This is a genomic window from Psychrobacter vallis, from assembly GCF_904846715.1.
GTDB classification, from domain to species: domain Bacteria; phylum Pseudomonadota; class Gammaproteobacteria; order Pseudomonadales; family Moraxellaceae; genus Psychrobacter; species Psychrobacter vallis.
In genome coordinates, this window is record NZ_CAJHBU010000010.1 from 1 (window position 1) to 57,671 (window position 57,671).

A 57,671-nucleotide genomic window follows, 5' to 3' on the forward strand; every position below is an offset into this window, starting at 1 on the left:
AAAGGACTGAGCCCTGTGCAGTACAGAACTCAGTCCTTGGGTTAAACTAAACTGTCCAAGTTTCGGGGGTCAGTTCAAAGCAGCATTCAGCTTATGGGGTCATCTCTTACGATACTGTTGGGTCATATTTATCCGCTGCTTTTATAGCCATGCCACATCAAGATAATACAACCACTCTACCCAATTAACGCTCTAAATGTAGATACTGCAAATGGCGCTCGTACTGATTCAAGATATCGACCAGTACTTGCTCTTTGGTATAGCCCACCAAATCATACTCTTGTGATCCATCACTCAAGAACACCTCAGCGCGATAATAGTACTCGGCATGCTTGGTTGAGGTATTCAACGTAAAGTTGGGTCGCTCAGCTTTGATCAAATTGACTTCATAGATAAAATCATCTTCATCGCCATGACCGACACGCAGTTTTAGACCATCTACCTGACCGCTGTCTTGACTCATACCCGCATCGATATCTTGACCAATACTGGCAAGATTGTGGATATCCAAAGACGTTTTGAGACCACCTGCGGCGAACTCTTTTTCGACCTCAGTCATCGCTGGCATGACCACATTGTGCAAGAATTTTTCGACCTGCGCATGACTGGGGAAGCTAACAATACGTTGCAAACGCGCTTTCCAGCCTTTACCACTGTCCAGCACGTTGGCCGTACCGATGGCGCTGGCCTTGCGTTTGTTACCTTCCTCTTTTAGCGACTTCCACATCGACATCATATAGAGGACGAGGATAAGTGAGAACGGCAAACCAGCAATCACAGACACAGATTGTAATGAGGCAAAGCCACCCGCAAACAACAAACCTAACGTGATAAATCCCGTCGCTGCTGCCCAAAACAGACGCAACCAAACGGGCGCATCGGTATCATTGGTCATGCCTCTTGAGCTTAGATTGGCCAGTACCAAAGCGCCTGAATCGGCAGAAGTCACAAAAAATACCAAACCGATAACGACGCCAGCAAATGACAAGATGTCGCTGTAAGGAAAATATTCAAACAAGGCAAACATGCCCATCGCTGCATCATTGACCGCGATTTCGCCAAGCTCAGTTGCGCCATTGGCAACCAAATCTATCGCTGAGTTGCCAAAGATAGAAAACCAAGCAAAGATAAAGCCGAGTGGAATAAACATCACGCCAAACACAAACTCACGCAGCGTACGACCACGGCTGATACGGGCGATAAACAAGCCCACAAACGGTGCCCAAGCTACCCACCACGCCCAGAAAAATATCGTCCATGCCGATTTCCAATCAGCACCGGCGCTGCCATCATAAGCATAAACGTCAAAAGTTTTTGCAACGATTGTTTGGAAGTATTGACCAATACTTTGGGTGAAGGTGTTGAGCAGATAAACTGTGTTGCCCATCACTAATATCGCCAGCAACAGCAATATCGACGCCAACATGTTAAATTCAGATAAACGGCGTACGCCTTTTTCTACACCCGTCATCGCAGAGATAGCTGCCGCCGCAACGACACCCACGATAATGAGTGTCTGAACCGTTTTGCTCGATTCAATACCGAACACATGAGTCAATCCAGCGTTGGCCTGCAATACGCCAATCCCTAAACTGGTCGCGATACCCATCAAGGTACAGACGACACCAAACGTATCAATGCCATCACCAAGCCAGCCTTTAATCAAGCGCTCGCCAAATATCGGCGTCAATGGTGAACGTAAGGCCAGTGGCATGTTTTTACGGTACGCAAAATACGCCAATGCCATACCGATGAGTGCATAAATCCCCCAACCATGCAGTCCCCAATGCAAAAAGGTCTGCGATAACGCTTGGCGCATGGCTTCTTCGCTGGCAGGTTCGAGTCCTGTATGCGGTGTCAAATAATGCATCAATGGTTCAGACGCACCAAAGAACAGCAAGTCAATACCGATGCCTGCCGAAAACAACATGGCGGCCCATGCTAAAAAGGGAAACTGGGCTTTTTCATGGTCTTGACCAAGCTTGATGTCACCATATTTAGAAAAACCAACAAATAGCGCAAATATACTATAAGCGGCAACCACCAACATGTAGTACCAACCAAAACTCGATGATACCCAAGCCATACTTGAGCTGAGTAAAGCCTCACTATAATCTGGAAAAGCAATCGTCCAGACTATTAATAAAATAGAAATAATAGCGGAGCCTAAAAAAACCGTTTTATTTAGGCTTAAGGGTTTCGTTCCATCTTCTGATGGCGAACTGTACATAAAAAACCTCAATAGATAAATTAAACACTATCTGACATTGCTTTGTCCGTCATAAAAAGGTGAGAGACAAAGCAATATCAACAAGTAAAAAGTGAATAGGATGACAAACAGATTTCACCATAACGGTGTTCATCACCTATTATGTCAACGTTGATGAAAAAGGCCTTTACTGAGAAAGCGCTTTTTTATGAAATTGTCTTATATAGTTATTTATCCAGCCACTTACACAATCGCTTACGCCATAGCATCATAACGACGCATAGGTTGTGCTCTTAGTGGCGCACCATTGGCGACATAATAATCTGCCGTTGAACGTGGCAGCTGTACGCCGCGCATCTTGTCGACGATTTTTTCTGCCAGCATGATGGTCGTCGCATTGAGATTACCACTGATGATATTTGGCATAATAGATGCATCGACGACGCGCAAGCCTTCGATACCATGTACCAGCCCTTCGCCATTCACCACGGCATCATTACCTTCGCCCATCGCACACGTACAAGAAGGATGGTAAGCAGTCTCACCATGTTCGCGCACATAGTCGTCTAGCTGCTGATCGGTCACCAAGTCTTCGCTTGGTGAAAGCGCACGACCACGGTAAGGATCAAGCGCTGGCTGATGCATAATTTCACGAGTAATACGCATAGCGGCGCGGAATTCTTGCCAGTCTTGATCGTGAGACATATAGTTAAATAAAATACTCGGGTGGGCACTTGGATCTTTTGAGGTCAGCTTGACACGGCCACGACTGGGTGAGCGCAATGAACCCACATGCGCCTGAAAACTGTGAGAGTCACTGGCACTTCGGCCATCATAGCGAACGGCAAGCGGCAAGAAATGATACTGAATATTGGGATGCGTGAATTTCTCATCGGTACGAATAAAACCGCCACCCTCAAACTGATTGGACGCACCAAGTCCTGTGCCATTGAATAACCACTCCGCACCAATGGCAGGCTTATTCCACCATTTATTGGCAGGGGCAATCGAGACTGGCAGCTTACATTCATACTGCATGTACAGCTCTAAATGGTCCTGCAAGTTGTTACCAACGCCCGGCAAGTCCAGCACTTCCGTCACGCCAGCTTCTTTAAGCCACTGACCAGGGCCAATGCCTGAGCGTTGCAGCAATTGCGGTGAGGCAATCGCGCCCGAGGAAACCACGACTTCACGAGCTGCATAAAAATTCTTGGTTTGACCTTGATGCTCGACTTTGACCCCAATAGCACGCTTACCATCAAATAAAATCACATCGGTAAGTGCCCCAGTCAAAATCGTGATATTGCTACGGGGCTTGGCACGATCAAGATAACCACGAGCGGTCGAAGCACGGCGACCATTTGGCGTGACAAAACGATCCATCGGCCCAAAGCCTTCTTGCTGATAGCCGTTTAAGTCTTCAGTGCGCGGAAAACCAGCCTGCACGCCCGCTTCAATCATGGCTTGAAACAGCGGATTGACGCCCGGCTTTGAGGTGGTCATCTCAACAGGGCCGCCTGCGCCATGATAGTCATTTTCGCCAACATCACGGTTTTCTGACTTTTTAAAATACGGCAAGCAATCCAAATACGTCCAATCTGATAAACCGTCTAGTGTCGCCCAGTCATCAAAATCTAACGCATTACCACGGATATAACACATACCGTTAATCAGCGATGAGCCGCCCAGTCCTTTGCCGCGACCGCAGTCCATGACTCGGTTATTCATATACGGCTCGGGATCGGTTTTATAACCCCAATTGTACGTGGTTCCTTGTAAAGGCATGGCGAGTGCCGCTGGCATCTGCGTACGAAAATCCAAACGATAATCAGGGCGACCTGCCTCTAACAGCAATACCTTAATGTTGGCATCTTCCGTCAGACGCGTGGCCAGCACATTGCCTGCTGAGCCTGCGCCGACAATGATATAATCGTACTCAGGAGTACTTGATGTCATAAACTGCTCCGTAATCTTAAAAAGCTCAGTATTGAAAAATCATTCATTTAATATCAGTCAGGTGGAATAACAAGGACAAATAAGTCCTAATAAAACAAGCTTCAAACACCCTGACTGATTAAAATTTTTCAATAATTATTAAAATATGGGTTGTTAACACATGGATTATTAAAATACAGATTCAAACGCGCCCAACTCTACTTGGATAGACTTGGTCTGAGTGTAGTGCTCAAGGGCTTCAATACCGTTTTCGCGGCCAATACCCGAGTGCTTATAGCCACCAACTGGCATTTGCGCTGCTGACTCGCCCCACGTATTTAGCCAGCAGATGCCCGCTTCAATTTGAGCGATAACGCGATGCGCTCGGGTTAAATCAGCGGTCACAACGCCTGCGGCCAAGCCATAATCGGTATCATTGGCACGGCGGATCACTTCTTCTTCTGTCTCATACGTCAATATCGACATGACAGGCCCAAAGATTTCTTCGCGTACAATGGTCATCTCATCGCTGCAATCGGTAAACACGGTCGGTGCGACAAACGCGCCATTTGCAAGCGATGGGGTCGTGACACGCTCGCCACCCGCTAGCAAGCGTGCGCCACTGGCTTTACCTTGTTCAATATAATCCAGCACTCTTTCCATATGTGGAAAGCTTACCAATGGCCCCATATTGATGTTCTCATCTATCGGATCGCCAAGTTTGATACGTTCGACCCGCGTCAAGATGGCTTGCTCAAATTTGGTTTGTAGCGCTTTAGGGATAAATACTCGCGTGCCATTGGTACAGACCTGACCGCTACTATAAAAGTTCGCCATCATAGCGATATCAGCCGCGGTATCAATATCGGCATCATCAAATATGATTAATGGCGATTTGCCACCCAGCTCTAATGTCACGTCTTTGAGAGACGTTGATGCTGCACTCGACATGACTTTTTTGCCCGTCGGTACGCCACCTGTGAACGATACTTTGGCGATATCGGGATGCTGAGTCAGCGCTTCGCCCACTTCATAATTACCTTGCACTACGTTAAAGACGCCGTTTGGCAATCCCGCTTCTGTAAAGATTTCTGCCAGTTTTAGTGCGGTCAAAGGCGTGACTTCTGATGGTTTAAAAATCATCGCGTTACCAGCGGCTAGTGCTGGTGCTGCTTTCCACATAGCGATCTGAATAGGATAATTCCATGCGCCAATACCTGCGACCACGCCTAACGGTTCGCGGCGGGTATAGACAAAACTGCTGTCACGCAGCGGAATCTGACGGCCTTCTATGGTTGGTGCAAGCCCTGCGTAATATTCAACAACGTCAGCACCCGTGACGATATCCACGTATTTTGTCTCAGAGTACGCTTTACCTGTGTCTTTTGTTTCGAGCAACGCCAGCACATCGTTGCGCGCGCGTAGTATGTCAACGGCATTTAACAAAATTCGACTACGCTCAACAGCCGTCATCGCCGCCCAAATTTTCTGACCTTGCTGTGCCGCTTTTACCGCTTCATTGATCTGCTCATTGGTCGTTTGCTGAATGGTTGCCAACACTTCACCAGTCGCTGGATTGATATCTTCAAAAGTCGTGAGTGACGTATCGATAGGCAAGTAACGACCATTAATATAAGCGGTTTGTACCTGTTCTAAATCGATAATGTCTGTCAAAATTTTTGAATCTGTCATAAGTTCTCCTTTCGACGATTGGCAGCTGCTTTTGTAAAAAGCGCTCAAACCAAATAGCTCGTCATTGTTTACGTATTAAAATATTAAGTATTAAAATAAAATGTCGTGATTTTTCACTTATAAACGGTTCATTTGATTATTAAAACATCGGTTGGCTTACTAACACTCTGTATATATCGATCATTTGAAAGCCATGTTTTAAACTTACTCATCTGACTCATCAAAACCGCGCTGCGTCATTCTTATCAAACGATTGCGTAAGGATTGCTTGTCCAATATGTTGATTCCCGAAAAATCAGAGAGCCAAATACCATCAGCGACCAAACGTACCATACATAGTGTTTCGGTATTGTCGGTTGCCTCATGCTTCTTCAATTGCTCATTGGCCCACTGTGCCCACAACTCACGCAGCTCGCTGTCGCCTAGCATCAATACATACAAGGTCGCTTGATTGTCAAACTCTTCTTGCCCCTTCTCACCTAAGCTGATGGTGGCATCAATATAGGCACGCGTAAAAGAACCATAAGGCACAGGATCTTTGGCCATAGCCGCATCCACTTCTGCCTCAAACCTAGCCATAGCGTCATCAAACACTTCCAAGATCAGCGCGTTTTTGGTGGCAAAGTGATGCATCACGCCGCCTTTTGTGACGCCAGTTGCGTCCGCGACCGCTTGAAACGTAACTTTAGACAAGCCCTGTTCTAACGTAATTCGTGCTGCTTGATCTAACAACGCACGACGAACCAACTCTGGCTGTTTTTTGCGTTTATACGCATTTTCCACTTCCATCTCAGTGCACCACCACATTAGAAAATAAATTCATTACCACGACACCGCCCACAATCATGGCAATGCCAACCACTGCTGCTATATCGAGACTTTGCTTAAACAGCACGACACCAACGAGCGATGTCAACACAATTCCCAAACCAGCCCATAACGCATAAGCAATACCAAGCGGTATAATTTTGAGAGACTGGGCCAACAAATAAAACGAGAGTACATAAAGCACACCCATAGTCAGTGTCGGTAACAAACGAGTGAACTGCTCTGACTTTACCAAAAAACTGGTGCCTATCACTTCACAGAGGATGGCAATAGCCAGATAACCGTAAGCAATAATGGTAGGACTCATATTCATGTCACTCATCTCAAATAGAGCAGCTATTAATAATATGTGTTAAAGAAACCACACGGTTGGTATTTTATAGAAATATTGTAGCAATGTGAAGGGTAAGTTCATGATTTTTTGTTGAAAGAGATATAAAGAGGGTTTTATTACTCAAAAAGAGAGGCAATCTTTCTTTTATATTGCCCTGACGATCGCGCTATTTATCAAAATCGCCTGTTATCTAAGAGATAAAAGTCTGTTTTTGAGAGATTACAACAATATTTCTAATTAATGATGTAATAAGGTTGACAGCCCGTAGCGACTTGGCTAAAATGTGCCCCACGTAACGCAAACAAGCCAAGTAATTGCTTGTGTACAGCGCTTAAATAACTTGCTGTTATGACAATTTATTCTCCAATAGCTCAGTTGGTAGAGCAACGGACTGTTAATCCGTGTGTCCCTGGTTCGAGCCCAGGTTGGAGAGCCATATATTAAGAACCTTCATCATTATTAGATGGAGGTTTTTTTATGTTTTTCGGTTTTATATTTAGTACCCATTATATAGTCGATAGTAAATAATATGGATACATGGCCTTCTGATGAGTGACTGGTATTCATGTTACTTTTCATCGATGCTATTAGCGTGGCCATGGTGTTCTTTTAAGCGTTTTTGTTGTATGGTAAGGTTAGTTTCGATTGGGTTAGTTTTCGTCTGAATGCTTTACTCCTACTCACTAAAAGTAATGGTTTATTATGATACCTGTCCGTGTAAAAAATAAATTTTCTGATCATCCGCAAAAAATCATGCGCCCGATCAGTATTCGTTTGTCTGAAGAGATGATTATGCTATTAGAATCGACTTCGGCAGAGTTGGGTTTTAAACGTATTCAAGGGCTTATTCGTCTATACATCCGCCAAGGTCTTGATCGTGACCATCAAGATTACACGCTGGCACACGATGAAGTTTTCATCGAAACATTGCGCAAACGCGGTGTGAGTCAGCATATTATCGATGAAGCAATTGTAGTAACACATAATAATAATACGACCCACTCATTGTCTGAGCTACAAGACAACGATTGAGAGCACGTCTAAAAGCCCCTTATTAAAAAGTTGCTATTTGCCTCTCTCAGGCTCAAAGCTTGCTTTCCATAAAAAAAGACTAAGTCTGCCCAGCGCACTTAGTCTTTTTTTATGGCTATCATTTCATTTATATAGTTAGATCAATATAAATAAGATGATAGGAGGACTGGTGACAATTTTTCTTTATAGATTTTTTATATGTTGAGACAATCAAGTTTTTTAGGGTTGGTTTAAGTTTACTACAGTATTTAGCCATAACTAAACACAACCTGCCATCAAACGAGGTATATTAAGGAAGTAGTCGTCACGATTAAGAAGTACTTACGAGGAGGTGTACGATGATGAGTTTACATCAACGTTTCAATAAAGCTTTGTTATTAACGGTCACTTTAACGATGCTCGCGCTCGCGCCTGCCTGCTCGTCGCCACAAATGGATCCAACCAAAAAAACCATACCGACCAACTCTGACCAATGGCAAAAAAAACTGGGATCCACTCTAGAGCAATTGCCCGAATCCGATCAGCAATTACTGAGTCGATATATGCTGCGTATGAAGCTTAGCGAAGCCTACGAGTCAGGAGCCATGCCCCGTACCACCATTAAACAGGCACTGATACAGCAGCGTGAATACGAGCGTCTACATCCAAACAACCCAACGGGCAAAAAAAGTCCCATCACCACCAACCAGCAAACAACAACCGTCCAATACCCCGTTGCCCTTCTTCCAGTCAAAAGCAGCGACAGTGATAGCTTGAATCAGGTAAAGCTGCAATTTATGCTGTCAAATCACGGTAAAGTTGCCATTCAAAGCTTTAAGGGCACGCTGACGATGCAAGACACCACTCTTAAGCAAGCCAAGAGCTTTAATGTTCCATTGACCCAGTTCGATCCACCTATTAGACCAGAACAATCTGGCAAAATAATCATTGAGAGTAGTATTGAGGACATCAATGTCATGCGCGCTATTAAAAATACCAAAGATATGACCATTCAAATCGAGGAAGGCACACTTGTGTTAGAAGATGGCCAAAAAATCGAGTTCGGCCAGTCGCTAGTGAAATAAAAGGCATTATTTAAAGCCTTAATAAAAGCACAATAAAAAACCCCGATCATCACTGATCGGGGTTTTTTGAATTTGGCGGAGACGGAGAGATTCGAACTCTCGAAGGGCTATGAACCCTTGTCGGTTTTCAAGACCGGTGCATTCAACCGCTCTGCCACGTCTCCATTGGTGCATCATTATATAGATATCATTTTATAATGCAAGTAGTTAATCTAAAAAAATCGAATTAATTTACTAGGGCGTGTCCTAACAGCCCTTAATCACTGATATGTTCTTTGCTTGAGGCCAAATGTAAGCACATATCTAACAATCTATTGGCATAACCCCATTCATTATCATACCAAGCAAACACCTTATACTGCTCACCCACTCGCATCAGCTGCTGACCATCGATGATCAAGGATTCGGGCTGATGGATAAAATCACTTGAAACTAACGGTTCATCGGTATAAGCCATGATATCGAGCAAATGCGCTTGGCTTGCAGATTTGAGTGCCTCGCGAACTGCCTCAACACTCACATTGGACGTATCAAATATAAAAGTCACATCAATAGCAGCGACATCGATGGTCGGCACGCGTATCGAATGACCATGTATTTTGCCGATCATCGCTGGTAGCACACGCTCCGTGGCAGCGATACTACTGGAGGTAGTCGGGATAATGTTATAGCCGGAAGCGCGCGCTCGTCTTGGGTCACGATGTGCTTGATCCAAGACCGTTTGATCCGCTGTGACGGCATGAATCTCTGTCATCATTGCCGACTTGACACCAAACGCTTTATCAAGCGTATCAATCAACGGTACCAATGCCTGCGTGGTACAAGAGACGCTGGAGATAATTGGCAGCTTGCGCGTTAACTCATCTGTGTTAACACCCATGACAATGCAGGCATCGACATCATCGAAAGGGGCTGCACCGATGATTACTTGCCGTGCGCCCGCCTCAATATGCAGATTTGCTTGTTTATAAGAGCGGAAGTGACCAGTACACTCTAGCACCACATCGACGCCCAACGCTTGCCACGGTAATTGCGAAGGGTTGGGTTCTGACAACAAATTGATGCAGTAAGTATAATTATTTTTGGTCAGACAAAGCTGCGTTCTGCTATCGTCATCGCCACTACTCGCCACAATATCAGCACTGACGCCAAGTCGACTCAATCGGCCATGTGTACTATCGAATTTTAATAAGTGCAATAAAATGTCAGCTGGCGCTAAGTCATTGATTGCCACCACATGAATGGCGCGGCCCAACACCTCAAAGCGCTCTAGCAAGGCGCGCAATACGTTGCGCCCGATACGCCCAAAACCGTTAATGGCGACTCTCAAGGGCTGTGTGTGCTCACCAGTGGTGCGGAATCCCGCCACTACTGGGTCAGAGTTTAATTGATAAGTGGTGCTAGAAAAATCAGGCATAACAAGTTATCGCTATAAATGTAGGAACAAGGGCGTGCAAATTTATGGCGTAATAAAAATCAGTGCCAAGCGAATGGTATTATAATCAATACTCTGCTTGAGATGATCAAATACTGGACGCAGCTTGATACTACCATCATCATTAAAATCGTTTGGATTATTGGCAACTTTGATCGCCACATAGGCATTGCCAACTGCCGTCATAATCTCATCTGCTGGGCGCAAATGGTCGCAAGCCAAACTTGGGTCTTGCGATTTTAGCTCGCCAATATGACGCATAATAGTGGATTGTGACAGCTGGCGCGCTTGCGATATCTCCACAATGGTCAAACTCTCTTCTAATAACAATCTGGTCGCAAGTAAAGTACTGTCTGATTTATCAGAGACCTGATTGCCCAGTTTTTGTTTTTTATCTTGCTGAGCTTGCTGTTGTTCACGGCGCTTTTTTTGTAGGTTGGCATAAGCATCAATCACCGATTTACTCAGCGTACCGCCTGATTTGAGAGTGAATTTCTCATGCGCCTGCGTCATGCTTTCTTCATCGAGCATCGCATAATTGGCATCGGCTTCCGCGGATAGTGCTAAAAAGCGCTTATCTGCCCCGCGTGCCAATGGATCGAGTTGTAAGCTCATGTCATTCATGCCTAGCAACTGTAGCCCTGCCAGCGATTTCAGCCGTGATAGCGCCACATAACCTTGTCCCAGCTCAAACGTACGAGACAAATCAATCTCGGCTGCCTCTAGCGTCATGCCTTGCGACTTATGAATGGTAATCGCCCATGCCAGACATAGCGGCACTTGCTCGTAGCTCGCCAACACCTCCCCTGTCTCGTCTTCGATGATCCACTCTTCTGGCTCCGCGATGACTTCGCGTCCTGAATTGAGCCTAACTACGGGCATTTTTTGGGTGGATGGTTTTTTGGTCTTTGGTTGATCGACGTCTTTTTTGGCGGCGCTTTTTTTACCCTTAAGCGTTTTTTTATCGTCGCCAGTGTCTTTATCATCGCCAGTGTCATCGTCTTTGCCATCATCTTCGATTAAGGCGTCGCTATTATCCTTGCCATCATCAACCTTAACGGCGGCAAAGCCGATCAACTCACCCATTGTGCCGTTAGAGACACCAAGCTCGGTATTGTTTTTGATAAACATCACTTTAGCGCCAATTTTGAGAATCAGCTCATCTTGAGTCCGTACGGTTTTTTTCAACGTCTCAACCAGCTTACTATCGCCTGTCGATGTTGCCTCAAAACGCATCATTTCACCAGACAGCGCCGTAAGTTCTTTATCATTAATTTTATTGACATTAAGATTGTGTGTATAAAGACGCGTGCGCTTGATGTCAACATTTTGATCAACGGTGGCTTCTAGTGCAGCAATCGCCTCAAACGTTACTTCCTGACGACGGATTTGGTTCAAGATATCATCTAAATCAAGACCGCCATTGGCTGCTTCACTCACCTGCCGATGTTGCTCAGATAAATAACAAATGTGAAACTTGGCATCGAGCCAAGCTTCCGACATAAAAGCAAACTTCTCACGGTTGCTCTCACCCTTACTACCTATCGGCGGCAACTGAAAAAAGTCGCCCGCCACCACTATCTGAATCCCGCCAAACGCGGTATCGTTTTTGCGCACATGCTTGAGTACTTGACTCACCAAATTGAGCTGTTTGGCGTGCAACATCGATATCTCATCGATAATCAACACTGCCGTGTCTTTTAATCGGTCTGCCAAAAACTGTTTGCGTGATAAATTACTCAAATCACGATCGGACAGCTCATCTTTGATTCCAATGCCTGACCAACTATGTATGGTCGTGCCACTCATATGAGTCGCGGCGATACCAGTGCTGGCAGTCACAGCGACAGGCACACGGCGCGCACGCAAATAATCAATATATTGATTGAGCGTATAGGTCTTACCTGAACCTGCTGAGCCAGTTAAAAAGACATTTTGACCTGTTTTCAAGATATCAAGAGCAGAAGATTGACGCATAGATTCAAACCAACTATTAGTATAAAAAAAGAGTAACAATACAATCATAACAACTGACGGAATAGTGCAACGGTTCATACCCAATCAGCGGGGGTTTTAGGTGCACAATATTTAAGAGTATAGCTAATATAATTATTAACAATTGTCCATTAATTATATTTTAAAAAATACTTCATTTCACATATTTATGAAAAATCAATATGATATCTCTTGATTTTTCCAGTAATAAAACCGTTAAAAATATTTTTATTATTGCTATACCGTTAAGGCACTACAGCGATATTATTTCTACTAAAAAACAAACCTTAAAGTTATATATTTACTCATCAGTCATTATAAAATTTTAGTATGATTATCAGCAGAAGCCGAGTAGTATAGAACGTGTACAGAGAGCAATTGATGTTAATCAATCACAATAGCAACTGATATTGTTTTGCGATAACAGATATTAGGATAGATAAAACTGCGCCTGTATTATCCGATAAAACAAACAACACAACAAGGAGTGTTTCATGCTGTATGCAAATCCCAATACGGAAGGTAGCCCAGTTCAGTTCCGCGAAAAATACGACAACTTTATTAATGGTGAGTGGGTTGCACCAATCGATGGCGAATACTTTGACAACTCAAGCCCCATTGATGGTAAAACCTTCTGTCAGATCGCACGTTCAAAAGAAGCCGATGTTGAAGCTGCACTAGATGCCGCTCATGCAGCAAAAGACGCTTGGGGCAAAACGAGTGTCACTGATCGCTCTAATATGTTGCTCAAACTTGCTGACGGTATCGAGGCCAACTTAGAAGCCATCGCTATCGCCGAAAGCTATGAAAACGGTAAACCCGTACGTGAAACCCTCGCCGCTGACATTCCAATCGCCATCGACCATTTGCGTTACTTTGCTGGCGTTATTCGCGCACAAGAAGGCGGCATCAGTCAGATTGACGAAGACACAGTTGCCTATCATTTTCATGAGCCTCTAGGCGTCGTCGGTCAAATCATTCCTTGGAACTTCCCTATCCTAATGGCAATTTGGAAAATTGCCCCAGCATTAGCCGCTGGTAACTGTATCGTCCTCAAGCCTGCTGAGCAAACCCCTGCTTCTGTTTTGTACATGCTTGACTTAATAGGGGCAGCAGATATTCTGCCTAAAGGCGTACTAAACGTCGTTAACGGCTTCGGTGTTGAAGCCGGTAAACCAATTGCTTCTAACCCGCGTATCGACAAAGTATCCTTTACTGGTGAGACCACAACTGGTCGCTTAATTATGCAATACGCCAGTGAAAATATCATTCCGGTAACGCTAGAGCTAGGCGGCAAAAGTCCGAATATCTTCTTTGCCGATATCATGGACGAAGACGATGACTTCTTAGACAAAGCTGTCGAAGGTCTGGTGATGTTTGCACTTAACCAAGGCGAAGTCTGTACTTGTCCATCACGCGCCCTCGTTCACGAAAGCATCTATGATGAATTTATGAAACGCTGTATCGCCCGCGTTAAAGCCATCAAAATGGGCAACCCGCTCGATACCGATACCATGATTGGTGCGCAGGCCAGCTCGGATCAGTTAGAAAAAATCCTATCTTATATCGATATCGGCAAAAAAGAAGGCGCAAAAGTCCTTGTAGGCGGTGAACTCGCCAAACATGATGGCGATCTCGGCGATGGCTATTATGTGCAGCCCACCATCTTTGAAGGCACGAATGATATGCGTGTGTTCCAAGAAGAAATCTTTGGTCCCGTGCTAGCTGTCACCACTTTTAAAGATGATGAAGAAGCAATGACTCTCGCCAATGACACGTTATATGGTCTTGGTGCTGGTGTATGGACGCGTAATGGTACTCGTGCTTATCGTTTCGGGCGTGGCATTAAAGCCGGTCGCGTTTGGACCAACTGCTATCACCTTTATCCTGCGCATTCAGCATTTGGTGGTTATAAGCAATCCGGTATTGGCCGCGAAAACCATTTAATGATGCTCGATCATTATCAGCAGACCAAAAACATGCTGGTCTCTTATAGTCCAAAAGCGATGGGGTTCTTTTAGACCGTTAACGTTCACAGCACTTTATGGTTTTGCCATGAAGTGCTTAGTTGATAGTTATAAAACTGCCATTTAAGAATGCTTAATAAGGAGAAGTCACGTGAGTAACAAAATGAAAGCCGCCGTGCTACATGAGTTCGGACAACCCTTACAAATTGAAGAAGTCGATATACCAACGCCAGGCGCTGGTCAAATTGTCGTTAAGATGCAGGCATCAGGTGTCTGTCACACTGACTTACATGCAGTTGAGGGCGACTGGCCTGTCAAACCCAGTCCACCTTTTATTCCGGGACATGAAGGCGTCGGTTTGATCACTGCCGTTGGTGAAAATGTCCATCACGTTAAAGAAGGTGACCGCGTTGGTGTACCTTGGCTCTACTCTGCTTGCGGACACTGCACGCACTGTTTGGGTGGCTGGGAAACCTTGTGTGAAAAGCAAGAAAACTCTGGTTACTCCGTGAATGGCAGTTTTGCAGAATATGTCCTAGCAGATGCAAACTATGTTGGCATTATCCCTGAGAGTGTCGACTCTATTGAGATTGCCCCTGTTTTATGTGCGGGCGTCACGGTATACAAAGGTCTTAAAATGACCGACACCAAACCAGGCGATTGGGTTGTCATTTCAGGTATCGGCGGCCTTGGTCACATGGCGGTACAATATGCCATTGCCATGGGACTCAATGTTGCTGCTGTTGATATTGACGACGAGAAGCTCGAATTTGCCAAAAAACTGGGCGCAAAACTCACGATCAATGCAAAAAATACTGATCCGGGTGAATTTCTACAAGAAGAGATCGGCGGTGCGCATGGTGTACTAGTGACAGCCGTATCCACCAAAGCATTTGATCAAGCATTAAGCATGTTACGACGCGGTGGTACCTTAGTCTGTAATGGTCTACCAACTGGTGATTTCCCTGTATCAATCTTTGATACTGTTTTGAACGGTATCACCATTCGTGGTTCAATCGTTGGTACCCGTCTGGATTTACAAGAGTCGCTAGAGATGGCAGCAGCAGGTAAAGTAAAAGCGACCGTTGCCGCTGAGCCATTAGAGAATATCAATGATATCTTTCAGCGTATGCGTGACGGTAAAATCGAGGGTCGCATTGTTATTGACTATAGTATGTAGACATATCTTTTGACATCTTAATACTGCTTTAGTGATTAGCACGCCCTAATCATAAACAACAGGTCGTATCATTTTTAATCACGTCATTCATAGCATGTGATTGAAAATGATGCGACTTTTTGCCTTCTTACTCAATAAGATTGTGGATTATATTAGGGCGTGTCCTCATTTCAAAAATGGTGATAAAAATGAGATAAATTGCAGTCAAACAAGGAAAATAGCGCAGATAATATCGGGATATTAACCAGCTATTTAACGATGTTTGGCAAAATTTAGCCATTTTTAGCCCGTTTAGATATGATCAATTGAATTGAGGACACGCCCTAGTATTCTCTCAAGATAAGGAAATCATTATGAAAGTGACAGCAACAGAATCCTGTAAAGCGTTAATTGAGCTACTACAATCCAAACACGGCGAGCTAATGTTTCATCAATCAGGTGGCTGCTGTGATGGTAGCTCACCCATGTGCTATCCACTTGGTGAGTTCAAAGTGGGCGGACAAGATGTATTGGTCGGTGAGCTGGTTGGCTGTCCATTTTATATGGGCAAAGCACAATACAAGCTATGGCAACATACCGATCTGACGATCGATGTCGTAAAAGGACGCGGCGCCAGTTTTTCGCTAGAGATACCTGAGGGCAAACGCTTTATCGTGCGCTCGGAAGTCTGCTCAGTATAAGTTTGTGTGCAGTAGAGCAGAAACTATCCATAAGTCTAACTTCACAGTATGTTTTTTTCACGTTGCCTCTCAACAAGCAGAGACTACTTAGTCATTTTTATTTTATTATTTCAACAAAATAGTAGATATTGCAAAGAGTACCCTACTCTTAATTAGCATGGACGCTATAAGGAATATAAAATGGAATTTGACTCCACATTTGATTATGTCATCGTGGGTGGTGGTTCTGCCCGTTGCGTGCTGGCCAGTCGTCTCACCGAAGACCCCAATATCAGCGTCTGCTTATTAGAATACAGCGGTGATGGTAAAGACCTTGCCGTACGTGTCCCTGCTGGACTGATCCTTATGGTGCCTGGCAAGCGCCTTAAATTAAATAACTGATGTTTTCACACTACTCCGCAAACTCATCTCAATAACCGTCGTGGTTTCCAGCCACGTGGGCAGTGCTTGGGCGGCTCCTCTGCGATCAATGCCATGATTCATACACGCGGTAGTAAGCTAGATTATGAGCGCTGGGTAGAGCAAGGCTGCACGGGTTGGGGCTTTGATGATGCACTGCCTTACTTTATCAAAGCCGAAAATAACGTCCACGGCGGTAATGAGTTGCATGGTGACAGTGGCCCGTTGCATGTCAGCGAGCTACTCAGTCCACGCGAGGTATCCAAAGCATTTGTAAAGGCTGCTATCGTCAATGGTTTGGACCATAACACTGACTTCAATAGTGAAAAGCAAGACGGTGCAGGGTTATATCAAGTCACTCATTTTCATGGAGAAAAAAAGGCCAGCGCTGTTCTGCCGCTGCCGCCTATCTCCATCCTGTCCTGTCTAAAGCCTTCCGAATTTGACCGTAATCACGCATGCACAGGCCAACCGCGTCGTGATTGAAAACAACCAAGCAACTGGCGTGATCTACGAAAAAGATGCCGTGGAACATACCGTCAAAGCGCATCATGAGGTTCTGCTATCAGGAGGTGCCTTTGGTTCGCCCAAAGTGCTCATGCTATCGGTTATCGGCCCTGCTGCGCACCTGCAGTCGCATGGTATTGAGGTGATAGTACACGCTCCTGACGTCGGTGGTAATCTACAAGATCATTTGGATGTGGCCTTTGATTACGAGGTCAATACCACTGATGTCATCGGCATCGGTATGGCGGCATTGCCCAAGAGCATTCGGCAATGGAGAAAAGACGGTATGCTCTGCTATATCCGCAACAAGTCAGATACCATCTACCATCCTATAGGTACTTGCCGTATGGGCTCAGATGACAAATCCGTGGTCGATTTGGAACCAAACGTGCGCGGCGTTAGCAGATTACGGGTCATCGACGCCTTCATAATGCCGACACTTATTAGCGCCAATACCAATGCGCCGACTATCATGATCGCTGAAAAACTGGCTGATCTGATTAAAGCCAACCATGGCCATGTCGAGCCAGAAATCACTTGAAAATATTCACCAGCAGTACCAAAATCCAAGTGTTTTATAACTTTATACGCTAAAACCAACTCACGCTAACATAAATAATTGTATTGTTTTCGTAATTATTAACTCACAATACATATGGTATTTATGATTCTTTCATATTAGGAATACAAACAAAAGCAATAAAATCTATTGGTTTACATCCAATTAGAGGCGAAAAATAGTAAAAAAGTAGGTTTTATATCAAAATTAGTTCAAAGATTTCTTGCATTACGACTGTTTATAAGAGTATATTCGAACGACTTATTTATAACACTATGTTTACCCAAACGTCAATTAAAGTTATAACAACTTAATTTATGTTTTATTTTGTAAAAATAATGTGTCGTATAAATAAATACTCAAAAGCAATTAAGCACTTGCTCATTGTATTCATGATTGGATAAGAATATGTAAATGCATGAGTAACTACCTATCATTACATGGGACGTAATATGCAAAAATCACTCTTCAAACTGACGATGTTGGCCACGCTTATCTTAGGTATGAGCGCTTGTAGTGGCGACAACAAAACCACTGACGACTCTGCTGCCAGCTCAGACGCTAAAGCGGCCAAAACCCTACTTTACTGTTCAGAAGGCAGCCCGGCTGGTTTCGATCCAGCACAGTACACAGCAGGTACGGATTTTGATGCAAGCGCCTATCCCATTTATAACGGTTTAGTGCAATTCAAGAGAGATGGTACTGAGATTCAACCAGCACTGGCTGACAGCTGGGATATTAGCGAAGATGGCAAGACTTATACCTTTAATCTACGTAAAGGTGTGAAATTCGGTAAAACGGATTACTTCACCCCAAGCCGCGATTTTAACGCAGACGATCTTATTTTTACGCTAGAACGTCTCACCAACCCAGAATTTGAATTTAACAAAGCCTACCCTGCTGAGTTCCCATATTCGGTTGGCATGGGACTACCAGATATTATTTCTAACATTGAAAAAGTTGACGATTACACGGTAAAAGTCACGCTTAGCGAAACCAATGCGCCATTTTTACAAAATTTAGCGATGCCTTTTGCTTATATCAATTCTGCTGAATATGCTGACAAGTTGATGGCATCTGGTAATGAGCCTGATATCAATAACAAACCAGTCGGTACTGGACCTTTTGTCTTTACGTCTTATCAAAAAGATGCCCAAATTCGTTATACCAAAAACCCAGACTATTGGGACAAAGATAATATCCACATCGACAATTTAGTCTTTGTCATTACCAAAGATTCAGCGGTTCGTGCGCAAAAAGTTCAAGCGGGCGAATGTCATGTATCTGCTTATCCAAAACCTGCCGAAATTGAATCGGTCAAAAAATCCGGTAAAGCCACCGTTCTTGATCAACCAGGTTTCAACGTCGGCTATGTCGGCTACAACGTTGAAAAACCGAAGCTGAGTGATCTTAGAGTTCGTCAAGCATTAGATATGGCGATTAATAAAGACGCGATTATCAATGCCGTCTATCAAAGCGAAGGTCTCAAGGCCACCAACCCAATGCCGCCAACGCAGTGGGGTTACGACAAGTCTCTAAAAGATGCGCCTTATGACGTCGAAAAAGCCAAAGCACTTATCAAAGAAGCTGGCGCAGACAATATGTCTATCAATCTCTGGTATATGCCAGTTCAACGACCATACAACCCTAATGCCAAGCTAATGGCTGAAATGCTGCAAGCAGATTGGGCGAAGATTGGTGTCGATGCCACGCTGGTAACCTATGAGTGGGGCGAGTACCTCAAACGCGCTGCTAAGGGTGAGCCTGATGTGATCTTGGCAGGTTGGACGGGTGATAATGGTGATCCAGACAACTGGCTTGGTTCGTTATTGTCTTGCGACGCTGTCGGTGGTAATAACTACTCACGCTGGTGTAATAAAGACTTTGATAATTTAGTGATGAAGGCGCGCCAGGTCACGAATCAAGATGAACGTGTGGATGACTATGTACAAGCTCAGCAGATATTCAAAGAGCAACTGCCTTGGACAACAATGGCTCATTCGGTCGTAACCGTATTTACTGCTCCAAACGTGGTGGATTTCAAAATTAGTCCGCTTGGTGCCGTACGCTTTGATGGCGTGAAGGTTGAATAGCGTTACCTAGTTAATTAAGTCCGGTACGACATGCACTATTGTTTGATTTGTATTCGGCTGGCTCAGAATTTCTGTTCCAGCCGTATTTATATGAGTTAAGTGCTTTGTCACGGACAACCTCCTTAGTGCTACCACTCTAATCATTGAACCACAACTATTGAGCAGCCCATGCTACTTTATATTTTGCGTCGTATTGCCATTCTCATTCCTGTCTATCTTGGCTTGACACTATCTACTTTTACGTTGATTCGTCTCGTACCGGGTGATGCCGTCGAGATTATGATGGGTGAGCGTATGGTCGATCCAGAGCTACATGCTCGTGCCTTAGAAAGACTCGGATTGGATAAACCACTCGTTGTCCAGTATTGGGACTATTTGACAGGTATATTGACCGGTGACTTTGGCGAGTCCTTTCGTACACGTTCCCCAGTTTTACAAGACTTTTTTGCCCATTTTGTACCAACCTTAGAGTTGGCGCTGTGCGCGATTGTCATTGCCAGTATTGTCGGGGTGAGCTTAGGTATTTTTGCCGCACTGCGCCGCGGTACTTGGATTGATTACACCCTGATGTCAGGTGCGCTGGCAGGTTACTCTATGCCCATCTATTTATTGGGGCCTATCCTCACGGGCATATTCGCCCATTATCTAGGGCTTTTACCCGTCGCTGGTGTGATCTCTGTCGCTCAGTTTTTAGATGTTCAGCCGTTATACGGTTCATGGCTACTAGGCTCTCTTACCTCAGGAGAACCGGGGGCGTTTTGGGACGTGGTCAAGCACTTTATCTTGCCTTCCATTGCTTTATCAACCATTCCGTTAGCGATGATCGCACGGATGACACGCTCAGCAATGCTGGAAGTGTTAGATGAAGATTATGTGCGGACGGCTCGAGCCAAAGGCTTATCCCCGCGCCGAGTGATATTGATCCACGTAATGCGTAATGCGTTGATTACCGTTGTGACCGTGGTTGGCTTACAGATGGCGACGTTGCTTGCTGGCGCTATTATCACTGAGACCATCTTTAGTTGGCCAGGTGTTGGTAATTGGCTACTGGATGGATTTTTCACGCGTGATTATCCTATCGTGCAAAACGGGATTTTATTGGTCGCCACCGCCTTGATTTTGGTCAGTTTATTTATTGATATTTTGTATGGTCTGATCAATCCGCGTATTCGCCATACCTCTTAACTTACCATTGATAAATACTCATATTATAAATAGTGATGATTGGCGCTCAAGTGATGTTTTAGCAATGCTTAGTACTTTTTTAGGAATGGAATTCTAAAAACTGTCACTGCGCTAGCCACTATAGGAACTGCTCATGAAGCCTTCTGTTCTCCCCTCTGATGTCAACCTTACGGCAGCCACACCGCCTTCCTCTTGGCAACTATTCTTGTCGACATTCTGCCGAAACAAAGGCGCTGTACTTGGGTTTATTGTACTGGCATTGATGGTTGTTATTGCCGTACTCGCGCCCGCGCTTGCTCCTCATGATCCTTATGAGTTGTTTACCGGCCAAGAACAATTGCCGCCAGCATTTTTAAGTGGTGGCGATACGATGTTTTGGCTGGGCACTGATGATGCCGGTCGCGACACATTATCTCGAGTAATGTATGGCGCGCGTTACTCACTGTTTATCGGTCTCAGCGCGACCACACTTGCTATGTTGGTCGGTGTCTCTTTAGGATTGAGTGCGGCATTTTGGCCCAAAGTTTGGGGCAAAGCCGTCATGCTCGTCAATGACATCTTGATGTCTTATCCAAGCTTGCTATTGGCCATCATTATTGCCGCTATCTTAGGGCCTTCCATGACCAATACGATCATCACGATTGCGTTGGTCTGTACGCCACCCTTCATTCGTCTTACTCGTGCTACCGCCATGGTTGAGCTACAACGTGAATACTTTATTGCTTCACAAGTGATGGGTGCGGGCGTGCTCAGACTATTGTTCGTGACGATTTTGCCCAACTGTATGGCGCCACTTATCGTACAGGCGACGATGATATTCTCTTCTGCGATTTTAGAAGCAGGCGCGATTGGTTTCTTAGGGTTTGGCGTGCAACCACCCGATGCCGAATGGGGCGCGATGCTAGGTACGGCGCGTCAATATATTCAAAGTAATGTTTGGCTCGCTATTTGGCCAGGTGTCGCTATTTTCTTAGCTGCATTGTCGATCAACTTGACGGGTGATGGCTTGCGCGATGCGCTCGATCCCAAATTGAAGCAGGTGACCTAAGATGACTGAACTATTAAATAAAACGCCTATAACCAATGTTTCCATGAATAACCCATCAATAGAAACAGCACCGTTATTATTAGATATTGAAAATCTTTCGGTCACTTTCGGTCAAGGGGCGCGCGCTTTTCGTGCCGTAGATGATGTGTCGTTGTCCATTACGCAAGGCGAAGTGATCGCCGTAGTGGGTGAATCTGGCTCAGGCAAGTCAGTGACGATGATGGCCTTAATGGGACTGTTGCCGCCCTCTGCGACGGTGCGTGCTAAGCGTGTGATGTTTGATAATAAGGACATGCTCGGTATGTCACCCAAAGAGCGCCGCGGCATTATTGGCAAAGACATCTCGATGATCTTTCAAAATGCGATGTCGTGCTTAAACCCAAGCTTTACGGTTGAGATGCAATTGGGCGAAGTACTGCGCAAACATCTTGGCTTACGGGGTTCAGCCGTGCGCACACGTAGCTTAGAGCTATTGGAATTGGTCGAGATGCCCGATGCCCAAAACCGACTCAAGGTTTATCCGCATCAGCTGTCAGGCGGTATGAGTCAGCGGGTGATGATTGCGATGGCGCTGGCTTGCGAGCCAAAACTGCTCATCGCTGATGAACCGACCACAGCGCTTGATGTGACGGTACAAGCGCAAATCATGGATTTACTTGGTCGATTACAACGCGAAAAACAAATGGCCATGGTGCTGATTACCCATGATTTGGGTTTGGTGGCGCAAAATTCACGTGATGTCGCCGTCATGTATGCCGGACAAGTGGTTGAAACCAGTACGGTGCCAGAGATTTTCCAAAACCCTGCTCATCCGTATACCGAAGCATTACTACAAGCGATCCCTGAATTGGCTATCGGTCAAGACCGTCTGAACAGCTTGCCGGGAGTCGTGCCAAGCCAATATGATCGTCCGAGTGGTTGCTTATTGTCTCCCCGTTGTCCCTATAAACAGCCTATTTGCGAAGTACCGCCACCTATCTTAGACACACCTAATGGTAAGGTGCGCTGTATTCATTCTGAACTACCAGACCTACCTTCTCGCACATCTACCTTGAACGCTGCTACTTTGGAGTCCCAAGCATGAGTAATAAAGTGGTCTTAAAAGCGGACAATCTACACAAGCATTACCCCGTATCCCAAGGGTTGGGTAAAGCTAAAGCTTACGTGAAAGCCCTAAACGGTATCTCATTCGAACTTGAAGCAGGTAAAACACTGGCAGTCGTTGGTGAGTCAGGCTGCGGTAAATCCACCCTTGCCCGCCAGCTGACGCTCATTGAATCCCCTACTGAAGGCCAGCTATTTATCAACGATGAGGGTACGACTGACTACAGCAGAAAAGCGCTAAAAGACTTGCGTACCGAGATTCAAATGGTCTTTCAAAACCCGTATGGTAGCTTAAACCCACGCCATACCATTGGCTATCAATTGACGGAACCACTAGATATCCATACCAAACTGTCAAAAGATGAAAAGCGCGATAAAATTAATGAGATGATGCGAAATGTTGGTCTGCGTCCAGAACACTCTGGCCGCTTTCCGCATATGTTTTCGGGTGGTCAACGACAGCGTATTGCCCTCGCCCGCGCCATGATGCTCAATCCAAAGATTGTCGTCGCTGACGAACCAACCTCGGCGCTCGATGTGTCGATTCAAGCGCAAGTACTGAATCTGTTTATGGACTTGCAAGACGAATACCATACCGCGTATGTCTTCATCTCGCACAACTTATCCGTCGTACGCCACGTCGCTGATGATGTCATGGTCATGTATTTAGGTCAGGCAGTCGAGCACGGTCCTAAAGAGGCGATCTATAATGCACCAAAGCATCCTTATACCATCGCTTTATTAGCCGCTGCGCCAACGGTCAATGGTCATAAAAATGATCTAACGCTCCATGGTGAGTTGCCAAGCCCGCTAAATCCACCAAGTGGTTGCGCGCTACATAAGCGCTGCCCTTATGCCAAGCCGCAGTGTAGTGAAATAGAGCCACAACTGCGCGAATGGGATGGTCGATTGGTGGCTTGTCTGCGTTTAGAAGAGATATATGGTTAAGAGATTTTGATAGCTGATAAAACCGCTGTAATGGCGGTTCTATTATTTGGCAGCTTCAAACCAATCTTCTTTCTATCGATATTTATTTTATTAAAAAACCTATCTTGCAATTTGCATCGCCGCTTCTAACGCTGCGGTGTCTTCGTGCATGCGATATAAGCAAATCTTACCTGCCTCATCGAAGCGTACAATCATTGTCCAAAGGCTGTTGAATACGTCTCCAGTACGCTTAACCGTGTGGGCAAGTTCGCCAAATCTGACAATGTAATTATCGCTCGCGATAGAATCTTCCATCGCAAACGTGCCAAACTCAAACATCTGGGCCAGATTTTTAAAGAATATAGTGCCTGCTGCTTGGCCAATATGAGTCCCATAAATCGGTATTTGGCTGTCGCTCTCCTTTCGAAAAACCACAAATTCAACGTTTTTATCACACAGTTGCATTGCTTGCTCATACTCACCTGTAAAGACATGAGCGACGAACTGGTCAAGGGTTTGGATATTGGATTTTGTTTGCATATATTTTCTCGATATTGTGGATGAAATAAATCTCGGCGCTTTTAAGGCTGCTAGCGAGTTATGCCCAGTCTAATGAAAGGCATGGTAAATAAATATACGACACCCACACATTGACTGTGCAAATAGGCACAATAGAATTTGCTAAGATAAGAGACTATTAACATAAGAGAATAGATATGTACTGGGATGATTTGGCTTACTTTGTTTGCTTGGTAGAAAAACAGACACTGACCGCGTGCGCTGAGGAAATGAATGTGCAGCACAGCACGGTTGCTCGGCGCATTGAGCATCTTGAGCAAACATTAGATATTAATCTTTTCGATCGGCTAGGCAAACGCTATGTGCTGACTATCGAGGGCGAACTGCTCTATCACCAAGCAGTCGCAGTTAAAAAAGAAATAACCATTTTTCAGAGAATGGCGATTGATCAAAACGCGCTGCAAGGTAAAGTTGTGATATCTGCTCCGCCTGTATGGGCAAATGAGGTGCTCATAACTGCTTTGACTGACTTTCGCCAACAATTTCCAAATATATTAGTGGAATTAAGCGGTGATGTGAGTATGAGCAATCTGCACCAAAGAGAAGCTGATATCGCCATACGCACACGCCGTCCCACCCAAGAAGACTTAGTTATCCGGACATTGGGATCATCGACCTATCGATTTTACGCCCATGATGAATATCTCAAAGATACGATACATGAGGAATGGCAACTTATAGAATTTCAAGCCAATGCCAGAGTACTCAGTTGGTCGCAGACGTTAATAAAGCAGCATGCTTATACGATTGCTTTTAGTACCAACGATTTATATATGGCGTGTCACGCGACTCGTCAAAAAATAGGGTTTGCCTTATTACCCAACTTTTTAGCCCGTCAGTACCCAGAGCTGATAGCGGTTAATCCTATTCGCAAAGTAATAATGACTGACTTAGAAACCAATCCCTCAGCGTTAGATTACCCTGCTGACAGTCTATCGCAATCACGACCCCAAAATTCCTTTACAAGCCTATCTATTCCATTGTCTCAGGGCTATCCGCTCTATCTTGTCATGCATCCAGATGTCAGGCGTTCAGCACGGGTCAGAGCGGTCGCAGATTGGTTGATTGCTTGTTCTAATGAATTAAGCGGATTCGAGTGATGTTTTTGTATCGCTTAGATGATAGACATCTAAATTGCAGCGTATTTATTGTTGGCTGACATTGACCACACCGCGACATTTAGGGAATTGGCTACAGCCAAAAAAGGTCTGCCCTTGATGCTGGCCTTTTTTTGCAACACGTTCAACCATTTCAGCGTTACATCTTGGGCAAGTTGGGGTTTGAGTTAAATTAGCCATGTGTTCTGCCAACTCAAATGTCAAAGGTTCATCCACTTCTGGCTCAGACTCTAGAATCTCAAATGGCGTAAGAAACAATTTATCAGCAATATCATGCGACATATTGGTAGGCGTTGTGATGGTCTGCTGAGTATTCAGACTATCAGTCGGTAATTCGCTAGATTCAATCTCAGTTTGACCAGACCATCGCAGCACTTCTCTACTTTTCAGAGTAGCTCTTTTAGCTGTTTCTTTTACTACTGGCTCAGGTGTAGGATTGTTAGCAACTGACTGACCATTAGAATGACTGATAGGCAGATTATTCGTATTCTTGCTTGGGTTGCTATGCTTATTTTTTAGATAGGCTTTGTGCTGGCGATTGGTACGCCACGACTTGCTAAATCTATTACTTTCTATCTGCTCAACGATGGATGTGACCTCATCTTCAGTCAGTAGCTTATCTTGTTTCCTCTTTACATAAGAGACCATACCACTCGTCAATACGTGCTCGGGTAGCTCATCACGGGTTTTTAACTCACACTCACCGATGAAGGCAATCATTGAGTGAAAATAGCTCAGCTCCAATCCTAATAAATCTGCAAGCGTCTTAATATGTAAGTAATTTTGGCGCAGCGGATTTTGGAATTTATATTTACTTCCATTTGGGAACGATTGCGTCCACTGGCTTTGCTTCTCGCTACCATATATCCAGCCTTTATAATTTTTGGTTTCGATGACAAATATGCCGTAAACAGAGACGATGACGTGATCGATTTGCGTACTGCCACCATTAGCTCGTGGCAAGGTGATACCGTTTAATCGATGATAAACGTCTTTTTCTAATTTTAGCCACATGGCAACGTTGATGACGGTCTCGCCGAGAAAGCCTTTAAAGGTGGATTTTAGGGACATGGTTTCTTACTCTATCGATAGACTTTACTTAATTGCATTCGCACTAAACACTCATTGAACGTTACCAGCAGACTAACTTTTGACGAGTCTTTACATTGCCTAATATAGTCCATTTTCTCATCCATTGTCGGTCAATGATTTTCATCATCAAAACAGTCAAAAATCTTAATTTTGTTTGTATTTTTGCTATGTCAAACTGTCTGTTTTTTAAGTATTATGAAAGCTATCTTACACGTAATATACTCTTAAACTTATAAATAATTCAAAAAAAGCGAGCAAACATAAAGTGAAAAACAATCACAACGACATGATCAAGAACCATTTTATGTTTAGCAGTAAATTAGCTTTTACTTTACTAATAGCCATAACCGCTGCCCAAGCGAACGACTCTGCTGAATATATCGGTACGGGCGGTGTTACGTATCTTAAAAATAAAAATATCAGCATGCATAGTGAAGATTTATACATCTCAAAAGATAAAATTCGCGTCAACTATGAGTTTAAAAATTTGAGTAATAAGGATATTACGGAGACTATTCTCTTTCCTATGCCAGCTGTACCCAGTTTTATAGACTCAGATTATGCTGATATAAACGCTACTTATGATAACTTTCAAGTTTGGGTAAATGGTAAGCCTATCAATCCTGACCTGCATGTTCGTACTTTCATGCACCCAATTGTCGTCAAAGATGGCGATAAAATTTATTCTGAGACGTCTGTCGATAACACTGAGATTTTTAAGGCATGTGGTATCAATGAAGCTGAAATGATGACACCTTGGACGTATAAGTTTGATACCAACGATATCAATCAACGGCTTTTGAATTGTAATAATAAAAAATTAGATCAATTTATTGACGATAGAGAAGATCCGTATATATCTTGGGATTCTCAAATCATTTATAGCTGGGAGCAAACTTTTAAAGCCAATACTGTTACTAAGATTAAGCACACTTATACACCGTTAGTAGGTGGCTCAGTACATTTAGACGAAGAACAATATGCCGATTTTTGTGTGGATAGATCAACTCAGCGAGGATTTAATAAGAATGGTGGTCGTCCCTATCAGGCTCTAAGCTATATCTTGACCACGGGAGCGAACTGGGCAAAACCAATCAGCAACTTTAAACTGACTGTAGAACGCGATCCCAATGAATTAGTGTCTTTTTGTTGGAAAGGTAAAGGCAAAGTTAAGAAAATTGGACCAACGACGTTTGAAATCAAAGAAAGTAATTTCGTTCCAACCCACGATTTTGATGTGGCTTTTATTATGAAATGAGGGTTATTTTGTGGAGTGACCAATGCCTCAGTAACTTCTCTAACCTGTTAGACTGAGTTTAACTTATTTAAAACCACTTTTGGTTTCGATAAAAAAGATGCCGTATATGGAGATGATGACGTGATCGATTTGCGTACTGCCGTCATTGGCTAATGGCAAGGTGACATTGTTTAGGCGATAATAAATGTCTTTGTCTAGTTTTAGCCACATGGCGACGTTGATGACAGTTTCCCCTAGGAAGCCTTTGAAGGTAGATTTTAGGGACATGGTAAAAATCTTAAAACAAATCGTTAAAGTCAATATATCATAAAAGATCTCAACTTTTAGAGTTTGCTCACTATTCTTAAATTAAGCTAATACAGCGATTCAATACTTACAATAACCTTATCTGATAACTTATTAATATTTTCTGCTGCTTCTATAAATAGGTCTTTATGATTAATCCAAGCTGCATGATAGCCATCTCGTTGTAACCTAGTATTTTCTGCTAGAAGTTCATTCGTTTGGAAAACAATCGACATCAGCTCTGTCAACTGCTCTTGTATAACTCCACCTTTTGATGTAACTCTTAAAATGTTAGTGAACTCTTTTATCAAACTAAAAAAATCGTCATCAAAATCGTCAGGACTCCTGTCCACACCAAGAAAAGACTTTTCCCCCGATTGAAAATCCAAAAAATCTTTAGTAGATGAACGCAGTCTATATAAATCTGGTAGCAGAGACACTTGTATCACTCTTGAAAGAGAGACTTTCTCAGCTTCTTGTTTATTTTGTGAATCTTTAGCCAGCCTGAAAGGAACCCATATTGCAATACCAATTGCTATTATGCTTCCAATAGCTTGTACCCAAGCAGCCGTTGTAATCCAATTAATATCATGAAATTCCAAACTGTCACTCCTTTATTAAATCTTGATTAGGCTCAAACAATGGTAGGGTAAACTCATACTATGAAAGAACAATTTTTATAGGTAAGTCAGGTAATAAAAAGCAAAAATTAAACTTCTGTAAGAACTTGGAAGCTCAGCTCAATTTACCATAAAAAAAAGCCACCAGATTTCTCTGGTAGCTCTTTTTTTTAAACATTAACTTAGTCAGGTTTATTACACCAAACTATTTACCGCTTCAACCACAGCGTCAGTCGTAATACCAAACTCTTTATATAGCTCGTCTGCTGGTGCAGATTCGCCATAAGTCGTCATACCGATGACTTTGCCATCTAGACCAACGAACTTATACCAGTAATCTACATGCGCGGCTTCTACTGCGACGCGAGCACGGATGTTGACAGGCAATACCGACGCGCGGTAGTCAGCATCTTGCTCTACGAAAATCTCTGCACATGGCATAGACACTACACGCACGCCAACACCATTTGCGCTGAGTGTTTCGTACGCCTCCATTGCTAGGCCAACTTCTGAGCCGGTTGCGATGATGATGGCTTGTAGCTCGCTTTGCTCTTTGGCAAGCACATAACCACCTTTGGTAATGTTCGCTACTTGCTCGCTATCACGTGCTTGATGTGGCAAGCTTTGACGGCTAAAGATCAGTGCTGATGGGTTGTTTTCTGATTTAATTGCTTCAACCCACGCGCTTGCAGATTCTGTTGCATCACATGGACGCCATGTACGTAGATTGGGCGTGGTACGCAAGCTGGTTAATTGCTCAACAGGCTGATGCGTTGGACCATCTTCACCCAGACCGATAGAGTCATGCGTATAGACATGGATGACGCGCTGTTTCATCAATGCACCCATGCGTACCGCGTTACGCGCGTATTCCATAAACATCAGGAAAGTCGCCACGTAAGGGATAAAGCCGCCGTGCAATGCGATACCATTGGCAATCGCGGTCATACCGAACTCACGCACGCCATAATAGATATAGTTGCCATCAGCGTCTTTCTCGATGCCTTTAGCGCCTTTGAATAGCGTAAGGTTTGAACCCGCTAGATCTGCTGAACCGCCCAGTAATTCTGGCAATAATGGCTGCAAGCTATTAATCGCATTTTGGCTGGCTTTACGGCTGGCAACATCACCGCCTGCTTCTTGAGTTTGCTGAATATAGGCTTGTGCTTGGCTATCAAAGTCAGCTGGCAATTCGCCATTTAGACGACGTAACAGTTCTTTGGCAAGCTCTGGATGGGCCTGTTTGTACGCTTCAAAGTCGGCTTCCCAATTCTTTTGCTGTACGTCGCCTTTGGCTTTGGCATCCCACGCTTCATAGATTTCATCATCTAATTCAAACGGCGCATGCGTCCAAGACAGTGCATCACGAGTCAAGATAATTTCGTCATCACCCAATGGCGCGCCATGGCTCGCTGCTAGGCCTTGCTTATTCGGGCTACCCGCACCAATTGTGGTTTTGCAAATGATCAAACTTGGCTTAGTCGTTTCTTTGATCGCTTGCTCAGTCGCTTGAGTGATGCCATCAGTATCATGACCATCGACTTTGATGACTTGCCAGCCGTACGATTCAAAGCGCGCTTGCGTATCATCCGTAAACCAACCTTCGACATTACCATCGATAGAGATGCCATTGTCATCATAGAAGAATACTAGCTTGCCAAGCGCTAACGTGCCAGCCAATGAGCACACTTCATGACTGATGCCTTCCATCAAGCAACCATCGCCTAAGAACGCATAAGTATGATGATCAACGATGTTGTGACCGTCGCGGTTAAACTGTGCTGCGAGTGTCTTCTCTGCAATCGCAAAACCGACAGCATTAGCAATACCCTGTCCTAATGGACCAGTGGTCGTTTCAATACCTGGCGTATAACCAAGCTCAGGATGGCCTGGGGTTTTTGAATGCAGTTGGCGAAAGCCTTTTAGGTCATCAACGCTGACATCATAACCTGATAAATGCAGAAGAGAATAAATAAGCATCGAGCCATGACCGTTTGACAGTACAAAGCGATCACGGTTATGCCAAGTAGGATCCGCTGGATTGTGCTTCAAAAATTTGCGCCACAACACTTCGGCAATATCAGCCATACCCATTGGCGCACCCGGATGTCCAGAGTTGGCTTTTTGAACCGCGTCAAACGACAGTACACGGATGGCATTGGCTAGTTTACGTTCGTTAATTGGGGTGGGCATAGCGTGTCCTAAGATTAAAGGAAAGTTTATTTGATTGAAAAAGGTTATTGAACTGAGTTTGCTTAGATATCGAAATAGGTGGCTCATTATAAACTAAGTAGCAACAATTTTCCCTGTTACTCCTAGTCCACAACTTGATCGGGTCACATAATAAAAAATCAATTGATCGTTAACGACTTCAATATAATGTTTCTCAAATGCTGGATAGCAAACATACTGAAGCCATTTTTCCTCTAAATAATCTGCCATTTGCTGATAGCTTATATTATTTGCAAATTTGCAACACAACGTGAGCATACAATTCGCATCATCATGACGTTCTTGATAAAGAAAGTCGCAGCCAATATTGTTTTCCATACAACAGAAAAATACATTGGCATCTATTTCAAAGCCCAACAAATTGTCGCCACTACTTTGACCGTAGATGAGATATTGCGAGTAATTCAATTCATCAACTATGTTCAAAATCTTCATGACGTTAATACCATCAAATTTCAATACGTTCAGCACCGCCCATAAATGGACGCAATACTTCTGGAATCGTGATGCTACTGTCCGCATTTTGATGGTTTTCCATGACCGCAAGCAACGTACGTCCGACTGCCAAACCAGAACCGTTCAAGGTATGTGCCAAGCTGGTTTGTTTGCCATCTTTGACGCGGGTGCCCATACGGCGCGCTTGAAAGTCACCACAGTTAGAGCAGCTAGAGATCTCGCGGTAGGTGTCTTGGCTTGGCAACCAAACTTCGATGTCATAGGTTTTTTGCGCCGCAAAACCCATATCGCCAGTACATAGCTGCACCGTGCGGTACGGCAGGTTCAATTGCTGCAAAATGTATTCGGCTTGTCCTGTCATCGCTTCTAGCAACTCATCAGACTGCTCAGCGGTACCAATATTAACCATTTCCACTTTTTCGAACTGATGCTGACGAATTAAACCACGAGTATCACGACCGTGCGAGCCAGCTTCACTGCGGAAACATGGCGTATGCGCCGTAAATTTCAATGGCAACTCTTTGATATCCAAACGTTCGCCGCGCACCAAATTGGTCATCGGCACTTCAGCGGTTGGAATCAAATAAAAGTCCATATCATCATTATTAGTATGGTTGCTCAGCTTAAACAAGTCATCTTCAAACTTAGGGAGCTGTCCTGTACCTTTTAAGCTGTCGCTATTGACGATATAAGGCACATAAGTCTCAAGGTAGCCATACTTCATGGTATGCGTATTCAGCATAAATTGTATCAATGCGCGGTGCAGCTGCGCCAATTGACCTTTTAGCACATTAAAGCGACTACCCGTTAGTTTGGTTGCTATTTCAAAGTCAAGCATACCAAGTGTCTCACCAATATGCGTATGATCTTGAATCTCAAAATCATACGTACGTGGCGTGCCCCACTTACGCACTTCTACATTGTCATCTTCTGACGTACCCACTGGCACATCTGCTGCTGGAATATTTGGGATTTGCAAGGCTGCTTGAGTAATACGCTCTTGCAGAGTGCGCAGCTCGTCTTCGGCGGCTTTAATCTCACCACTGACACTCTGCATCTCAGCCAATAGCTCACTGGCATCTTCGCCTGACTTTTTCAGTGCACCCACTTGCTTAGCCCCAGCGTTACGGCGCGACTGCAACTCTTCTGTTTTGACTTGTAGAGACTTACGCTCGTTTTCAATAGTCTGCCAAAACGACATATCAAGCGCATAACCACGAGTGGCCAGTTGCTGTTGTAAATCGCTTAAATCGCCGCGTAAGAGTTTCGGATCAATCATAGTAGTTGCCTGTGACACTAAAGGTGAGTAAAAGGGTTCAAACATATTATTAATATAATCATTGCCCAGCGCATCGTTATCACTAGATTAGTAACAATTGGCTGTGCCGCTATAATACCAAGACGCAGCAGATTTGACCATGTTTTGGCTATATTTCAGTGAACAGAGTGGCTTATATGTTTCATTTAGGAATACTTTTCGGTAAGATAAGCGCATGCCTTTTTTCCACTTTCAGCCAAATATGGCGTAGCTGCTTTCATTTGGCGATTTAAACCCAACGCTTTTAATACAAGTATTTGAGAAACCTTTATGGCCTTGTACCCGTACACTTTGCAACCTGTTGCCTTAAATCTAACCGAGGCTGAATTTCAACAAGCACAGTATGAACTGTTTGCCAGCGCCAGTCCTTCTTTTGGTCTAAAAAGTATCAAAACGAAAGAATGGATCATAATGGCAGTTGTCGTGGTATTAGCCATTGCAGGACTGGTCTTTGTTACGGGCTATTCAACCATTATTTTTTGGCTGATGCTGGTCTCAGTAGTGATTTATCTGCTGGTTCGTACCCTTGGGTTTAAATGGTATGTCAAAAGAGAGTTTGAAAAACAAGTCGCTGATCAAGAAATGCCTGATGAGATGCGTCAAATGAAATTGGGCGTACAAAAGCATGGCTTAGTTATGGCGATGCCAGTCAATCAACCCGATACGTTTAATAACAACCAAATGCGCGGTATGCAAATGCGCACTGGCTCTACTCAACAAGCAGTGATTCCTTGGCATGCTGTTAAGAGTTGGGATGAGACTGATGACTACCTCTTTATAATGTTTGAGATGAAAGGTCAGCAAGGCAGCCAGATCGTCCCTAAGCGCTTGCAAGCACAAAAATTCCCAATTGATACGGTACGTCAGCATTTGCAAGAAGTGGTTCCAACCAAAGGATTGAATCCTGAGAATTTGCAACCACCAGCTTAATTCGGTAGTGCCTTTTGGCAAGTGTAGCGGCTATAGCGATGTCATGTGTGATCACCAATTCACGTATGACATTGCTATCATCACAACATAACAGACAACCTTATGTTTATTATTGGTATGCACTCATCAGGCTACTAATCAATGACAAGCTATGATAACCATTCTCTAAACAACACACCTCACTGTTTTTAAGCACTATCTACCACCACAAGATCACGACCTCTTTATCAATCAAATAATGCCAGTCTTTTTGACTCGCTTACCTTGTAAAACTGCTTTCTACATATTTTTTAGCGTTTATACGTCTTTGATCGCTGAGGAAGCCGTCTAAAATCACTCTATATTCTCAGAAAGAAATAACCATTTGATTTTCTTCTGCCATAATAAAATGCTTTTTGTACATCAAAACACAAGAGTATATGAAATTATGAGCACTCAGATATTGTATAAACTAGCGTTGTTATCGTTACCAGTCATGACACTACAGTCTTGCGTCGTAGGTTCAGATCCTGTTGAAAAAAAGACAATTGCCCAACAACGTGCCACATTAGCCAAAAACACTAACAATATAGGCTTTGGCCCACAGTCGCCACGCGATATTGATCGTAGCGTCGGACAAAATCCACTCGTATTTAGCTTGGCACCAAACGCTAAGCAAATGAACTTGTGTAACATTCATCTGCATAAAAACGCTGAGCACAAAGGCGGAGAATTTACCACGTACGCGGGTGATGGTAATGGTCATGGATATGATACGGGGTATAAATACTCAGGGCAGCTCACAGTCGCAGAGCAAGCTCCTCTAGCTGAAGCTGTATGCGCCAGTGAATACAGCGCCATTCAGTCGGGTGACACGCTTGAAGTGCACTATGTATACTCTACCTCTTTGGTACAACCAGGAGCTACCTTAGCGGCTTGCGTTGCCAACCCTGTTTTGAACCCACAGTTGCGAGTAGAAGGGCAAGTGATTGTGGCAGTGAATGACGAGCATGCGACAGATTTTATGGAGATGACAAAATATGCCGTGAGCGACAAGCGTACCCAAGCAATCAATATCCCAACTGATACTGGCACGCCCGTTGAATATGTGGGCTCAACAACAGGACCAAGCTACAACGAACAAGGTTCACCATACAAAGTGACGTGGAGCGTACGCCCCGAAATGAAAAAGGTGAATATCAAATCTTTAGGTAAATGGTGTGAACGCAATGTATTTGATGAAGATCATGCACACGGTGTACGCAATCTAATTACAAACCCCAATTTATTGTCACCTATTCAGTAAGTCAGGGCAGTTAAAAAGCCGACAGAATAAGAAAACCGCTAGATAATCGGTTTGCTTTATCAGCTATCCAATACAAAGATAGAATGAAACGTTATAAAAAATTGCATGATAAAAAAACAAATCATAGTTTTATAAAACATAACTTTATGTTTGTTTATATAAATTTAACTTATGAAGAACACTTTGCTATAATAGCAACCATTAGAGAAAAATATTAATGTTTGCGAACTGACATAAACTGTTCACAACGGTGATAGTATAGTAATGATACAGTTTACTAATAGTAGTTCGTAGACCGTAAAAAACAATACCCATCAAAAGGATAATAAAATGAATAATGATAATGCTACCAACCAAATTGGTCTAGAAAAAGCAGACATGAGCGAAGTTATCGCACAACTAAACAATCTACTATCAACGTATCATGTGTTTTATTTAAACGTACGTGGCTATCATTGGAATGTGAAAGGCGAGCATTTCTTTACTTTGCATCCAAAGTTTGAAGAACTGTATACAGCGCTACAAATACAAATTGACGAAATTGCTGAACGTATCTTAACGCTAGGTGGCACCCCACTTCATGCCTATAGCGATTTTTCTCAAAATACTAGCATCAGCGAAGACAAAAACGTTAAAGACGGCACAACTTGCGTCAAAGGCGTAGTAACTGGCCTACAAGCGTTGATTACAGAGCAGCGCCAAGTATCATCATTAGCAGCAGAAAGTGATGACCAAGGAACAGCTGACCTTGTCGATGCCTACGTACAAGAGCAAGAAAAGCTGATTTGGATGTATAACGCTTTCTTGGGCTAATCACATTCTTTTTGTTAGCATATTTTAAAACTGAGAACCATAAAAAAGCACCTAAGTAGGTGCTTTTTTATGGTTCTCAATTATTCTAAAAACAGTCGTTTATTTTTGCATCCATTGACGCATTTTTTCACGCTCAGCAGGTGTTGCTTGTAGCCAAATTTGCATAAACTGATCCAATTTGTCAGTAGATGCATTCATGTTGGTACTTTGACTAATAGAAGCTATTGTACCAGTATTAGCATTGGTTTGAGTGCTCATAGAGGGCTGATTTATTGCTGCGATAGCACGCTGATTTTGTGTTTCAGCATCACCTGCTCCATCAAATACACCACCTAACGCTTTACCCAAACCTGAAAACAAACTTCCTTGATTATTCGCTATACCTTGTGCACTTGCGATCACAGTATTATTTTGTTGTATCGCCAATGTTGGACGTTTGGCATATTCTTTAGCCGCTCTATAGTCTTCTGGCTGATTCAGCATGGTAAGACGATACGTTTGATTGTCCGTTAAATCTGCTACCACGCTGACGTTGCCTGAGCGTAAATAGTCATGTTCATCACGGCTCAAATCATATAGTCGATCATATTTGGCGGTAATAGCATGCCGACCAGGCTCAAGCGTAAATTCTTTTGCTGATTGTTGAAAAATGCTCTGCTCCAACTCCTGCCCATTAATGGCAGTTACTTTCATATGGTCACCAACCACTAGAGTGACGGCTGCCTGTGACAGCATAGAGACGGAAGCAGCGCCAATGAGCAACGTGCTGATGGTCATTTTTTTTAGCAAAGAAACAGTGGGTTTCATAAGTGATTCCATTTATAGTAAAGGCGTTTTGGTAGAAAAATTTGTGTTCTTAGTGCTAAAAATCAAGTGGCATGGTATGTTGATCTTGATCGGCTGCGTCATTATCTACTTGGGTTTCTTGAGCAATATCGGCAAGCTCTGCTACAAGCGTTTGCTCGTCAATAGTACGCAAGGCATCACTGATGACCGCTTTGGATATATTGCTGCGACCAAGGTTAGAAAACATCGGCTGAATATAATTGAGCACTTCCATCATCGCCCCAATACGATGTGGCCCCTCGGTGAGCAAATGATTTATAATTCGATCATCAAACTGCCAACCACGCCTCCGTAAAATAGACTGCAACAACGCTTGACGATCCGCTTGGTTCTCACCATTAGGGACTTTAAACGTAGGTGCCTGTGCCAAGCGAGTCAGCAAATCTCTCAATTGAAAAGGCAGATCACCCGCAGGCTTATTTGCAGCAAACAATAACTGACGTTGCCCTTCGCGACTACGATTGATTAGATGAAATAACGCTTCTTGCCACTGGCTACTTTGCTCTAGTACTTCTAAATCATCAATGGCAATCAGATCAAAATTCTCTAAAGAAGAGAGCACGTGAACATCGGTATGAATCAGCTCATTGAGAGACAAACAGATGGCCGACTTGTCCATTTCAATAAATGATTCACAAATAGCAGATAGTAAATGGGACTTACCAGTAGCAGGGCTGCCAAACAAATATAGCTGACCAATTAAGCCAACATGTAATTGTCGTACTGCATCAATAATCGACATCCAGCCAGGACCTGCAAAGTCGCTTAAACTTGCATCATGCTTAATGTCCAGATTGAGACTTAGCTGTGCTTCTGCCATGAATCGTCAACTCGTGTTGCGTAATGCAATCTAAAAAAGGATACACCATTAATAACTTGCTTTGAACTGCTTTTATAATTTTGAATAAAGACTTGCTACGTTAATGTGTCGTCGTTTCTACCATCAATAAAACGAAAAATTGCGTAATCAAAACAGACCTGACTAAGAATTCATTTATTAATGGCTGACGCTAGCAATACTCTGCCTATATATAACATATTTACAAAATGACTGACAAGTCTTTTACTTCTTAACCGCGCTCAGTCTCTTATTCTCTCACTTTACCAATCCCAGCCCACCTTTCGCTATCTTCTTGATTTAACAATAAATCGCTTAATTTTTTTCAAATAACGCCAATTGCTTACGGCCTTTGTAAAAATCAGTCGAGCGGTAATACTGATATAAATGACGGAATAACACATTAAGAACAGCAGATACAGGCAGCGCAATCAGCATACCAACGAAACCTAATAAACTTGCACCCGCTAATACCGCAAAGATAACCCATAGCGGCGATAGACCAATCTTATCGCCTAATAACAATGGCTGTAGGACATACCCTTCTGCGGCTTGTCCGACCAAAAATGCCCCAACGATCAATGACAAATACGTCCAATTCAAGCCAAACTGAAATAAGCACGCAATGATGGCGGCGATAAAACCTATACCAAACCCTAAATAAGGAACAAAGCTGGCGATACCGGCGACCATACCAATAATAAGTCCAAGCTCAAGTCCGATAAGCTGCAACTGTACCGCATAAATTGCCCCTAGTAAAACCATGACCAATAGCTGACCTTTGATAAAAGCCATCAGTGCACGGTCACATTCTTGGGCGATATTGACGACTTGTTTACAATAAGAAGCAGGAAGCGCCATCTTCCATGTGTGCAACCGCTGATCCCAATTGAATAAAAAATAAAAGGTCAAAATCGGTACCAACACAATCAGTCCTGCACTATTGATAAAATTCATACTCGAAGCAATGATTTGGCTCATCATGGTGCTGGCATCTGCAAACTTATAATTTGTTTGCATGTAATCCATCAATGTATCAGAGAACTCTTTGGACTCTAGTTGCGGCAGACGAATACGGCTGTTATTGATGAACCACTCACGTACCACTTGATTATACCAATTTAAAACTTTAGGCAAATATTCCCATGCTGCTTGCAGCTGATACCACAATGTCGGTATCAACCACCAAAGCAGCAGCGCCATACCCAAAGTAATGGTCGAGTAAACAATGATAATCGCCACCCAACGCTTGAGGTGTCTTGACAAGAGCTTGACCAGCGGATTTAACAAATAAGCGAGTACGAAAGCAAAAACGAACGGTACAATCACTGGTAGCATCAAATACAATAGAAAAACAGCCACCACTATCCCAACGACAATAAATAAGCGCCGAAAAAAGGGATCTATTGATTGGTTTGTCATGATAAGAAATCCTCTAATTGGGCTAATTTAAGGTAGTACCGTGATTAAGGCTCACGTGTTTTACTGAATAATAAAGTCACAATAATCAATAGGGCGTGGTCGAATGTGCAACACGCTCTAGTTATTGATGATAAATTTAGCGTTCTATTATCGCAGAGTCCAACAAAAAATCAGTCATTTTTTGTTTCTTGATTTTTATACCAGTGCCGCGTTGCAATACAATGTATCTGCTTTATTTAAAATCGACTATATTTATCAATAAAGGCGTATTTGAACATTCAAACATGGCACTGACAGAGACTATTTGTGAATATCAAACACAGCCTATTTATCGATTGCAGCAAATCTTCGTCAAATATCCGTCAAATTCAGTCAAATATGGGCAAGTTGCTTTGCGAGTGTGGGTCATTTTTGGGTATAATGCGCGCACTATCTACAGAATTAACACGACCGACTCGCTTTTCTACTGACTGACCTTCATTCCCTATAAAATTTGTGAGATGACCATGAGCAACAAGCCTTCTTTAAGCTACAAAGATGCTGGCGTTGATATTGATGCTGGCGATGCGCTGGTTCAGCGTATTAAATCAGTGGCAAAAGCCACCTCTCGTCCTGAGGTTGTGGGCGGACTTGGCGGCTTTGGCGCGCTTTGTCGCATCCCGACTGGTTACACCTCCCCTTTATTGGTCTCAGGTACAGACGGCGTCGGTACCAAGCTAAAACTGGCTTTACAACTGAATCGTCATGACACTATCGGTATTGATTTGGTCGCTATGTGCGTCAATGACCTATTGGTTTGCGGTGCCGAGCCATTGTTCTTCTTAGATTATTATGCCACTGGTAAACTCGATATCGACACTGCGGCTACGGTCGTCACGGGTATTGGCGAAGGCTGTAAGCTTGCAAATTGCGCACTTATTGGTGGCGAAACCGCTGAGATGCCAGGTATGTACCAAGATGAAGATTACGACTTGGCTGGATTCTGTGTGGGTGTGGTTGAAGAAGCCGAAGTCATCACAGGCGAAAATGTCGCAGAAGGCGATGTGCTAATTGCCCTTGCCTCAAGTGGCGCTCATTCTAATGGTTATTCATTGGTTCGCAAGGTCATCGAAGTCAGCGGTGTTGATATCACTAGCAGCAATGAGCAACTAGATGGTCAACCGATTCAAGACGCACTGATGGCGCCTACTCGCATCTATGTAAAAGCCATTAAAGCCTTGCAAGATACGCTTGGCAGCTCGTCTCTACATGCGATGTCTCACATCACAGGTGGCGGCTTGACCGACAACCTACCTCGTGTGCTACCAGAGAGCTTGGCTGCTAGTATCGACACCAACAGCTGGCAGTTTTCAGAGCTGTTCACTTGGCTACAAACGCAAGGTAATATCGAGCAAAGTGAGATGTATCGCACCTTTAATTGTGGCGTCGGGTTTGTCATCGTTGTCCCTAAAGATAAAGCAGAAGCGGCCATCAAGACTTTAAACGATGCTGGTGAAACTGCATGGCAGTTAGGCGAAATGGTCACGCGCGACACAGATGCAGTGGTATACCGTTAATGTCGATTAATACTGCATCGGTTAATCCTACTGACCATATTACCAAACCCTTAAGAGTGGTTGTTTTGGTATCAGGTAGTGGCAGCAATCTGCAAGTGTTAATCGATGCGATGCACGCAGGCGAGCTGCCGATTGAGATAGTCGGTGTCATTAGCAACCGTGATGATGCTTATGCCATCACACGTGCCAATGACGCTGCTATCCCTGTAGCCATATTGTCACACGTGGCAAACGGCAAACGTATGGGCATTCAGACCTTTGAGAAGCATGCCAGTCATCAGCTGAAAGCATGGCAACCAGACCTCATTGTCTTGGCTGGTTTTATGCGGGTATTGAGCGCCGCATTTATCGATAACGCGCCAGCACCAATGATTAATTTGCATCCCTCTCTGCTACCGGCTTATAAAGGTCTTGATACTCATCAACGTGCTATACAAGCAGGTGAGCGGCATCATGGCTGTAGTACTCATGTGGTTACCGCTGAGCTTGATGCGGGAACTGTTCTGACCCAAGCCTTGCTGGAAGTCACTCAAAAAGATACAGCAGACGGTCTACAAGCACGCGTGCAAAAGCTTGAGCATCAGCTGCTGCCTTGGACCGTTGCATTATTAGCGAAAGGCGTGCTCTCGTTGAATCATGAGCAAACACACAATCCACAAAGTGCTTTTATGCCGACTTTGCCTTTGAAGTTGTACTTAGACAATTAAGGGCTGTATTTGACAGCAAAAATCGTTGTTAATCACAAAAAATCCTCGTTTCTGAAAAATCATTAACCATAAAAAAGCCCCATCACTCACTATTGAATGATGGGGCTTTTCGGCATTTATTATAAATAAACGCTTAAAATGTCTTAACAATAAAGCGTCTATAGTCGAGGCAGTTTACAGTGGGTACAAGGCAACCGAGTGCAGATAGTAACGTTGTACAGCAAGCAAGGTTAACACCGTACCCATTTATAAATGCTTTGACTATAAATACTATTAGCCATTGTGGACATGTAGACCTTTAATATTCACAAACTCTTTAATACCGAAACCACCATGCTCACGGCCATGACCTGAGTTTTTCACTCCACCGAATGGCAGTGCTGGATTTGCAAGACCATAACCATTGATATAGACCATACCGGTATCAAACTCTTCACGCGCTAAGCGAATGGCTTTTTCTTCGTCTTTAGAGAAGATAGCACCGCCTAGACCATAACGGCTGTCATTAGCAATACGCATCGCATCGTCTTGATCTTTAGCACGGATAAGTGAGGCTACTGGGCCAAATAATTCGTCGTCATAAGCAGGCTGACCTTTTTCGACATTTTCCAGAATAGTCGCTGGATAGAAGCTGCCTTTGCCTTCTGGTAACTTACCACCAACTGCGATGGTCGCACCCTTACTAACGCTTTCTTCTACTTGTTCATGCAACTTTTCTTGTAGATCTTTGCGCGCTAACGGGCCAAGATCAGAGCTTTCATCCATTGGATCGCCAGATTTTTGGCTTTCAAATTTTTCGACAATACGTTTGCGGAAGTCGTCATATAAGCTATCCACAACGATAAAACGCTTCGCTGCGACACAAGTTTCGCCATTATTGATGAGACGCGCTTGAGTGCAGGTTTCTACTGCTAATTCTAAATCAGCATCTTCTAAAACGATAAACGCATCGTTCGAGCCCAATTCTAGCACCACTTTCTTAATGGCTTTTGCTGCTTGCTGACCAACAATGCTACCCGCACCATCACTACCTGTAAGCGTGATACCACGTACTTTATCATGACCAATTAATTTTTCTGATTGATCGTGATCGATTAAAATCGTACGGAAAAGATTGTTTGGCAAATCAGATTCATGGAATATTTTTTCAATCAATAAGCCGGAACCAGTCACGTTTGCGGCGTGCTTAAGTAAAACGCTGTTACCCGCCATCAAGTTGGCAATGGTATAACGAAACACTTGATACGCTGGAAAATTCCAAGGCTGCATACCATAAATAACGCCGATAGGCTGATAGGTAACGATACCTTTCTTCATACCTTCAATGTCACGCTCATCATCTGCTAACGCGGCGATACCTTTCTCTGCCGTGTAATCACAAATGGATTTGCACAAGTCTATTTCTTGTAGACTTTGGCTATAGAGCTTGCCGCGCTCTTCCGTCATTAGCTTAGACAGCTCTTCTTTATACTTCATCAACGTCTCACCAATAGAGGTGATGACTTTTGCACGTTCTTCGTGGCTGGTCTTGCGCCATTCTAAAAATGCTTCATGTGAGGCATCAACGATACTGTTGACCTCATCAGTACTCATATAGTTATATTCTTGGATGTCTTCGCCCGTAGCTGGGTTTACAGTAGTAATATCTGACATAATTATTGTCCTTACTTATTGGAATATTTTATTGGTTTGACACTTTTATGATTTAGAAAATACATATCATTGGGTCTTGGATTGTCATACTTTATTGGCGTTTTCTTGGACTCCAATATTAGCTTGTAGCTTAACAATAGACCTTCTAATTGTCTTTTTTCTTAATGTCCATTGATAATAACAAAATATCCGATGAGTAGTTTTACAAGTTATGAAGAAGTGTGCATAAGATGTTAAGAATGTGACTGCCTTATTGAATAAACCTAAATTTTGGGTGAGAAGTGTCAACAGAGTAAAGTCTATATAGCATTCACAAATAAAAAACCAGCCATAGGGCTGGTTTAATAAATAGTTGGTCTCGTATTGAGAGATAGGTCACTCAAAAGCTGTCGTTAAACCATTCAAAAAATAGTTAATCATTAAAATAAATGGTTCGTCACCGGAATGTCTTGCGGTGGGTTCTCTTCTTCATCGACGATTTGACGAGCCACGTGCATAATAAGCTGGCGTAACCATCGATGTGCTGGATGGTGCTGTAGTAAAGGTGACCACGCCATGGTTAGCTCAAACTCAGGGATAAAAAATGGTGGTTCTTCCATCTTGATGCTGTCATTGTTGGCCTGCATTTTTGCCACACGAGTGGGCAAGGTTGCAATCAAATCTTTGTTAGCCGCTAGCATGGCTGGCATTTGATAGTGGCGGGTAAAGACACTGATTTGGCGCTTTTGCCCCAAACGCTGTAGCGCCTGATCGATAGAACCCAAGCCACCAGATTTTTCTGGGTTTACCCCAAATCCCACGCCCATACCCGTTTTAGAAACCCAAACGTGCTGAGCTTTTAGATAGTTTTTTAAATTAAAACGGTTGGCATACGGGCTTTCTGAAGACAACAAACAACTAAAGGTATCACGCCATACCAGTACTTGGTGGAAACTCTGGGGTATCTCATTAAAGCGGTTAATCGCCAAATCAACACGCCCCTGCTCCATGTCGCGATAGGAGACGTCGGATGGTGTCAAGAAATCCAAAATGACATTGGGCGCTTCAGAACGTAATGCCTTAACCAGTTTAGGCACTAAAGTCGCTTCTGCATAGTCTGACGTCATAATACGAAAAACACGCGAGGTACTATAAGGACGAAACTCTGTGCGCGGCTCTAATACTTGCGTCAAGTCAGCCAATATCTCACGGATACGAGGCTGTAGTTCCAAAGCGCGCTCAGTTGGTGTCATACCTTCAGAAGAACGTACCAGCAATGGATCATTAAAGAGTTTACGTAGACGACGCAAAATATTACTCATCGCAGGTTGGGTAATGCCAAGCTGCTCGGCTGCACGAGTGACGTTTTTTTCTCGTAGCAGCACATCTAAATGTACCAATAAGTTTAAATCTACCCGCTGCAAATTCATATATATAGTTCTCTTGGCTTTTAAATAAGTACCACTGCAAGCTTGGTATTTTTAGTGCTGCGATGGTGGTTTTCGATCTATAACAGGACAATCTTGCGAGATTTTATGGATTGCACTATAGAATACACTGATTATAACTCAATTCACCCATCGTAAGACATTGTTATACATGCATTATAATCTATGAAAATACTAAAGATAACTATCATAAATTAGATAAATCTTGGTAAGGCAGTTATAGTTAGTTTCACAAAGGATTTGCGATACAGACAATAAATCCGATTTTTATGAGGCAGTTACTGTCTAAAAAATACTAGAACTAAGTAGCAAGTTAGCCGTTTATATCGGCAGCAAAACACTGCTAAGTGAATGTATTATTGTAACATCTCTTGTTGCCAATTATGACATGACTGCTTATTAAATACGCAAACGCCTTAGAGATATATGGACAAGCTGAATAAGCGTTTAGAGATCAGCAACTATTTGTCAACTGATGAGTTCAGCAATCTCCTTGTATTAATGCACAGGTTTGTTTAGGGTAAAGAAGACCTTTAGTAATGACGTATGATTGCATCCAACCTCTGTCAGACGCCGATAGCATTAATACAAAACGTATTCGCATTACAAAATTATTATCTTAACGCTTAATTTTTTTATTTTTTACACCCCACCAAGGAGACTATAGATGTCAACTGCATATAAATCAGCGATCGATTTAGTACGTGAATTAAAGCAAAAACACGGTAACTGGCAAAATATCAGCGAAACCGATGCTGCACGTATGATGTCACAGAACCGTTTCAAAACTGGTCTAGATATCGCCAAATATACTGCAAAGATCATGCGTCAAGACATGGAAGACTATGACAATGATACGTCTCAATACACTCAGTCTTTAGGTGCATGGCATGGTTTTGTGGCACAACAAACCATGTACGCTAAGAAAAAATATTTCGGTACAACGGCTAAAACTTACATCTACCTATCTGGTTGGATGGTAGCAGCGCTACGTTCTGAGTTTGGTCCTCTACCTGACCAATCTATGCACGAAAAAACGTCAGTACCTAAACTAATCGAAGAGATCTACACGTTCTTGCGTCAAGCCGATGCTAAAGTGTTGAACGATTACTTCCGTGAGCTAAATGCTGCTGAAGAAGCGGGTCAAGATACCTCAGCTATCGTAGAAAAAATCGAAAACTTTGATTCGCATGTGGTGCCAATCATTGCTGATATCGATGCAGGTTTCGGTAACGAAGAAGCTACTTACCTATTAACTAAGCAAATGATCGAAGCGGGTGCTTGTGCCATTCAGGTTGAAAACCAAGTATCTGATGCTAAGCAATGTGGTCACCAAGCTGGTAAAGTAACCGTACCACACGAAGACTTCATCTCTAAGCTAAACGCTATCCGTTATGCCTTCTTAGAGCTTGGTGTTGAAGATGGTATTATCGTTGCACGTACTGACTCTGAAGGTGCATCACTCACGCAGAAGATCCCAGTATCAAATGAGCCAGGCGATCTTGCTTCTAAATACATCGATTTTATCGAGATGGAAGAAGTCACGTTAGAGAACGCCAAAGAAAACGACAGCCTGCTTAAGCACAACGGCAAACTAGTACGTCCAGTACGTCTACCTAACGGCTTATATCAGTTCCGTGAAGATACTAATATCGACCGCGTTGTACTTGACTGCGTGACTGCGCTAGAAAATGGCGCTGATCTACTATGGATCGAAACCCCTACTCCAGACGTAGAACACATCAAAATGATGGTTGACCGTATCAAAGAGCAGCAGCCTAAAGCGAAGCTGGTATACAACAACAGCCCATCATTCAACTGGACGCTTAACTTCCGTAAGCAAGTGATCGCTCAGTGGGAAGAAGAAGGCAAAGACCTCTCTGCCTACAATAAAGATGACTTGATGAGTGTTGATTACGACGGTACTGAACTTGATGCAGCAGCTGACATTGCCGCCAAAAACTTCCAACGTGATGCGTCACGCGAAGCGGGTGTATTCCATCACTTAATCACGTTACCGACTTACCACACGACTGCTCTTAGCGTTCATGAACTTGCTAAAGGTTATTTCGGTGAAGAAGGTATGCTTGCTTATGCTGCGGGTGTACAACGTAAAGAAATCCGTGAAGGCATCGCTTGTGTGAAGCACCAAGCAATGGCGGGTTCTGACCTTGGCGACGATCACAAAGAAATCTTCTCTGGTGACAACGCTCTGAAAGCGGGTGGCGGCAAAAACACCATGAACCAGTTCTAATAACTGACCTTTTATCATTATAAATTACAAAAAAACAAGTTACAAAAAAAGCCGCTCTACATAACGTAGGGCGGTTTTTTTATTGCGGTTTAAACAATCATAGAATGGTAGACTAATAATTGTTAATCAAAGCCATCATTGATCATTATTAGGAGCTGTCATGCAAGAGATAGAGCTGAAGTTTTTGGTACCAGAATCGCGCCTAAAAGGCTTAATGCGTCAAGCAAAAGTCAAATCCTCGCAAGTCACGCCACTGGCTGCCCACTATTATGATACGCCAGATCAACAGCTTGCACAGGCAGGTATTGGTTTGCGTATTCGTCAAGAAGGCGATACTTGGGTGCAGACTCTCAAAGCTGGCGGCGATGGTATTGCTGCACGCTTAGAGCACAATGCCATACTGGACAATGAGCAAGTACAAGCGATGCTAGATGATAATGCACTCATGCCTGACCTAACCATTTACAAAGACACTAGTGTTGACTCTGCCTTAGAGGATTTTAAGCTCAAAAAATTGGCTAAAAACCTTACTCGCCTGTATGTCACAGACGTACAGCGCACCACACGACTGTTAGTAGAGCGCGATGACGAAACGGACAACAGTATCGAGATGGCATACGATCATGGAGAAATCATTCACGGCAATGATGATACTCAGCGTGATGCTATTCAAGAGGTTGAATTTGAATTGATATCAGGCGATTTAGACTTTTTATTTATGACTGCCAAAACATGGTGTAAGCGCTATAAACTCTGCTTATCTACCGTGACCAAAGCAGAACGTGGGGGCTTACTCATCAAAAACCAAAGCCACGGCACAGCCGTTAGCGCTGACCTTAGCCAGCTAAAAATCAATAAAAAAATCAATATGCCCGCCTTTGTACGCGCAGCAGTACATAACTGTCTGTTGCAGATATTACCGAACAGCAGCGCGCTCGTAGCAGGTAGCACTGACGATAAACACGTCTTGCAATTACAAGCTGGCATTGATCGCTTGCGCGCGGCAATAAAGGCATTTGCAGATTTTTCTGATGAAATCAATCCGGATTGGGAGCTTATCCTAAAGCAAACTGCCACTTTGCTCAGTAATTATAATGAACTGACTTATCTGGTAAACCATATCGAGCCCAAACTACAGAAGCAAGGCGCGCCTGCAACTGACTGGACGAAAGATATCGAGGCGCTCAAAATTAAACCCATAGATGCGGTAAGCGCCAATGACTTTCAGCTGACCCTGCTAGAGCTGATTGCTTTTACCATGAGTGACCCAAATCTCGAACCGCAAGCCGATAAGCTTGCCATCGATCAGCTTACAAAACCCCTATCCCAGCAGCGTAAAAACATTATCAAATTCAATGAAAAACTCGATGATACAGACAATGCTAAACTTGATGGTACTGATACACAGGATACAGATTCAAAAGACAATGACGCAGATCAAACACAGCAAGATTTGCTCCAACAGCTAAAAGAGTTACGCTATATCAGTGAGTTTTCTGCGCCATTATTTGATAAAAAAGACGCCAAAAAGGAAGCAAAACACTGGCTAAAACGTTTGATAAAAGCGCAAAAATCATTGGGACAATATCTTGATCACATTCAATACCAGCAGCATTATCAATTAAAATCAGCATCAGATGCTAAGGCGCTTTATGGGGCGGGTTGGTTTGCCGCTACGCTAAAAAAAGATCATAAGCACGCCGAAAAACGCTTGGCCAACGCTAAAGACAGTTCAATATTTTGGTAACTCTCTTTATAAGAGAATAAAAAGTCCGTATAAAAAAGACAGCTTACTTCATCGAGGCTGTCTTTTTCTTGTACTTATTTAACTCACAACAACCACAATCATTTAATCCGCAACATTTAATCTGCACTAATAGTCACAAGCGTCCCTTCTTTCACCTGTTCGAACAATTCCAAAATGTCTTTATTACGCATACGCACACAGCCGTGCGAGAGCGGCACACCCATAGGCTCTGTGTCTGGCGTACCATGGATATAGATATAACGCTGATACGTATCGCAGCTACCTTGGCGATTACTGCCTTTGTTCATTCCATTTTCAAGACCACTTAGCCATAAAATACGGCTCAATATCCAGTCGCGCTCAGGATTTAGTGCGCCAAACTCAGCGCTGTATCTCTCACCAGTCGGCACACGCCCAACGAACACGGTATTCATGGGCATACTATCCCCTATTTTTTCTGCAATGACATGCTGACCAAGCGGCGTACAACCACTATCTTGCAGGCAACCTATGCCATTTTTCGCGGTAGATACTGAATATGTATAAATTTCACTTTGCTGCTGATATACGGTTAATGTTTGTTTAGCAATATTAATCACTAGCTGCGTATTAGGATTCTCGTTATTTTTCATAAATACTTCCAACGGTTATTCATGGTATGACTCATAGCGCTATCAATAAAATGATTGAAAATTTCTATTATCAAGGGATTGTATCAAGGCATTGGGCACCGTAAGATAGGGACATACTTTTTAATGCTAGCAAATTATGACGACTATTTCACCGACACGTGTGTCGATGTATGATTTTCTATATCAAGATACCATTCCTATGCTGTCATTGTTGGCAGATGCCGCCCAGCTGTCATTACCACAGGCACGTTTGGCCATGGATGCCAGTTTACAGGCCATCATTAGTGGCTTGCTTGCCTATCAGCAGCAGCAAGGGCCAGTCGTCAGCAAAAAACTGTTTGGACGTGCAGCGGTCAAAGAGTTACGGCAATATAATTCTATGAACTTTATGACCATCAATGCGACACTATATCATCGTCATGATGCCGCTGACGCAATATTTTATGATAACGCTCGCGTGATCAAAGCCAGCGATCACATTGCCGCACAGATTGGTGCGACGACGCAACAAGTCCAAATTTTACTAACCTCTTTGTGTGTGATCGTCCTACGTGAATTGGCGATATTGGCTGAATATAGCCAACTTGATAATAATGAATTGAATAAATGGTTTGCATTGCAGCCACAGTTTTTGTCAGCAGCACGCTTTATAGCGAGTGAGCCCCATTTAGCCTCTATCGATGGCGACTTAAAACAGACAAATCATAATCAAGAGTCCGCATCACCAGCAGAAAATACGCCACCACCTTTCGACCCTTACTGGTATGAGTTGACCTCATTTAAACCTGAAAATCATCAGCCAGTACAAGACATGCAGTTGGCAACTGGCAACTACTTAAAAGCGATCGGTCGCTCACCCGACAATTTACAACAAGGACGTCACAATGACATGCTGGTATTTGCAGAAATGCATGCGATTGCCTTGCCGCATCAGCGCTGGTTATTGCAGCTGGCAAAAATATCTGACATTTATCTGAGCCGACATCGACTACGCATTAACTCTGAACCTGCCAGCCCCCCAAAACCGCCTTTGGTAAGTTTGGGATTGCTCGGTGGTAACAGCGAAAACACGCCGTCAACCATTAGTGAAAAACCGATTGAATATGACGCAGCGACACCTCTCTGGAAAAATCCAGTGATTCTCATTATTATTTTGGTCATCGGTATACTTGGGGCGCTGGCGACCCTCAAATATCAAATACAAAAATCTAATGGCGCCACGTTTGCAACAGCCGAGGTGTTAGAGCAAGATATTATCAAAGAACATCAGCAGCAAGATGTCGCTATTGTGATGATAGATGATGATGAACCTAGCACTGAAAGCGCACAAGATAAGTAAAATGTATAACAAAAAAAACAGAGGCGCTATTTATATAGGCCTCTGTTTTTTTATTGATTAACGTCTACTCAACCATAAGGTCGTTTAAAAGTTTACTTTGATAAGTCGCGACCACGGCTGGCTTCAATGGCCAAACGTAAACCATTTAGACGGATAAAGCCTTCTGCATCTTTTTGATCATAAGCGCCCGCATCATCTTCGAAAGTGGCGATTTTTTCGTCAAATAACGAATCATCTGACTTACGACCAACAACGCTCACAGCACCTTTGTATAATTTTACGCGTACCGTACCGTTGACATATTCTTGTGATTTGTCAATCAATGCCTGCAACATCATACGCTCAGGGCTGAACCAATAGCCATTATAGATGATTTTTGCATAGCGTGGCATCAGCTCATCTTTTAAATGCGCCGCTTCACGGTCAAGCGTTAGTGACTCAATACCGCGATGCGCTTTTAGCATAATGTTACCAGCTGGCGTCTCGTAGCAGCCACGTGATTTCATACCGACGTAACGGTTTTCGACGATATCTAAACGACCAATACCATGCTTTCCACCAATTTCGTTCAGCTTAATCATAACTTCATAAGGTTTAAGCGTCTCACCGTCGATGGCAACGATATCACCTTTTTCGTATTCTAATTCTAGATACTGTGCTTCGTCAGGCGCTTCTTCTGGGCTAACTGACCACCGCCACATATCATCTTCAGCTTCAGCATACGGATCTTCTAGAACACCGCCTTCATAAGAGATATGGAGTAAGTTGGCATCCATTGAATAAGGAGATTTTTTCTTATTGCCAGCATAATCAATGGCAATATCATGCTCTTTGGCATATTCCATCAAGCTTTCGCGGCTCGATAAATCCCACTCACGCCAAGGTGCAATCGTTACAACATCTGGCGATAAGGCCACAGCGCCCAGCTCAAAACGCACTTGATCATTTCCTTTACCAGTCGCACCATGACTGATGGCATCGGCGTTGTGCTCTTTAGCAATCTCGACCAAACGCTTAGCGATGAGCGGACGAGCGATAGAAGTACCGAGTAAATACTCACCTTCATAGATGGCATTGGCACGGAACATAGGGAATACGTAATCACGGGCAAACTCTTCACGCAAATCTTCGATATGGATATGCTTGATACCCATCGCCTGAGCTTTGGCTCGTGCTGGCTCAACTTCTTCGCCTTGGCCGATATCAGCGGTAAAAGTAATCACTTCCGCGTCATAGGTTTCTTGCAGCCATTTAGCGATGATTGAGGTATCAAGACCACCTGAATATGCCAATACGATTTTATTAATATTTTTTGGATCAAGTTGAGCCATGAATAACTCCTGTTATGAGAATGTAGTGTTGATAAAAGCACTAAATGTAAATAAAAAGATAAATTGCTTAGTCAGTGTACATCATATTTACTATAGGCAAAAGTCTAACTGCCATAAGGCGTGTGCTTTTGGCTTAAATTTCAAACGAGGTTATTTTATACTATCAGTATTTAGGCGTTGTCTAATGACAAAGGGTTAGATAGTGCTCCCTGAATTATGTACAGATATTTCGCCTTATATTTAGTCAAGTGGGCAAATCTGTTATGATAGTCGCACAGTATCACTCCCTTTTGTTTCCTTTATTTGACGATATAGAGCGCTTTGACACTATGACTGATTCGATTAGAGAATTGACCATCCTTCAGCCAGACGATTGGCATATTCACTTGCGCGACGATCAAGCTTTGAGCACGACCGTACCCCATGCAGCAAGTAGCTTTAACCGTGTGATCTGTATGCCAAACCTTGTACCGCCCGTCAAGAATGCTCATGATGCACGTGCTTACCGCGCACGTATCATGGATCATTTGGCAGCGAGTGATTTGAGCCTTGAGCGACAATCAGCCTTTGATCCGCGTATGACCTTATATTTGACAGACAATACCACTGCCCAAGATATCGAGTTGGCCGCACAATCAGGGATCGTACAAGCGGTCAAGCTTTATCCTGCTGGGGCGACTACCAATTCAGCAGATGGTGTCACCAACATCAACGCCTGTGTCGACGTGTTTGAAGCACTAGAAAAACACAATCTGCCATTATTAATCCATGGCGAAGTGACACAAGATCATGTCGATATTTTTGATCGTGAAAAGCGTTTTTTAGATGAAGTATTGGCGCAAATTATCCTAAAATTCCCCACATTAAAAATCGTGGTAGAGCATATAACCACTAGTGATGCCGCAGACTTTGTATTGGCTCAAGGTAACCATGTTGCTGCTACTATTACCCCGCAACATTTGATGTTCAACCGCAACCACCTATTGGTTGGTGGTATCAAGCCGCATTTTTATTGCTTACCTATCTTAAAGCGCGAAAGCCATCAAAGAGTGTTATTGGATGTTGCGACCAGTGGTAATCCAAAGTTCTTTTTGGGTACTGACTCCGCTCCCCATGCGACGGATAAAAAAGAAGCAGCTTGCGGCTGTGCGGGCTGTTATAGCGCTGCAACTGCCTTACCACTATACGCCACCGCTTTTGATAGTGTCGGCAAAATAGACAAGTTAGAAGGCTTTGCCAGTCGTTTCGGCGCTCAGTTTTATGGTCTACCATTAAATGAAAGTACCGTTACCCTTGTCAACACGCCTATGCAAGTACCAGCAGACTATCCTTATTTTGACGGTGGTTCACTGACCCCGCTGATGGCTGGCGAGATGCTGCCTTGGTCTATTAAGGCATAAGCCTGACTAAGTAATATCTCCTTTATTTTATCCTATGATAGAAACAACACCTTTATAGTAAGCGGTGTGGCTTTTATCATAGGATGCTTATTTTTTAATTCAATATAACGTTACGACTGATAAAAGCGACTTAACCTGATATGACCACTCAAAACGATGCCGCCTTACCTGACGACAACTCATCAAAGAACGTAGAGGAGAGTCTTAATAGTGCTTCAAGCGTGCATACTGAAGATACCGCAGCGGACGAACAAGCGCCGATGGGCTTAAAAGACCGTTTCCGTAAGTTTCTACCTGTCGTCGTCGACGTTGAGACAGCCGGTTTTAATGCTCAAACCGATGCTTTATTAGAAATTGCCTGTATTCCCATATTACTTGATGAACAGGGCGTATTTTATCCGGGCGAGGCACTTAATGCCCATATAGAACCCTTTGAAGGCGCAAATTTAGAACCAAGTGCGCTAGCCTTTACTGGTATCGATCCTAAAAACCCACTGCGTAAAGCGATTGCTGAAGATGAAAAAACAGCATTGCGCCGCATTTTTAAGGGCTTAAAAGAAGTACGCCGTGAGGAAGACTGCCGTCAATGCGTCTTGATCGGCCACAATGCCCATTTTGACTTAGCGTTTTTAAACGCGGCCGTGCTACGTACCAATAGCAAAAACCACAACCCTTTTCATAATTTTTCAGTGTTTGATACCGTGACCCTATCGGCACTAGCGTTTGGTCAAACAGTGCTAGCACGTGCCTGTAAGGCAGCGGGGCTGGATTTTGATGGTAAAGATGCACACTCCGCTTTATATGATACGCAAAAAACTGCTGAGCTATTTTGTTATATTCTCAATCACTACCCTATGCTGTCTAATGCGATGCATGCTGAGCAAACCAGTGAAGAACTGACTGATAATAAATAAGTCACATATCATAGGTTGCTAACCATACATAATAGTGCTATTTGTAATACTTGATGACTTTGACATCTTGCTTTGACAATCAATAGGGATATGATTGATATCAAGATACATAGATGGCAGTATTTCATATTTTTTAGGTGTCATACTTTTAGACAATCCGTATGAGTTACCTGATAATACGGTATCGCGCTCAAGCGCTGCATTAGTTATATCCCATAGATGGTTTAAGTTGCTCGCGATGTCTTATTAGCAAATGCTATCGAGGCTTAATAGGAGGGACTTTATCATGGATCCACAGCTAAAATTATGGGGCACAATCATTGGTTATATGTTGCTAGCATTGACTATCAGCGCGTGTACTTCTTTATGGATTCGGTATCATTTAAAGCGCAACGATTTGCATCCTCGCCGCGCCATCAAAAAAAGATATTTAATTTTAAAAAGACGTAGAAAAAGGCTTGACAGAAAACGCAGACACCATTAGAATACGCACCACTTCAGCATAAACGGTGAAAGCAGTTGAAGTGTTGTTATACTAGTCCCCATCGTCTAGAGGCCTAGGACACTGCCCTTTCACGGCGGTAACGGGGGTTCGAATCCCCCTGGGGACGCCACTATTTGGCGTCACTTATTAGCAATATTGCCGTAAAGCATTATATAAGACTGTTAAGCGTACCAACGAAAAAGCCCAATCACAACATATCGTGATTGGGCTTTTTTTATGCCTGCTCATTTCTTATACTCAGCAAAGGTTTTAGGCTTCAACGCTTTCATTTCAACACTTTCACTTTGAATATACCAAAACAGTCAGCATAGAATGCTGACTGTTTTATTTAAATATTACCCGCTTATCACTGCTCTCAAATCTTGCGTTACAGTATCAACCAAAGCAACGCCAATACGATCAATCCACCCAATATAGCCTGAATCAAGAAAAAAGCTTGATGCTGCCCTACCACTTTACCCAACGTTATACCCAGCGTACTATATTTTATAGGCTGAGAATCCGTATCACCACTTCTGACTTCTTCATCATAATAGCTTTGCAAAATATCTAGGAACTGCTGACACTCATCAGCTTCCCAAAGATCAGGCTTAAAGGGCATAAATGACTTGAGCTTAGGCTCGTTAACCATCCAACGCTCAAGTGTGATAGAGCGTAGTGACCAACCAGAAAAACGGCGCTCAGCGATAACTGAAAAATCTAATATCGTTAAATCTTTATGTCGCTCATCTACCAATAAACGATTCTTGAGATTGGTCAATACTTGCTCAGTACCTTCTACACATTGCAAAAAGTAGCCATTGCCGTAGCAAAGAATACCAGTAATATTATCGATATTGTTATTCTTAATTGAGATTTCTGCGATGTCATTAAGTGTGCTGGCATTTGAAAGACCAGTCGAAGTAATGTGGCTCAGATATACAAGCTGGCAGAGATCCGTTATTACTGGGTTTTTAGCATCATTAGCTGTTGACAATCAGTTTCTCCCTATTATTAGGTATGTGTAGCTAGAACAACCATATTAACTTTAGAAAAAAACATAAAGATAGAACCTTTGAAAGTATCAAATCGGCTTGCTATAGTATTGATTTTATAATGTTTATATTAATTGTATTAAGTTGGTTACATCATAAGCCAGTTCGGTCACCAAAGCAACATATGTTTATATGAATAGATTGATTATTATTACTTAAGGATAACTAACGTTCCTATGCATATGCTTTTGGCATATGTTTTGGTCAGTAGTAGCAGAATAACTGGAAACATTTTACGGAACTGAAAAAGAAAATGTATAGTCGAGGCAGTTTAAAGTGAGTACAAGGCAGCCAAGTGCAGATAGTACCGTTATACAGCAAGCAAGGTTAACACCGTACTCATTTATAAATGCTTTGACTATAATTTGAATAAACGAGACAATTTTATGGAATGGCAAAATCGAAGACAATAGAGAATAGTAGAGATGTAAGAGTTATACAAAATACTGTAGAGCAATTATGATTGGGCAGCCAGAATCGCTGCTAGCAAGACAGCATCATCAGGATAAGTGAGCTTGATGTTTTGGCGACTGCCAGTCACTAGCCGAATCGGTAAATCTAAGTATTCAAAAGCGCTGGCTTCATCGGTAATATCAAGTTGATACTCAGAAACATAATGTAATACGGCTTTTAGCTGACCTAATCGAAATACTTGCGGGGTTTGGGCTTGCCACGTATTAATGCGGTCGATTGTGTGTTTGATATAAGAGTATGAAGTCTGCCTTATATCGTCATTGGCAACCTCAGATTGAGCATTAGACTGTGTGTAAGACTGTTTTAGAGTATCGGCAACTGGTGTCGCCAAAATCGCCCCATAAGGCTCTACCATAGCGGCTCTAATGACTTGGTCAATGTCTTGAATGGGTACAGCAGGGCGTGCAGCATCATGGATCAGTACCAAATCTGAATCGTCGGCTCCTGTGTTAGCAATCGACTCTACCCCTGCCTGTACAGACTGCCAACGCTCAGCACCCCCAATCGCATACTGTATAGGAAGTGCAAAATCTAATGTTTGCACAGTGCTATCATCTGCTGCAACCACTAATAGGCATTGATCAATATAAGCGCTACAAGCAAGCCGTGCCACGCTATGCTGTAGCAATGTCTGCCCTTGCAGCATGGTATATTGCTTAGCGATAGACGAACCAAAACGACTGCCGCGACCAGCAGCGACAATCATGGCATGTATATTAAGTTTGCTATTCATAAGGCAGTACTCATGGCTGAAACCCATGACGGTGTGGTTGAGAACAAGGACAAGCTAAAATAGAAAACGCATTAAAGATGAATCATCTCTCTATCATAGACAACAGAGAGCAACATAACGTCATAAAAAACTAATAACGACTGTGTGTGATGGGTGCGGTTGATACTTGTACAAACGTTTCATTCGGCTTAATCAAGCCCAAATCCAGACGGGCGTGTTCTTCTACTGCCTCAAGACCGTTTTTTAAATCATACACATCGGTACGTAATAAGTTGTTTGCGGTGACTTGGTTTTCGTTTAGGCCTTGTTGCTCTTCAATCTGAGTCATCAGTTTATTATGTTCAAATCGACCGTTTTCGCCCAGCCAGTACTGATATTGCAATCCTAATAAGACGGCAACAGCTAAAGCAAGCAGCATAAATTGACTAAAGTATTTCATAAGAAGATAACGCCAAACGATAAAGAGATAATAAAATAGAGCCCACTAAGCTTACTAGGCAGTACATAATCACATTAGTTACCTATCAATGGTTACCTAATGCCTAGCGTTAGCGGTAATTTTTGCTTCTGAACCAAGGCTTCTTAACCACGCAAACCAATAAATTCTTCACGGCCACGATAGCTTGCACGTACTTGCTGCTCGATACGTAATAGCTGATTATATTTTGCAACGCGGTCTGAACGGCACAGTGAGCCTGTC

General features: G+C 43.3%; 47 protein-coding genes, 3 tRNA genes and 1 pseudogene (1 of these 51 running past the window's edge). 25 read left to right on the forward strand and 26 right to left on the reverse strand.

The window, feature by feature from the left end; all coding sequences use genetic code 11:
• Nucleotides 1-184: 184 nt before the first annotated feature.
• From betT to JMY02_RS07815, 5 genes are all read right to left on the reverse strand, one after another.
• Complete coding sequence (gene betT / locus JMY02_RS07795; protein WP_201596931.1) at nt 185-2,230, reverse strand: choline BCCT transporter BetT; 2,046 nt, start codon at nt 2,228-2,230, stop codon at nt 185-187.
• A 234-nt stretch (nt 2,231-2,464) separates the two neighbouring features.
• Entirely contained in the window at nt 2,465-4,165 is a 1,701-nt protein-coding gene (gene betA / locus JMY02_RS07800) for a choline dehydrogenase (protein ID WP_201596938.1), read from the reverse strand.
• 168 nt (nt 4,166-4,333) lie between these two features.
• Nucleotides 4,334-5,836, reverse strand: coding sequence for a betaine-aldehyde dehydrogenase (gene betB / locus JMY02_RS07805; protein WP_201596940.1), 1,503 nt, complete (start codon nt 5,834-5,836; stop codon nt 4,334-4,336).
• A 204-nt stretch (nt 5,837-6,040) separates the two neighbouring features.
• Complete coding sequence (locus JMY02_RS07810; RefSeq protein WP_021814407.1) at nt 6,041-6,625, reverse strand: TetR/AcrR family transcriptional regulator; 585 nt, start codon at nt 6,623-6,625, stop codon at nt 6,041-6,043.
• Between the two features lies 1 nt (nt 6,626).
• The gene (locus JMY02_RS07815) at nt 6,627-6,971 is read right to left on the reverse strand and encodes a DMT family transporter (RefSeq protein ID WP_131657869.1); all 345 of its coding nucleotides are present in this window, start codon (nt 6,969-6,971) and stop codon (nt 6,627-6,629) included.
• 387 nt (nt 6,972-7,358) lie between these two features.
• Here JMY02_RS07815 and JMY02_RS07820 point away from each other — a divergent pair.
• The 3 genes from JMY02_RS07820 (at nt 7,359) to JMY02_RS07830 (ending at nt 9,094) form a co-directional block, all read left to right on the forward strand.
• Nucleotides 7,359-7,434, forward strand: a tRNA-Asn gene (locus JMY02_RS07820).
• 266 nt (nt 7,435-7,700) lie between these two features.
• A complete protein-coding gene (locus tag JMY02_RS07825) occupies nt 7,701-8,030 on the forward strand; it encodes a hypothetical protein (protein WP_021814410.1) in 330 nt (109 codons plus the stop codon).
• Nucleotides 8,031-8,368: 338 nt separating this feature from the next.
• Nucleotides 8,369-9,094: a hypothetical protein gene (locus tag JMY02_RS07830; RefSeq protein ID WP_227678446.1), complete on the forward strand. Its 726-nt coding sequence runs from the start codon at nt 8,369-8,371 to the stop codon at nt 9,092-9,094.
• Nucleotides 9,095-9,167: 73 nt separating this feature from the next.
• On the opposite strand, the gene JMY02_RS07835 is transcribed toward JMY02_RS07830, so the two are convergent.
• From JMY02_RS07835 to JMY02_RS07845, 3 genes are all read right to left on the reverse strand, one after another.
• Nucleotides 9,168-9,258, reverse strand: a tRNA-Ser gene (locus JMY02_RS07835).
• 92 nt (nt 9,259-9,350) lie between these two features.
• On the reverse strand, nt 9,351-10,511 hold the full coding sequence (locus JMY02_RS07840; RefSeq protein WP_201596942.1) for a type I glyceraldehyde-3-phosphate dehydrogenase: 1,161 nt from the start codon (nt 10,509-10,511) through the stop codon (nt 9,351-9,353).
• 42 nt (nt 10,512-10,553) lie between these two features.
• The gene (locus tag JMY02_RS07845; RefSeq protein WP_201596944.1) at nt 10,554-12,506 is read right to left on the reverse strand and encodes an AAA family ATPase; all 1,953 of its coding nucleotides are present in this window, start codon (nt 12,504-12,506) and stop codon (nt 10,554-10,556) included.
• Between the two features lie 512 nt (nt 12,507-13,018).
• On the opposite strand from JMY02_RS07845, the gene exaC reads away from it, so the two are divergent.
• The 9 genes and pseudogenes from exaC (at nt 13,019) to JMY02_RS07890 (ending at nt 24,194) form a co-directional block, all read left to right on the forward strand.
• Entirely contained in the window at nt 13,019-14,545 is a 1,527-nt protein-coding gene (gene exaC, locus JMY02_RS07850; RefSeq protein ID WP_201596946.1) for an acetaldehyde dehydrogenase ExaC, read from the forward strand.
• A gap of 97 nt (nt 14,546-14,642) precedes the next feature.
• On the forward strand, nt 14,643-15,671 hold the full coding sequence (adhP, locus tag JMY02_RS07855) for an alcohol dehydrogenase AdhP (protein WP_201596948.1): 1,029 nt from the start codon (nt 14,643-14,645) through the stop codon (nt 15,669-15,671).
• A gap of 353 nt (nt 15,672-16,024) precedes the next feature.
• Nucleotides 16,025-16,351, forward strand: coding sequence for a DUF779 domain-containing protein (locus JMY02_RS07860; RefSeq protein WP_201596950.1), 327 nt, complete (start codon nt 16,025-16,027; stop codon nt 16,349-16,351).
• A gap of 180 nt (nt 16,352-16,531) precedes the next feature.
• Nucleotides 16,532-17,798 (forward strand): annotated as a pseudogene (locus JMY02_RS07865) (GMC family oxidoreductase).
• Between the two features lie 470 nt (nt 17,799-18,268).
• On the forward strand, nt 18,269-19,909 hold the full coding sequence (locus JMY02_RS07870; RefSeq protein WP_201596952.1) for an ABC transporter substrate-binding protein: 1,641 nt from the start codon (nt 18,269-18,271) through the stop codon (nt 19,907-19,909).
• 168 nt (nt 19,910-20,077) lie between these two features.
• A complete protein-coding gene (locus tag JMY02_RS07875; RefSeq protein WP_201596954.1) occupies nt 20,078-21,094 on the forward strand; it encodes an ABC transporter permease in 1,017 nt (338 codons plus the stop codon).
• A 133-nt stretch (nt 21,095-21,227) separates the two neighbouring features.
• Nucleotides 21,228-22,142, forward strand: a complete 915-nt coding sequence (locus tag JMY02_RS07880) for an ABC transporter permease (protein ID WP_201596956.1) — start codon at nt 21,228-21,230, stop codon at nt 22,140-22,142.
• A 1-nt stretch (nt 22,143) separates the two neighbouring features.
• Nucleotides 22,144-23,226 carry an ABC transporter ATP-binding protein gene (locus JMY02_RS07885; protein ID WP_265087962.1) on the forward strand — a complete coding sequence of 361 codons (1,083 nt, stop codon included), beginning with the start codon at nt 22,144-22,146 and terminating at the stop codon, nt 23,224-23,226.
• A complete protein-coding gene (locus JMY02_RS07890) occupies nt 23,223-24,194 on the forward strand; it encodes a peptide ABC transporter ATP-binding protein (protein ID WP_201596958.1) in 972 nt (323 codons plus the stop codon). The genes JMY02_RS07885 and JMY02_RS07890 overlap by 4 nt, the downstream gene beginning before the upstream one ends.
• A 99-nt stretch (nt 24,195-24,293) precedes the next feature.
• Here JMY02_RS07890 and JMY02_RS07895 read toward each other — a convergent pair whose 3' ends face one another.
• A complete protein-coding gene (locus tag JMY02_RS07895; RefSeq protein WP_201596960.1) occupies nt 24,294-24,713 on the reverse strand; it encodes a nuclear transport factor 2 family protein in 420 nt (139 codons plus the stop codon).
• A 176-nt stretch (nt 24,714-24,889) separates the two neighbouring features.
• Between JMY02_RS07895 and JMY02_RS07900 the strand changes: the two genes are divergently transcribed.
• Entirely contained in the window at nt 24,890-25,852 is a 963-nt protein-coding gene (locus tag JMY02_RS07900) for a LysR family transcriptional regulator (RefSeq protein WP_201596962.1), read from the forward strand.
• Nucleotides 25,853-25,897: 45 nt separating this feature from the next.
• Here the strand turns inward: JMY02_RS07900 and JMY02_RS07905 are convergent, their stop codons facing one another.
• On the reverse strand, nt 25,898-26,941 hold the full coding sequence (locus JMY02_RS07905; protein WP_201596964.1) for a nuclease-related domain-containing protein: 1,044 nt from the start codon (nt 26,939-26,941) through the stop codon (nt 25,898-25,900).
• Nucleotides 26,942-27,266: 325 nt separating this feature from the next.
• Here JMY02_RS07905 and JMY02_RS07910 point away from each other — a divergent pair, with 325 nt between their 5' ends.
• A complete protein-coding gene (locus JMY02_RS07910; protein ID WP_201596966.1) occupies nt 27,267-28,220 on the forward strand; it encodes a DUF4424 family protein in 954 nt (317 codons plus the stop codon).
• 63 nt (nt 28,221-28,283) lie between these two features.
• On the opposite strand, the gene JMY02_RS07915 is transcribed toward JMY02_RS07910, so the two are convergent.
• The 5 genes from JMY02_RS07915 to serS form a co-directional block, all read right to left on the reverse strand.
• The gene (locus JMY02_RS07915; protein ID WP_227678447.1) at nt 28,284-28,487 is read right to left on the reverse strand and encodes a nuclease-related domain-containing protein; all 204 of its coding nucleotides are present in this window, start codon (nt 28,485-28,487) and stop codon (nt 28,284-28,286) included.
• Nucleotides 28,488-28,573: 86 nt separating this feature from the next.
• Nucleotides 28,574-29,107 (reverse strand): hypothetical protein, encoded by a 534-nt coding sequence (locus tag JMY02_RS07920; RefSeq protein WP_201596968.1) that lies wholly within the window; start codon nt 29,105-29,107, stop codon nt 28,574-28,576.
• Nucleotides 29,108-29,320: 213 nt separating this feature from the next.
• Nucleotides 29,321-31,318: a transketolase gene (tkt, locus tag JMY02_RS07925; protein WP_201596970.1), complete on the reverse strand. Its 1,998-nt coding sequence runs from the start codon at nt 31,316-31,318 to the stop codon at nt 29,321-29,323.
• Between the two features lie 93 nt (nt 31,319-31,411).
• Nucleotides 31,412-31,792, reverse strand: coding sequence for a hypothetical protein (locus JMY02_RS07930; protein WP_201596972.1), 381 nt, complete (start codon nt 31,790-31,792; stop codon nt 31,412-31,414).
• Between the two features lie 13 nt (nt 31,793-31,805).
• Nucleotides 31,806-33,092 (reverse strand): serine--tRNA ligase, encoded by a 1,287-nt coding sequence (gene serS, locus JMY02_RS07935; RefSeq protein WP_201596974.1) that lies wholly within the window; start codon nt 33,090-33,092, stop codon nt 31,806-31,808.
• A 309-nt stretch (nt 33,093-33,401) separates the two neighbouring features.
• On the opposite strand from serS, the gene JMY02_RS07940 reads away from it, so the two are divergent.
• The 3 genes from JMY02_RS07940 (at nt 33,402) to JMY02_RS07950 (ending at nt 36,159) form a co-directional block, all read left to right on the forward strand.
• A complete protein-coding gene (locus tag JMY02_RS07940; RefSeq protein ID WP_201596976.1) occupies nt 33,402-34,061 on the forward strand; it encodes a YcxB family protein in 660 nt (219 codons plus the stop codon).
• Nucleotides 34,062-34,488: 427 nt separating this feature from the next.
• Nucleotides 34,489-35,346: a delta-class carbonic anhydrase gene (locus tag JMY02_RS07945; RefSeq protein WP_201596978.1), complete on the forward strand. Its 858-nt coding sequence runs from the start codon at nt 34,489-34,491 to the stop codon at nt 35,344-35,346.
• A gap of 330 nt (nt 35,347-35,676) precedes the next feature.
• Nucleotides 35,677-36,159: a Dps family protein gene (locus tag JMY02_RS07950; RefSeq protein WP_201596980.1), complete on the forward strand. Its 483-nt coding sequence runs from the start codon at nt 35,677-35,679 to the stop codon at nt 36,157-36,159.
• A gap of 99 nt (nt 36,160-36,258) precedes the next feature.
• Here JMY02_RS07950 and JMY02_RS07955 read toward each other — a convergent pair whose 3' ends face one another.
• The 3 genes from JMY02_RS07955 to JMY02_RS07965 all read right to left on the reverse strand — a co-directional run bounded on the left by JMY02_RS07955 (nt 36,259) and on the right by JMY02_RS07965 (nt 39,265).
• Nucleotides 36,259-36,966, reverse strand: coding sequence for a DUF2057 family protein (locus JMY02_RS07955; RefSeq protein WP_201596982.1), 708 nt, complete (start codon nt 36,964-36,966; stop codon nt 36,259-36,261).
• Nucleotides 36,967-37,021: 55 nt separating this feature from the next.
• Entirely contained in the window at nt 37,022-37,825 is an 804-nt protein-coding gene (gene hda / locus JMY02_RS07960; RefSeq protein WP_131657854.1) for a DnaA regulatory inactivator Hda, read from the reverse strand.
• A 333-nt stretch (nt 37,826-38,158) separates the two neighbouring features.
• A complete protein-coding gene (locus JMY02_RS07965; protein WP_201596984.1) occupies nt 38,159-39,265 on the reverse strand; it encodes an AI-2E family transporter in 1,107 nt (368 codons plus the stop codon).
• A 506-nt stretch (nt 39,266-39,771) separates the two neighbouring features.
• Here JMY02_RS07965 and purM point away from each other — a divergent pair.
• Nucleotides 39,772-40,821, forward strand: coding sequence for a phosphoribosylformylglycinamidine cyclo-ligase (purM, locus tag JMY02_RS07970; RefSeq protein WP_201596985.1), 1,050 nt, complete (start codon nt 39,772-39,774; stop codon nt 40,819-40,821).
• Nucleotides 40,821-41,528, forward strand: coding sequence for a phosphoribosylglycinamide formyltransferase (gene purN / locus JMY02_RS07975; protein ID WP_201596987.1), 708 nt, complete (start codon nt 40,821-40,823; stop codon nt 41,526-41,528). Before purM ends, purN begins: the two co-directional genes overlap by 1 nt.
• Nucleotides 41,529-41,801: 273 nt before the next feature.
• Here the strand turns inward: purN and JMY02_RS07980 are convergent, their stop codons facing one another.
• Both JMY02_RS07980 and JMY02_RS07985 read right to left on the reverse strand, forming a co-directional pair.
• Complete coding sequence (locus JMY02_RS07980) at nt 41,802-43,181, reverse strand: NAD-dependent succinate-semialdehyde dehydrogenase (RefSeq protein ID WP_201596989.1); 1,380 nt, start codon at nt 43,179-43,181, stop codon at nt 41,802-41,804.
• 419 nt (nt 43,182-43,600) lie between these two features.
• The gene (locus tag JMY02_RS07985; protein ID WP_201596991.1) at nt 43,601-44,590 is read right to left on the reverse strand and encodes a LysR family transcriptional regulator; all 990 of its coding nucleotides are present in this window, start codon (nt 44,588-44,590) and stop codon (nt 43,601-43,603) included.
• Nucleotides 44,591-45,275: 685 nt separating this feature from the next.
• Between JMY02_RS07985 and JMY02_RS07990 the strand changes: the two genes are divergently transcribed.
• Together JMY02_RS07990 and JMY02_RS07995 are read left to right on the forward strand one after the other, a co-directional pair.
• Complete coding sequence (locus tag JMY02_RS07990; protein WP_201596993.1) at nt 45,276-46,862, forward strand: isocitrate lyase; 1,587 nt, start codon at nt 45,276-45,278, stop codon at nt 46,860-46,862.
• Nucleotides 46,863-47,022: 160 nt separating this feature from the next.
• On the forward strand, nt 47,023-48,609 hold the full coding sequence (locus JMY02_RS07995) for a CYTH and CHAD domain-containing protein (protein ID WP_201596995.1): 1,587 nt from the start codon (nt 47,023-47,025) through the stop codon (nt 48,607-48,609).
• Nucleotides 48,610-48,725: 116 nt separating this feature from the next.
• Here the strand turns inward: JMY02_RS07995 and JMY02_RS08000 are convergent, their stop codons facing one another.
• Nucleotides 48,726-49,241, reverse strand: a complete 516-nt coding sequence (locus tag JMY02_RS08000; RefSeq protein WP_201596997.1) for a L,D-transpeptidase — start codon at nt 49,239-49,241, stop codon at nt 48,726-48,728.
• A 136-nt stretch (nt 49,242-49,377) separates the two neighbouring features.
• On the opposite strand from JMY02_RS08000, the gene JMY02_RS08005 reads away from it, so the two are divergent.
• Nucleotides 49,378-50,580 (forward strand): hypothetical protein, encoded by a 1,203-nt coding sequence (locus JMY02_RS08005; protein WP_201596999.1) that lies wholly within the window; start codon nt 49,378-49,380, stop codon nt 50,578-50,580.
• A 92-nt stretch (nt 50,581-50,672) separates the two neighbouring features.
• Here the strand turns inward: JMY02_RS08005 and JMY02_RS08010 are convergent, their stop codons facing one another.
• Entirely contained in the window at nt 50,673-51,911 is a 1,239-nt protein-coding gene (locus JMY02_RS08010) for an argininosuccinate synthase (RefSeq protein WP_201597000.1), read from the reverse strand.
• Nucleotides 51,912-52,240: 329 nt separating this feature from the next.
• Between JMY02_RS08010 and pyrC the strand changes: the two genes are divergently transcribed.
• From pyrC to JMY02_RS08025, 3 genes are all read left to right on the forward strand, one after another.
• Nucleotides 52,241-53,311: a dihydroorotase gene (pyrC, locus tag JMY02_RS08015; protein WP_201597002.1), complete on the forward strand. Its 1,071-nt coding sequence runs from the start codon at nt 52,241-52,243 to the stop codon at nt 53,309-53,311.
• Nucleotides 53,312-53,571: 260 nt separating this feature from the next.
• Complete coding sequence (gene rnt / locus JMY02_RS08020; RefSeq protein ID WP_201597109.1) at nt 53,572-54,225, forward strand: ribonuclease T; 654 nt, start codon at nt 53,572-53,574, stop codon at nt 54,223-54,225.
• 538 nt (nt 54,226-54,763) lie between these two features.
• Nucleotides 54,764-54,839, forward strand: a tRNA-Glu gene (locus JMY02_RS08025).
• A gap of 258 nt (nt 54,840-55,097) precedes the next feature.
• On the opposite strand, the gene JMY02_RS08030 is transcribed toward JMY02_RS08025, so the two are convergent.
• The 4 genes from JMY02_RS08030 to eno all read right to left on the reverse strand — a co-directional run.
• Entirely contained in the window at nt 55,098-55,706 is a 609-nt protein-coding gene (locus JMY02_RS08030; RefSeq protein WP_201597004.1) for a BLUF domain-containing protein, read from the reverse strand.
• 515 nt (nt 55,707-56,221) lie between these two features.
• Complete coding sequence (ispD, locus tag JMY02_RS08035; RefSeq protein WP_227678448.1) at nt 56,222-56,971, reverse strand: 2-C-methyl-D-erythritol 4-phosphate cytidylyltransferase; 750 nt, start codon at nt 56,969-56,971, stop codon at nt 56,222-56,224.
• 130 nt (nt 56,972-57,101) lie between these two features.
• Nucleotides 57,102-57,410 carry an FtsB family cell division protein gene (locus JMY02_RS08040; protein ID WP_021812949.1) on the reverse strand — a complete coding sequence of 103 codons (309 nt, stop codon included), beginning with the start codon at nt 57,408-57,410 and terminating at the stop codon, nt 57,102-57,104.
• Between the two features lie 143 nt (nt 57,411-57,553).
• Nucleotides 57,554-57,671, reverse strand: the end of a protein-coding gene (gene eno / locus JMY02_RS08045; RefSeq protein ID WP_201597008.1) for a phosphopyruvate hydratase. Its footprint extends 1,199 nt past the window's final position; the window shows 118 of its 1,317 coding nt (coding positions 1,200-1,317); its start codon lies beyond the right edge, outside the window; its stop codon occupies nt 57,554-57,556.

Bases quoted from the DNA above. Each gene is read 5' to 3' on its own strand.
- betT (WP_201596931.1), bottom strand. From the start codon at position 2,230: ATGTACAGTTCGCCATCAGAAGATGGAACGAAACCCTTAAGCCTAAAT.
- betA (WP_201596938.1), bottom strand. From the start codon at position 4,165: ATGACATCAAGTACTCCTGAGTACGATTATATCATTGTCGGCGCAGGC.
- betB (WP_201596940.1), bottom strand. From the start codon at position 5,836: ATGACAGATTCAAAAATTTTGACAGACATTATCGATTTAGAACAGGTA.
- JMY02_RS07810 (WP_021814407.1), bottom strand. From the start codon at position 6,625: ATGGAAGTGGAAAATGCGTATAAACGCAAAAAACAGCCAGAGTTGGTT.
- JMY02_RS07815 (WP_131657869.1), bottom strand. From the start codon at position 6,971: ATGAGTCCTACCATTATTGCTTACGGTTATCTGGCTATTGCCATCCTC.
- JMY02_RS07825 (WP_021814410.1), top strand. From the start codon at position 7,701: ATGATACCTGTCCGTGTAAAAAATAAATTTTCTGATCATCCGCAAAAA.
- JMY02_RS07830 (WP_227678446.1), top strand. From the start codon at position 8,369: ATGATGAGTTTACATCAACGTTTCAATAAAGCTTTGTTATTAACGGTC.
- JMY02_RS07840 (WP_201596942.1), bottom strand. From the start codon at position 10,511: ATGCCTGATTTTTCTAGCACCACTTATCAATTAAACTCTGACCCAGTA.
- JMY02_RS07845 (WP_201596944.1), bottom strand. From the start codon at position 12,506: ATGCGTCAATCTTCTGCTCTTGATATCTTGAAAACAGGTCAAAATGTC.
- exaC (WP_201596946.1), top strand. From the start codon at position 13,019: ATGCTGTATGCAAATCCCAATACGGAAGGTAGCCCAGTTCAGTTCCGC.
- JMY02_RS07860 (WP_201596950.1), top strand. From the start codon at position 16,025: ATGAAAGTGACAGCAACAGAATCCTGTAAAGCGTTAATTGAGCTACTA.
- JMY02_RS07870 (WP_201596952.1), top strand. From the start codon at position 18,269: ATGCAAAAATCACTCTTCAAACTGACGATGTTGGCCACGCTTATCTTA.
- JMY02_RS07875 (WP_201596954.1), top strand. From the start codon at position 20,078: ATGCTACTTTATATTTTGCGTCGTATTGCCATTCTCATTCCTGTCTAT.
- JMY02_RS07880 (WP_201596956.1), top strand. From the start codon at position 21,228: ATGAAGCCTTCTGTTCTCCCCTCTGATGTCAACCTTACGGCAGCCACA.
- JMY02_RS07885 (WP_265087962.1), top strand. From the start codon at position 22,144: ATGACTGAACTATTAAATAAAACGCCTATAACCAATGTTTCCATGAAT.
- JMY02_RS07890 (WP_201596958.1), top strand. From the start codon at position 23,223: ATGAGTAATAAAGTGGTCTTAAAAGCGGACAATCTACACAAGCATTAC.
- JMY02_RS07895 (WP_201596960.1), bottom strand. From the start codon at position 24,713: ATGCAAACAAAATCCAATATCCAAACCCTTGACCAGTTCGTCGCTCAT.
- JMY02_RS07900 (WP_201596962.1), top strand. From the start codon at position 24,890: ATGTACTGGGATGATTTGGCTTACTTTGTTTGCTTGGTAGAAAAACAG.
- JMY02_RS07905 (WP_201596964.1), bottom strand. From the start codon at position 26,941: ATGTCCCTAAAATCCACCTTTAAAGGCTTTCTCGGCGAGACCGTCATC.
- JMY02_RS07910 (WP_201596966.1), top strand. From the start codon at position 27,267: ATGTTTAGCAGTAAATTAGCTTTTACTTTACTAATAGCCATAACCGCT.
- JMY02_RS07915 (WP_227678447.1), bottom strand. From the start codon at position 28,487: ATGTCCCTAAAATCTACCTTCAAAGGCTTCCTAGGGGAAACTGTCATC.
- tkt (WP_201596970.1), bottom strand. From the start codon at position 31,318: ATGCCCACCCCAATTAACGAACGTAAACTAGCCAATGCCATCCGTGTA.
- JMY02_RS07930 (WP_201596972.1), bottom strand. From the start codon at position 31,792: ATGAAGATTTTGAACATAGTTGATGAATTGAATTACTCGCAATATCTC.
- serS (WP_201596974.1), bottom strand. From the start codon at position 33,092: ATGATTGATCCGAAACTCTTACGCGGCGATTTAAGCGATTTACAACAG.
- JMY02_RS07940 (WP_201596976.1), top strand. From the start codon at position 33,402: ATGGCCTTGTACCCGTACACTTTGCAACCTGTTGCCTTAAATCTAACC.
- JMY02_RS07945 (WP_201596978.1), top strand. From the start codon at position 34,489: ATGAGCACTCAGATATTGTATAAACTAGCGTTGTTATCGTTACCAGTC.
- JMY02_RS07950 (WP_201596980.1), top strand. From the start codon at position 35,677: ATGAATAATGATAATGCTACCAACCAAATTGGTCTAGAAAAAGCAGAC.
- JMY02_RS07955 (WP_201596982.1), bottom strand. From the start codon at position 36,966: ATGAAACCCACTGTTTCTTTGCTAAAAAAAATGACCATCAGCACGTTG.
- hda (WP_131657854.1), bottom strand. From the start codon at position 37,825: ATGGCAGAAGCACAGCTAAGTCTCAATCTGGACATTAAGCATGATGCA.
- JMY02_RS07965 (WP_201596984.1), bottom strand. From the start codon at position 39,265: ATGACAAACCAATCAATAGATCCCTTTTTTCGGCGCTTATTTATTGTC.
- purM (WP_201596985.1), top strand. From the start codon at position 39,772: ATGAGCAACAAGCCTTCTTTAAGCTACAAAGATGCTGGCGTTGATATT.
- purN (WP_201596987.1), top strand. From the start codon at position 40,821: ATGTCGATTAATACTGCATCGGTTAATCCTACTGACCATATTACCAAA.
- JMY02_RS07980 (WP_201596989.1), bottom strand. From the start codon at position 43,181: ATGTCAGATATTACTACTGTAAACCCAGCTACGGGCGAAGACATCCAA.
- JMY02_RS07985 (WP_201596991.1), bottom strand. From the start codon at position 44,590: ATGAATTTGCAGCGGGTAGATTTAAACTTATTGGTACATTTAGATGTG.
- JMY02_RS07990 (WP_201596993.1), top strand. From the start codon at position 45,276: ATGTCAACTGCATATAAATCAGCGATCGATTTAGTACGTGAATTAAAG.
- JMY02_RS07995 (WP_201596995.1), top strand. From the start codon at position 47,023: ATGCAAGAGATAGAGCTGAAGTTTTTGGTACCAGAATCGCGCCTAAAA.
- JMY02_RS08000 (WP_201596997.1), bottom strand. From the start codon at position 49,241: ATGAAAAATAACGAGAATCCTAATACGCAGCTAGTGATTAATATTGCT.
- JMY02_RS08005 (WP_201596999.1), top strand. From the start codon at position 49,378: ATGACGACTATTTCACCGACACGTGTGTCGATGTATGATTTTCTATAT.
- JMY02_RS08010 (WP_201597000.1), bottom strand. From the start codon at position 51,911: ATGGCTCAACTTGATCCAAAAAATATTAATAAAATCGTATTGGCATAT.
- pyrC (WP_201597002.1), top strand. From the start codon at position 52,241: ATGACTGATTCGATTAGAGAATTGACCATCCTTCAGCCAGACGATTGG.
- rnt (WP_201597109.1), top strand. From the start codon at position 53,572: ATGGGCTTAAAAGACCGTTTCCGTAAGTTTCTACCTGTCGTCGTCGAC.
- ispD (WP_227678448.1), bottom strand. From the start codon at position 56,971: ATGAATAGCAAACTTAATATACATGCCATGATTGTCGCTGCTGGTCGC.
- JMY02_RS08040 (WP_021812949.1), bottom strand. From the start codon at position 57,410: ATGAAATACTTTAGTCAATTTATGCTGCTTGCTTTAGCTGTTGCCGTC.